This window comes from Natrinema versiforme JCM 10478 (assembly GCF_000337195.1).
GTDB classification, from domain to species: domain Archaea; phylum Halobacteriota; class Halobacteria; order Halobacteriales; family Natrialbaceae; genus Natrinema; species Natrinema versiforme.
In genome coordinates this window covers 1-57671 of sequence record NZ_AOID01000041.1, presented here as the reverse complement: position 1 = coordinate 57671, position 57671 = coordinate 1, and the positions used below count along the sequence as shown (strand labels likewise).

44 protein-coding genes (1 of these 44 running past the window's edge) are annotated in these 57671 nt (G+C 67.0%); 15 read left to right on the top strand and 29 right to left on the bottom strand.

What is annotated here, in order from left to right:
- On the bottom strand, positions 1-1522 hold the 5' portion of the coding sequence (gene pheT / locus C489_RS13405) for a phenylalanine--tRNA ligase subunit beta (protein ID WP_006431835.1). Its footprint begins 242 nt before the window's first position; 1522 of the gene's 1764 nt are visible here — the first part of the coding sequence; it begins with the start codon at positions 1520-1522; the stop codon falls past the left edge of the window.
- Positions 1522-3048 carry a phenylalanine--tRNA ligase subunit alpha gene (pheS, locus tag C489_RS13400; RefSeq protein WP_006431834.1) on the bottom strand — a complete coding sequence of 509 codons (1527 nt, stop codon included), beginning with the start codon at positions 3046-3048 and terminating at the stop codon, positions 1522-1524. The genes pheT and pheS overlap by 1 nt, the downstream gene beginning before the upstream one ends.
- A 499-nt stretch (positions 3049-3547) precedes the next feature.
- Between pheS and C489_RS13395 the strand changes: the two genes are divergently transcribed.
- The gene (locus C489_RS13395; RefSeq protein WP_006431833.1) at positions 3548-4414 is read left to right on the top strand and encodes a UbiA family prenyltransferase; all 867 of its coding nucleotides are present in this window, start codon (positions 3548-3550) and stop codon (positions 4412-4414) included.
- A gap of 81 nt (positions 4415-4495) precedes the next feature.
- Entirely contained in the window at positions 4496-6202 is a 1707-nt protein-coding gene (locus C489_RS13390; protein WP_239642063.1) for a histidine kinase N-terminal 7TM domain-containing protein, read from the top strand.
- Positions 6203-6213: 11 nt separating this feature from the next.
- Here C489_RS13390 and C489_RS13385 read toward each other — a convergent pair whose 3' ends face one another.
- On the bottom strand, positions 6214-7605 hold the full coding sequence (locus C489_RS13385) for a hypothetical protein (RefSeq protein WP_006431831.1): 1392 nt from the start codon (positions 7603-7605) through the stop codon (positions 6214-6216).
- A gap of 159 nt (positions 7606-7764) precedes the next feature.
- The gene (locus tag C489_RS13380) at positions 7765-9408 is read right to left on the bottom strand and encodes a tryptophan--tRNA ligase (RefSeq protein ID WP_006431830.1); all 1644 of its coding nucleotides are present in this window, start codon (positions 9406-9408) and stop codon (positions 7765-7767) included.
- A gap of 117 nt (positions 9409-9525) precedes the next feature.
- Between C489_RS13380 and C489_RS13375 the strand changes: the two genes are divergently transcribed.
- On the top strand, positions 9526-10452 hold the full coding sequence (locus C489_RS13375) for an ornithine cyclodeaminase family protein (RefSeq protein WP_049890866.1): 927 nt from the start codon (positions 9526-9528) through the stop codon (positions 10450-10452).
- A 53-nt stretch (positions 10453-10505) separates the two neighbouring features.
- On the opposite strand, the gene C489_RS13370 is transcribed toward C489_RS13375, so the two are convergent.
- From C489_RS13370 to C489_RS13330, 9 genes are all read right to left on the bottom strand, one after another.
- Positions 10506-11654 (bottom strand): FtsZ/tubulin family protein, encoded by a 1149-nt coding sequence (locus C489_RS13370; protein WP_006431828.1) that lies wholly within the window; start codon positions 11652-11654, stop codon positions 10506-10508.
- 141 nt (positions 11655-11795) lie between these two features.
- Positions 11796-12866, bottom strand: coding sequence for a tRNA-intron lyase (gene endA / locus C489_RS13365; RefSeq protein ID WP_006431827.1), 1071 nt, complete (start codon positions 12864-12866; stop codon positions 11796-11798).
- A 244-nt stretch (positions 12867-13110) separates the two neighbouring features.
- On the bottom strand, positions 13111-13887 hold the full coding sequence (locus C489_RS13360) for an endonuclease NucS domain-containing protein (protein ID WP_006431826.1): 777 nt from the start codon (positions 13885-13887) through the stop codon (positions 13111-13113).
- 109 nt (positions 13888-13996) lie between these two features.
- Positions 13997-14698 (bottom strand): hypothetical protein, encoded by a 702-nt coding sequence (locus C489_RS13355; protein WP_006431825.1) that lies wholly within the window; start codon positions 14696-14698, stop codon positions 13997-13999.
- A gap of 171 nt (positions 14699-14869) precedes the next feature.
- The gene (locus C489_RS13350; RefSeq protein WP_006431824.1) at positions 14870-16009 is read right to left on the bottom strand and encodes a DUF7345 domain-containing protein; all 1140 of its coding nucleotides are present in this window, start codon (positions 16007-16009) and stop codon (positions 14870-14872) included.
- Between the two features lie 112 nt (positions 16010-16121).
- Entirely contained in the window at positions 16122-16370 is a 249-nt protein-coding gene (locus C489_RS13345; protein ID WP_006431823.1) for a hypothetical protein, read from the bottom strand.
- Positions 16371-16471: 101 nt separating this feature from the next.
- Complete coding sequence (locus C489_RS13340) at positions 16472-16822, bottom strand: hypothetical protein (protein WP_006431822.1); 351 nt, start codon at positions 16820-16822, stop codon at positions 16472-16474.
- Between the two features lie 198 nt (positions 16823-17020).
- Positions 17021-17341: a hypothetical protein gene (locus C489_RS13335; RefSeq protein WP_006431821.1), complete on the bottom strand. Its 321-nt coding sequence runs from the start codon at positions 17339-17341 to the stop codon at positions 17021-17023.
- Between the two features lie 21 nt (positions 17342-17362).
- Positions 17363-17845 (bottom strand): ICP22 family protein, encoded by a 483-nt coding sequence (locus C489_RS13330; protein ID WP_006431820.1) that lies wholly within the window; start codon positions 17843-17845, stop codon positions 17363-17365.
- Between the two features lie 285 nt (positions 17846-18130).
- Between C489_RS13330 and C489_RS13325 the strand changes: the two genes are divergently transcribed.
- The 7 genes from C489_RS13325 (at position 18131) to C489_RS13295 (ending at position 27284) form a co-directional block, all read left to right on the top strand.
- Complete coding sequence (locus C489_RS13325; RefSeq protein ID WP_006431819.1) at positions 18131-18724, top strand: DJ-1/PfpI family protein; 594 nt, start codon at positions 18131-18133, stop codon at positions 18722-18724.
- Between the two features lie 50 nt (positions 18725-18774).
- On the top strand, positions 18775-19428 hold the full coding sequence (locus tag C489_RS13320; RefSeq protein WP_006431818.1) for an HAD family hydrolase: 654 nt from the start codon (positions 18775-18777) through the stop codon (positions 19426-19428).
- A gap of 176 nt (positions 19429-19604) precedes the next feature.
- The gene (locus C489_RS13315) at positions 19605-20723 is read left to right on the top strand and encodes a hypothetical protein (protein ID WP_006431817.1); all 1119 of its coding nucleotides are present in this window, start codon (positions 19605-19607) and stop codon (positions 20721-20723) included.
- Between the two features lie 72 nt (positions 20724-20795).
- Positions 20796-21854 (top strand): hypothetical protein, encoded by a 1059-nt coding sequence (locus tag C489_RS13310; protein WP_006431816.1) that lies wholly within the window; start codon positions 20796-20798, stop codon positions 21852-21854.
- A 1-nt stretch (position 21855) separates the two neighbouring features.
- Complete coding sequence (locus tag C489_RS13305) at positions 21856-22584, top strand: hypothetical protein (RefSeq protein ID WP_006431815.1); 729 nt, start codon at positions 21856-21858, stop codon at positions 22582-22584.
- Positions 22577-24346, top strand: a complete 1770-nt coding sequence (locus C489_RS13300; RefSeq protein ID WP_006431814.1) for an ATP-binding protein — start codon at positions 22577-22579, stop codon at positions 24344-24346. The genes C489_RS13305 and C489_RS13300 overlap by 8 nt, the downstream gene beginning before the upstream one ends.
- Entirely contained in the window at positions 24339-27284 is a 2946-nt protein-coding gene (locus C489_RS13295; RefSeq protein WP_006431813.1) for a hypothetical protein, read from the top strand. Before C489_RS13300 ends, C489_RS13295 begins: the two co-directional genes overlap by 8 nt.
- Before the next feature lie 59 nt (positions 27285-27343).
- Here C489_RS13295 and C489_RS13290 read toward each other — a convergent pair whose 3' ends face one another.
- The 14 genes from C489_RS13290 to C489_RS13225 form a co-directional block, all read right to left on the bottom strand.
- Complete coding sequence (locus C489_RS13290) at positions 27344-29599, bottom strand: COG1361 family protein (RefSeq protein ID WP_006431812.1); 2256 nt, start codon at positions 29597-29599, stop codon at positions 27344-27346.
- Entirely contained in the window at positions 29592-30587 is a 996-nt protein-coding gene (locus tag C489_RS13285; RefSeq protein ID WP_049890859.1) for a hypothetical protein, read from the bottom strand. Before C489_RS13285 ends, C489_RS13290 begins: the two co-directional genes overlap by 8 nt.
- A 3-nt stretch (positions 30588-30590) precedes the next feature.
- A complete protein-coding gene (locus C489_RS13280) occupies positions 30591-33542 on the bottom strand; it encodes a hypothetical protein (protein ID WP_006431810.1) in 2952 nt (983 codons plus the stop codon).
- 2 nt (positions 33543-33544) lie between these two features.
- A complete protein-coding gene (locus C489_RS13275; protein WP_006431809.1) occupies positions 33545-34771 on the bottom strand; it encodes an FtsZ/tubulin family protein in 1227 nt (408 codons plus the stop codon).
- Between the two features lie 3 nt (positions 34772-34774).
- Positions 34775-36865: a hypothetical protein gene (locus C489_RS13270; RefSeq protein WP_006431808.1), complete on the bottom strand. Its 2091-nt coding sequence runs from the start codon at positions 36863-36865 to the stop codon at positions 34775-34777.
- The gene (locus C489_RS13265; protein ID WP_006431807.1) at positions 36862-37860 is read right to left on the bottom strand and encodes a hypothetical protein; all 999 of its coding nucleotides are present in this window, start codon (positions 37858-37860) and stop codon (positions 36862-36864) included. Before C489_RS13265 ends, C489_RS13270 begins: the two co-directional genes overlap by 4 nt.
- Before the next feature lie 20 nt (positions 37861-37880).
- Positions 37881-38144, bottom strand: a complete 264-nt coding sequence (locus C489_RS13260; RefSeq protein ID WP_006431805.1) for a hypothetical protein — start codon at positions 38142-38144, stop codon at positions 37881-37883.
- Complete coding sequence (locus C489_RS13255; RefSeq protein WP_006431804.1) at positions 38141-39520, bottom strand: FtsZ/tubulin family protein; 1380 nt, start codon at positions 39518-39520, stop codon at positions 38141-38143. Before C489_RS13255 ends, C489_RS13260 begins: the two co-directional genes overlap by 4 nt.
- 285 nt (positions 39521-39805) lie before the next feature.
- Positions 39806-41773, bottom strand: coding sequence for a PH domain-containing protein (locus C489_RS13250; protein WP_006431803.1), 1968 nt, complete (start codon positions 41771-41773; stop codon positions 39806-39808).
- A 237-nt stretch (positions 41774-42010) separates the two neighbouring features.
- Positions 42011-43600: an FtsZ/tubulin family protein gene (locus tag C489_RS13245; protein ID WP_006431802.1), complete on the bottom strand. Its 1590-nt coding sequence runs from the start codon at positions 43598-43600 to the stop codon at positions 42011-42013.
- A 243-nt stretch (positions 43601-43843) separates the two neighbouring features.
- Complete coding sequence (locus C489_RS21905) at positions 43844-45391, bottom strand: hypothetical protein (RefSeq protein WP_006431801.1); 1548 nt, start codon at positions 45389-45391, stop codon at positions 43844-43846.
- A 125-nt stretch (positions 45392-45516) separates the two neighbouring features.
- Positions 45517-47892, bottom strand: coding sequence for a DEAD/DEAH box helicase (locus C489_RS13235; protein ID WP_006431800.1), 2376 nt, complete (start codon positions 47890-47892; stop codon positions 45517-45519).
- Positions 47893-47941: 49 nt separating this feature from the next.
- Positions 47942-48532: a hypothetical protein gene (locus C489_RS13230; protein WP_006431799.1), complete on the bottom strand. Its 591-nt coding sequence runs from the start codon at positions 48530-48532 to the stop codon at positions 47942-47944.
- A gap of 127 nt (positions 48533-48659) precedes the next feature.
- Entirely contained in the window at positions 48660-49175 is a 516-nt protein-coding gene (locus C489_RS13225; protein WP_006431798.1) for a PH domain-containing protein, read from the bottom strand.
- Positions 49176-49344: 169 nt separating this feature from the next.
- Here C489_RS13225 and lipA point away from each other — a divergent pair, with 169 nt between their 5' ends.
- The 5 genes from lipA (at position 49345) to lpdA (ending at position 55853) form a co-directional block, all read left to right on the top strand.
- Positions 49345-50313: a lipoyl synthase gene (gene lipA, locus C489_RS13220; RefSeq protein ID WP_006431797.1), complete on the top strand. Its 969-nt coding sequence runs from the start codon at positions 49345-49347 to the stop codon at positions 50311-50313.
- 213 nt (positions 50314-50526) lie between these two features.
- The gene (gene pdhA / locus C489_RS13215; RefSeq protein WP_006431796.1) at positions 50527-51633 is read left to right on the top strand and encodes a pyruvate dehydrogenase (acetyl-transferring) E1 component subunit alpha; all 1107 of its coding nucleotides are present in this window, start codon (positions 50527-50529) and stop codon (positions 51631-51633) included.
- Positions 51634-51637: 4 nt separating this feature from the next.
- A complete protein-coding gene (locus C489_RS13210; RefSeq protein ID WP_006431795.1) occupies positions 51638-52633 on the top strand; it encodes an alpha-ketoacid dehydrogenase subunit beta in 996 nt (331 codons plus the stop codon).
- A 2-nt stretch (positions 52634-52635) separates the two neighbouring features.
- A complete protein-coding gene (locus tag C489_RS13205) occupies positions 52636-54312 on the top strand; it encodes a 2-oxo acid dehydrogenase subunit E2 (protein ID WP_006431794.1) in 1677 nt (558 codons plus the stop codon).
- 71 nt (positions 54313-54383) lie between these two features.
- On the top strand, positions 54384-55853 hold the full coding sequence (lpdA, locus tag C489_RS13200) for a dihydrolipoyl dehydrogenase (RefSeq protein ID WP_006431793.1): 1470 nt from the start codon (positions 54384-54386) through the stop codon (positions 55851-55853).
- Positions 55854-56083: 230 nt separating this feature from the next.
- Here the strand turns inward: lpdA and C489_RS13195 are convergent, their stop codons facing one another.
- Both C489_RS13195 and C489_RS13190 read right to left on the bottom strand, forming a co-directional pair.
- Positions 56084-56380, bottom strand: a complete 297-nt coding sequence (locus C489_RS13195) for a DUF7521 family protein (RefSeq protein ID WP_006431792.1) — start codon at positions 56378-56380, stop codon at positions 56084-56086.
- The gene (locus tag C489_RS13190; RefSeq protein ID WP_006431791.1) at positions 56377-56754 is read right to left on the bottom strand and encodes a winged helix-turn-helix domain-containing protein; all 378 of its coding nucleotides are present in this window, start codon (positions 56752-56754) and stop codon (positions 56377-56379) included. Before C489_RS13190 ends, C489_RS13195 begins: the two co-directional genes overlap by 4 nt.
- Positions 56755-57671 lie beyond the last annotated feature (917 nt).

The window sequence follows — 57671 nt, the reverse complement described above, 5'->3', positions numbered from 1 at the left end:
GGGCCAGGACGGCACCGACGCGGCGGCCCTCTGCGACGCCGGTGTTCTCGCGCTCATCGACCTCAGCGGCGAAGCCGATCTCGGCGAGATTCTGCGGATACGAGCGGTGCGTGTTCCGCTCGAGGACCATCAACAGCGAGGGCGTGACCCACGTCCGCAGCATGGTGAAGTCCTCGCTGTAGGGCTCTTTGATGGTCGCCGGCTCGCCGGCTCCGTAGGCGTCGTCGCCGGGCGTAATGTCGAGTCGGTCGTAGTTCTCGCCCTCACTGATCATGTGGAAGTTCAGCATGTCCTCGAAGCCGAGGCCGACGAGTTGCTCGCGGACCGACCGCTCGAGTCGGGAGCGTTCGTGGCGGCCGCCGACGGTCCCGATGTCGGGGTAGCGGGGCTCGAGGTCGTTGAAGCCGTAGGCCCGTCCGAGGTCGTCGATGACGTCCAACGGGTGGAGTACGTCGACGCGGTAGGGCGGGATCGTGACCTCGTAGACGAGGTCGCCGTCGTCGTTCTCCTCTTTCGTAGCCTCGAGACCGGAGCGCTCGGCCAGGTCGATCACCTCGTCGGGATCGAGCCCGATGCCGAGGATGGTCTCGATACGGCCGTGAGCGACCGTCTTCGTCTTCATCGAGAGGTCGGGTCGGACGAGTTCGCGTCCGCCGGACTGCGTCCGGCTCCCGTTCGAGTCCGCGTTCGCGGACTCGCTATCCGGATACTCGACTGTCACCTCCTCGATGGTCGCGCCACGGGCCGACAGCGCGTAGCAGACGATGTTCAGCATCTTGTCGATCGTCCACTGGTCGGTGCCCGTCATCTCGACGAACAGGTCCCGCGAGTCCGTCGACACCTCGGTCCGGCGGCCGTTAATGACCGGCGGGAACGAGAACAGCCCGAGGCTGTCGTAGATTGCCGGATACCGCTCGTACTCGCTGACCAGATCGGCGTAGGTCTGGCCGGTCTGGTGCTCCTCGAGCACGTCGGCCGGCGTCATCTCCGCGTCGGAATCGAGGGGGACGAACCGGTCCGCGTCGGGTTCGACGCCGACGTACTGAATCGTCGGGTTGCCCTCCGTCGCGGCGGTCCCCTTCAGCATCGTCAGGTCGTGAATCCCGATCGCGCCCTTCGCGCGCTTGCGCCCCATCGTCGCGTGGAGCTTCTCCTGAAGCTGGATGAGCGACTCGAGGCTCTCCTCGTCCAAATCGACGTCGCGGATGACCGCGCCCGTGACGTAGGGTCGTTCGTCGGGGACCGAGTCGTCGACTTCGATGGTCCACTCCGGCGAGTTCGGAGAGGGGACGTGGGTCCCTCGCGCGTCGCCGTACTGGTAGCGCATCGAGCGGGCGACACCCTCGACGGAGAGCCGGTCGAGCCGGTCGGGCGCGAACTCGAGTTCGAACGCGCCCTCCTCGGTGCGGCCCTCGAACTCGAGGCCGAGGCCGAACAGGTCGTCGATCAGTTCGTCGTCGCTCTTCTCGTCGTGACCGGTCAGGTCACGCAGTTCGTCGGGGTCGATATCGACCGTGGGCATCAGTAGGTCACCTCCGTCTCGCGCAGCAGTTCGAGGTCACACAGCGTCCCGTGGATGTCTCGAATGTCCTCGAAGCCGTACATCAGCATGAGCAGTCGCTCGAGGGCGAGCCCCCACGCCATCACGTCGCACTCCACACCGAGGGGCTCGAGCATCTCCTCGCGGAAGATCCCCGAGTTCCCGATCTCGACGAGTTCGCCGGTCGTCGGGTGGGTGCCGAACAGCTCGAAGCTCGGCTCCGTGTAGGGGTTGTAGTGGGGTTTGAACCGGATGTCCTCGATGCCGAACTGGGCGTAGAACTCCTCGAAAGTGCCCATCAGATCGCGCACCGAGAGGTCCTCGGCCATCACCCAGCCCTCGATCTGGAAGAACTCGAGTAAGTGCGTCGGGTCGAGCGTGTCGTTGCGATACACCTTTTCGACGCTGAAATAGCGCTGTGGTGGCTCGAGGTCGCCGATTTCCTCGCCCGAGAGATAGCGCGTCGACAGCGAGGTAGTGTGTCCGCGCAGTGCGAGCGCCCGTGCGAAGTCCTCGTCCCACGGCGAGTGATAGCCCTCGCCGTCGTCGCCGACGCCTTCCTTGTGTGCTCGCTCGACGCGCTCGACGAGGTCTGCCGGCAGCTCGTCGATGTGGGTCGGCTGCTCCAGGGCGAACCGGTCCCAGTGCGTGCGTGCGGGATGGTCCTGGGGCATGAACAGGCAGTCGTTGATCCAGAAGTCCGCGTCGACGTGGGGGCCTTCCATCTCCTGAAAGCCCATCCCGACGAGGACGTCCTTGACGCGCTCGGAGGTCTGGCGCAGGATGTGGACCTTGCCGCCGTCGAACTGCTCGGCGTCGGCCTCGACGTTGTACTCGCTGAACTCGACGTCTTCCCACTCGCCGCTGGTGAGCAGTTCCGGAGTGACTTGGCCGACCGTCTCGGCGGTCTCGATCCCCGCCATCAGTTCCGTGACGGCGCGCTCGGTCAGCGTCGCCTCGCGGACCGTCGACTCGCGGCGGTCGAGCAGGCCGCGGCGCTCGAGCGACTCGAGCGTTTCCGAGTCCACGTCGACGCTGTCGACCGGCGCGTCGTCGACGTCGGCCAACGCCTCGAGCGCGGTCGCTTCGGCGTCTGCATCCGGATCGGCGTCGGGATCGGCGGTGATCTCGCCGCTGTCGATCGCGCCGTAGCCCTTGCGCGCGTAGTTCGAGAGCGCGATGTCGACCGCGCCGCCCTCGAGCCCCGACGCACCGATGACCTGCCCCATCGAGACGGGGTCGGCGTCGGCCCCGGCCTCGAGTGCGGCCTCGTAGAGCCGGACCTCGGGTAGCCCGTCGGTGACGTACTCGCGCCCCTCCTCGGTGAGCGCGACCGTTTCGTCGACGCGTTCGCTGACGGCGAGCAGCCCCTCGTCCTCGAGTTCGAAGACGGCCCCGGTGACGGTCTCGGGCGGGAGCTCGGTCGCCGCGGCGAGGGCGTCGACGGACGTTGCCTCGTCCGCAGTCGCGGCCTCTACGACCGCGACCTGTTGTGCTGGCAGTTGCATTCGCTTACCTGCATTGCTGTGGGTCGGTCAGTTAGCGGTTCCGACTCGGGTCGCTGCCGTCGCTCGAGGCGACGACGGTGCGCGGACGGTTTCGCCGGCGGCGGCCGATACGGCCGTCGCCGGCTCCACCGGCCCGGCGTTACCGGGCGAAAAAGAACCCGAATCCCGATCGCTGACGCGTTGGCTGTCCACTGACTCCGGCACGTGTACGGGATTCGGGTGCCATACGATGGCGCTCTCGCCGATCGATCAAAAATATTCCGCTCAGTCCCCGTTTCCCTCGCCGGGACGAGCCGCCGTCTCGTCCGACGAGACGGCTCGACTCTCCGTATATTCGACGGTCATGTCCCCTACTTACATCGTTTGCTCCCGGCGACATATCCCGTGCAACGCGGCCGGCAACCGGCCGTAAGTTGTACGCCTTATGACACGAAAGAAGAATCCACTGACTGTTGAAACCCGTTCGACGGCATCGGTTTGCCGATCGCTACTCGACCGGATGTCCGCGAGTACGGAACGGGCACGGAACGCATTGGTGTACAGTTCGGCGTATCTCTCGCTGATCGCGATGGCCGAGGTACTCATCGTCTCGGCGCTGCTCTCCCTGCCGTTGACGCCGGCGGCGATCGTCGTCGGATTGGTCGTCTTCGCCGTCTACGCGAACGACCGCATCGCGGACGCCGAAACCGACGCGGTCTCGAACCCCGGACAGGCGGCGTTCGTCAAACGACACCGCGGCGTCCTCTACGTGTTGGCGGCGGGCGCGTACGGACTCGCCGTCGCGCTCTCGGCCCTCGGCGGCCCGGTCGCCCTCGCGATCACCCTGCTTCCGGGCACGCTCTGGATCTGCTACGCCACGGACTGGATACCGGGCGACGGCGCGTACGTCCACCGGCTGAAGGACCTCTTTCTCGTCAATACGATTGTGGTCGCGCTCGCGTGGGCCGTGACGCTGACGTTCCTGCCGCTTGCCTTCGCCGACGGCGCTCTCACGCCGTCGACGGCGGTCGTCTTCGCGTACTTCTTCCTCCGAGTGTTCACGAACACCGAGATTCCGAACGTCCGTGACGTCGAGGGCGACCGAGCGATCGGCGTGCTGACGATCCCGGTCGTCTTCGGGGTGGACCGCACGCGTCGGATCCTCCTCGGAATCGATTGCTGTACGTCCGGCCTCGTCGTGCTGGCAGTTCATATCGACTACCTAACACCCGTCGCGGGGCTCGCGCTCCTCGCCGGCGTCGGCTATTCGCTCGGCATCACGTCGCTGATCGGTCGCGTCGAAAACGACCGACTGCTGGCCAAGGCCGCCGAGTGCGAGTATCTCGTCGCCTTCGTCGTGCTTCTCTGTGCGGTGCTGATCGCCTGACAGAAGCGGTAAAGTGACGTAACAGCGTCATTTCAGTTTTCCCGCAAGCTTAATACTGGAGGGACTCAGGTCCACGTATCGGTGCTCACTCTCACTGTCTTGTCCGGGCTATTACTTGCGACCATCGCGATCGGTACAGCGGCGGCGATCGTCGCGTGGCGCGAGCGGCCCGAGCCCGGAGCGGTGCCGCTCGTCGCGTTACTCGTCGGCCAGTGCTGGTGGTCGATCTTTCTCGTCTTCGATCTCGAGGCCACGAGCCTCGCCGCGAAAGTGCTGTGGGCGAACGTCAGGTGGATCGGCGTCGTCGTTATCCCGGTCGCGTGGGTGCTCTTCTCGCTCGAGTACACCGGGCGTGACCGCTACGTGCAGCCACAATACGTCGTGCTCCTCTCGCTCGTTCCGCTGGTGACTGTCGCGCTCGCGCTCGTCGACAGTCCCTTGCTCTATGCCGATTCGCGGCTGGTCTACGAGCACGGCGTCCCCCTGCTCAGTCGGACGCCCGGGCCGTGGTTCTGGGTCATCACCGTCTACACGTACCTGCTGGGCGTGCTCGGCACCATTCCGCTGCTCGAACTGATCAGGACTAACTCGCTGCCGTTTAGGGGGCAAAGCGCCGCCCTCCTCGTGGGTATCTTCGCCCCGTGGGTGAGCAACGCCCTCTTTCTGGCGGGGCTCATCCCCGTCTCGGGACTCGACCCGACCCCGATCGCGTTTTCGATCTCCGGGCTCGCGTGCCTCGGTGCCCTCACGCGGTTTCAGCTCTTCGGGACGAGCCCGTCGCCGAACCCGCGTGCGCGCCGACTGCTCTTCGAGCGGATGCCCGACGGTGCCGTCGTCACCGACGGGCACGGCAACGTCGTCGATATCAACGGCACCGCAGCGGACATTCTGGGAACGAGCGCCGAGGACGCGCTCGGGAACCCGCTCCGAGCGGTCGTCCCCGACGACTCGCTCGCGCTGACGGAGGACTCGGTGCCGGCACAGCGCCCCTTCCGGAGCGCACACAGCGAACGACTGTACGACGTGACGGTGACGCCCATCACCGACGTCCGCGACCGGACCATCGGCCACGTCGTCACGTTCCACGATATCAGCGAGCACGTGCGACAGCAACAGCGCCACGAGGTCTTGAACCGGGTCTTCCGTCACAACATCCGGACCGAAACGAACGTCATCAGCAGCTACGCCGAGCTCCTCGCCGGCGAGGAAAGCCGGGACGCCGCCGACGAGATCACGGGCAGCGCCGCCCGAATCGAGGATCTGGCGAACCAAGCCCGCGAGATCATTGAAATCTTCGAACAGGGTCGGCAGTCGATCGAACCCGTCTCCCTCGAGTCGCTGCTCGACGACGGGATCGAGTCAGTCCGCAAGGAGTATCCGGCGGCTCGTATCGACTGCGAACCGGTTCCGGAGGAAATCGCCGTCGCCGGTGTCCTCGATCCCGTGTTCGAAAACCTCGTCGAGAACGGCATCGAGCACAACCCCGATCCGAACCCGCTCGTTCACGTCGAAATCGAGACCGACGGTGACTGGGTCCGGGTCCGGGTCGTGGATCACGGCCCCGGAATCGACGCTGACGAGCGGCTGACACTCGAGCGCGGGACCGAAACTCCCCTCGAGCACGGGAGTGGGCTCGGGCTCTGGCTGGTCAAGTGGGGGACCGAAATCGCCGGCGGGACCGTGACGTTCGAGTCGAACGAGCCGACCGGCTCGATCGTCACCGTCGAGGTACCGGTCCTCTCTCGATCCGACTCTCCTCGAGACGAGTCGGCCGCCCCCTCGACCTAACGCCCGCCGCGCTACCGATCCGAGACCCGCGTCGTCTCGAGCGAGTCGGTCTCGACCCACTCGAATCCCGACTGCTCGGCGGCAGCGCTCGTCTCGGGAACCGTCACGGGGCCACACCGGTCCGGGAACTCGATACGGGTCTCGGCGGGCCCGGTCGCCGGCAGTTCGGGCAGGAACGCCTCGTCCTCGAGCAGCCCGCGGACGGAGACGTTGCCGCCCGCGTCGAGTGCCGCGCCGAGCGCGCGGTAGCGGTCGTCTTCGGACGGACTGCCGAGATCCGTCCCGAACGAGTCGTTGCCGACGCGGGCGGTCGTACTGGTTCCGGAGAGCGTTCCGAACTCGTCGGTTTCCGCCCCATCGGTCGTCCTCGAGTCGGCGGCCCGACTCGAACTGTCGGCCGTGCTCGAGCTGCCGGCCGCAGCCGTTCCGGAGTCGCGCTCGTCGGCCGGGTCGGAATCGACCTCTCGACTCCGCGAAACCGAGGGTGTACCCCGGATTTCGTATCCGTCGATCTCGCTCGAGGGAGTTGCCGTTCGCGTCGACGGTTCCGCCGGTGAGGCAGTCGCTGCGTCGCTGGAATCGCCGGTCGCCGTCGACTGCGAGTTCAGCTCCGATTCCGAGTCCGGAGTGGCGGCCGGCTCTGTGTCCAGGTCCAATCCCGGTTCCGCCTCGTCGATGAGCGAGTCGACGGCAGGAGCGGGGGCCGTCGGTCGACGAGCGCCGCCCTCAACCGCCCACGGTGGCCACGGGTCGCCGTCGGCAGTGGCTTCGAGCGGTGATGCAGTTCCGCCGCCGGTATCGGCGTCGGGAACGTACGACTCGAGCCCAAATTCCGGCAGCAATGGCCGGTCGAACGCGCCGATTCGCGGGCCGTAGCGATCCCGCAGTCGCTCGAGTTCGCTCGTTTCGACCAGCGTGGCCCGCCAGCGGTCGACGCCCGACGAGAGGAGGACGAACCGCGCGTCGGTCGCCGCGAGGACGGTTTCGTTGATCGTCCACAGGACGGCGGGGAAGTTATCGCCCGCGAGCGGCGTTTCGGGGTACGAAACCGCGGTCTCGCGGCCCCGGCCGTGCGGATCGGTCGCGGTCAGTGCCAGCCCCTCCCGCGTCCCCGCGACCGAGAGCGACCAGCCGATCGCCCCGAAGGCGGTGGTGAGTTCGCGCTCGAGGGCCGCCTGCGAGTAGCGGGCCGCACAGTCGATCCCGCGGTCGCTCCGGCAGATCGTTCGGCGGAGTACCGTCGTCCGATCGACCGGCGTCGCGAGCGCCTCGGCCAGCGCCGACTCGAGATCGTCGCTCTCGGCCGCAGTTCGTCGAATGTCCGCCGCCGTGACGCCGACTGCGCCGAGGATGTCGGCAGAGACCAGCAGGTCGCGGTCCGCGTCTCGGGAGGGCCGAGCCATCGATAGCTCACGGTTCCACAACCGGCCCTATATATCTACGTCAGACAGCAAAAACCCATCTCGAGTCGGCGTCGAAAGAACTGGTCGCGTCGCGTCCGCGCCGGTGTTCGGTAGTGCGGCGACTCGAGTTCGATGTCGGCCGCCTCGAGTCGGTCCGGCTCAGCGGCGGCGCGGCGACTCGAGTTCGATGTCGGCCGCCTCGAGCAACTCCTCGACCTCGTCGCGTTTCTCTTGGTGCTCCTCGAGGAACTCTTTCATGAGTTGGGCGGCTTGCTCCTTGCAGTCGCCACAGAGGCGCTCGCCGCCGACACACTCGTCGTAGACGCGCTTTGCGAACTCGTCGTCGTCGCCGGCCAGCAGGTAGGCGTACAGTTCGTAGACGGGACACTCGTCGGCTTTCCCGCCTTTCTCGCGCTGTTCCTCGGCGGTCTCGCGGCCGCCGGTGGTCGCGGCTTTGACCTTGTCATAGCCCTCTTCGGGGTCGTCGAGCAGCGAGATGTGGCTCGCCGGGATCGAGGAGGACATCTTGCCGCCGGTCAGCCCGGTCATGAAGCGGTGGTAGATCGACGAGGGCGGCCGGAAACCGTAGCCGCCGTTGTCGACTTCGACCTCGCGGGCGAGCTCCTCGGCCGCGGCGAGATCCAGTTCGAAGGCGTCGATATGGCTCTCGTAGACGCGCTTCTCGCCCTCGATGGCGTCGATCAGCGCGTCGAACGCGTCGTCGGTGGCTCGCCGGTCGAAAAACCGAGTCCGCGGCCGGACCGGTTCCATCCCCGCCTCGTTTAACTTCGTCAGGACCGAACTCAGCGTGTCGGCGCTGACCCCGAGCTCCGACAGCGGCGTCTCCTCGAGCGCCTCGGCGACGTGGACACAGCGGAGGTCATCGTCGTCGAAGTCGGCGGGGTCGAGCCGTTCGTAGAACTCGGCGACGAGGGCGCGTTCCTCGGGCTCGAGTTCGAAGCTGGCGTAGGCGTCGCTGACCTTGAAAAAGCGCATCCGCTCGGCGAGGTCCCGCGCCAGCCGAACGTGGGGATCTTGATCGGGACCGACGGGGATCACGGTCGGCTTCGGCTCCTCGAGTTGCGGGTAGAGGATGTCGGCCATCTGGGTGACGACCGACTGCATGTGCGAGACGTCGGTCTCGCCGTCGAAGCCGTAGATCGCCTGAAACTCCGAGAAGTTGGCGTCAGCGCCGAGTTCGAAGGCCAAGTCCTGTAGCTCGCGGTTGGTCGACTGTCGGTAGAGGGTCCCTTCCTCGAGGTCGAAGCCGAGCGCGAGCAGTGAGAGCAGGTAATCGCGGGCGTGCTCGTCGATCTCCGCCCAACTCATCCCTCGGGCGGAGTTGGCCTCGAGGTCGGCGATCAGTGCGTAGGCGTCGGCCCCCTGCCGCTGGTGCCAGATGATCTCGTCGAAGACCAGCTTGTGCCCGATGTGGGGGTCGCCGGTCGGCATAAAGCCCGAGAGGACGGCCGCGGGCTCGTCGTTCTGTAAGGCCTCGGCGACCGGCCGGTAGTCCCGGTGGCCGAAGATCACGCCGCGGCGCATCAGGTAGTGTGGGTTCGGTACCTCCTCGAGCAACTCGTCGAACTCCTCGATGCCGAACTCCTCGAAGAGGTTCCGGTAGTCGGAGACGCTCGAGGATCCCCAGGGGTCAAGCGCCACGTCGTCAGCGCCTGCAGCTCCACCGTCGGAGCGGAGCTCCGACGAGGATCGCGATCCGGCGGATCGCTCACCGCCGTCGGTCAGCGGTTCCCCGGTCGTCGGTTCCCCGGACTCCTGCTCGAGTGGGTCGTCTCCGGTCATCACCTGCGTTTTGGCGCGCCGGCGCGCAAAAGCCTTCGGCTTCGCCGTCGGCGAAATCTTCTAGCTGGCTCGCCGCGCTGGTGAACCGTTATGGGACCGCCGTCCGATCGGGCATTCGTGACCGACTTTCCCGTCCTCACTGACGCCGACGTCTATTCGAAGTTCGACTACGAGCGGGTCGTCGCCGCCATTCGCGACGCGTTCACCGAACGAGCCGCCGGGACGCTCGAGGCCCCGCCCCGCTGGCACGTCGACGCCGGCGAGGGGAATCTCGTGTTCACCGCGGGAGCCGCGACCGGGCCGACGAACGCCGCCGGCTTTCGGGTCTACGAGACCCACGGCACCGGCGACGACCACACGGAACTAGTGGCGGTCTTCGACGCCGCGACTGGCGCGTTCGAGGGGCTCGTCGCGGGCCACGCCATCGGTGGCCTTCGAACGGGCGGCATCGGCGGGGTCGCGATCGACGCGCTCGCTCGTTCCGACGCCGACACGCTCGGGGTCCTGGGCACGGGCTTTCAGGCGCGGGCACAGGTCGGTGCGGCCTGTGCGGCCCGCGCGTTTGACGCGGTCACGGTCTACAGCCCGACCCGCGAGAGCCGCGAGTCATTCGCCGAAACCCTCGATACCGAGATCGAGCCGCCAGTCCGCGCGGTCGACGACCCCGAACCGGTCGTCAGCGAGGCCGACGCGCTCGTCTGTGCGACGAACAGCGAGGACCCCGTGTTCGATCCCGGTTGGCTCACGCCCGGGACCCACGTCACGACGATCGGCCCGCGATTTCAGGACGCTCACGAATTGCCGCTCGAGGTGGTCGATCGGGCCGACGCGATCGCGACCGACTCGCTCCCGCAGGTCGACGCTTACGATCGGCCGTACATCGCGTCGGGTGCGGACCGCGAACGGATGGTCGAACTCGCGGCCGTCCTCGAGAATCCTGACTGCGGCCGGCAGCACGTGGACGACATCACGCTGTTTTGCTCGGTGGGATTGGCGGGGACGGAGGTCGTCCTCGGAAAGCGATTCCTCGAGCGGTTCGCGTAACTCGGTCACTGGACCCGCGAGACGGTTTCATGATCGACCAACAGCGGAGCTGGTTAGTCGACACGACCGGTCCGGTCGGCCGCCGACCGTAACTCCGCGAGCCGATCCGATCGGATGCCGGCGAGGACGACCGCCGCGAAGACGCGGTCGCCGTCGGGTCGTGGCGCGTCGCCGCCGAGGATGCCGGAGCCGCCGATGGCCGACTCGAGTGTCCGCCGGCCCTCGGCGATCGCCCGTCGGTTGAGCCACGCCGGCGGCCCGCCGACGATCAGCAGTCCGCGCTCGGCCGTTTCGGGGTCACACTCGAGGGTGAGCTTCCCGCGGATCCCCTTTCGGACCACAGTCTCGACGGCGCTGACCGCCTCGCTCGTCTCGATGTCCGGCTCCGCCGACAGGAGCCCGAGACCGAACCGCGAGCCGTTCGTTTCGACCGTCTGGTCGCCGTAGCCGAGCGCAACGACGGACGATTGGTCGCCGAGAATCCGGCGGATGTCGCTCGCGTCGATGACCGTCTGGGCGACCGAGTCCGCCGAACCGCCGCCGGTGAAGACGGCTGCGACTCGCGTCGCCAGCTCGCGGTTACAGCGGTCGCGACCGTCCGCGAGCGTCTCACCGGGCCTGAGCCAGTCCTCGTTGTCGAACGTGATGATCGCGCTCGCGACCCCGTCGAGCCGCTCGAGTGTGGCGACGGCGTTCGCCGCCGCGGTCGGTCGCGGTGGCGCATCCGTGGTAGCGTTCGGATCGCCCGCGAGAGGGGCGCTTTCTGACGGGTCTGCCCTGGTGAACTCGCGGTCGGCCGGCAGCGTCGCCAGAACGTAGACCGGCGCGTCGGTCCGTTGCTGGAGCGCTGACACGAGCGCCGGGGCCGCGCCGCCGCCGGTCGCCCCGCCGAGGCCGACCGCGACGAGAACCCCGTCGGCCGCTCCCGGTGTCGCCCGGTCTGCGCTCTCGAGGAGGTCGTCGACGCGATCCCGGCCGAGAGTCCGCCCCCGCTCGAGATAGCCAGCGAGGCCGCCGTCCGACTCGTCGGGGCCGTATCGAAACCGGTTCGATTCGGGGATGACGGTCCGATTCAGGTCGCTCTCGTCAGTATCGAACGCGAAGACATCGGTGAGAAACGAGTGGTCGGTCGGCTCCGCGGCACGGATCGCGTCGGCGATCCGACAGCCCGCGCCGCCGACGCCGATCACCTCGAGTTGCATGGTGCGTCCCTCGTCCGTCGGGGTTTTCAGGATTCCGCTCGCCCGAGCTGTCGTCGATCCGGGCCGGCGTGGATTTGGGGAAGAGCGGGTAGGCGGCGGGTAGCGGGAGAGGAACCGACGGCTGATGGACCGCGACTCGACTCAGGGGGTCAGCCGCTCGAGCGACCACCAGTCGATTCCGTCGCCCCCCTCGGCGTCGTCGTCGACGAGCGCGAACACCATCGTCTTCCGGACGCCGTGAGCGAGCCGAACGTCGAGCGCCAGATCGCGCGGTTCGAAGACGTAATCGGCGGGATGGACCCGTACGAGCAGTTCGGAGTGGCCGAGATCCTCGACGGAGTCCACGTCAGCGTAGGTCCGGAAGTCCGCCCCGAACTTGTACCCCGTCTTGGGAACTACGTCGCGCTCCCGCAGGGCCGTGTAGACGAGCAGCCGACGGTCGAACCGCTCGCCTTCGACCTCGCGGCCCCGCTCGCGGACCGTCTCTGGCTCGAGATCGATCGCACCCCGCTCGGCGAGGTAGGCCGCCTCGAGCAGGGAACACTGCAGCGTCGGCTCGTCGTACTCTCGCCCCTCCAGCGGCTGGCCGTAGAAGGTCCGCTCGTAGAGCTCGAGCGGGGGCTCCCAGACGACGACCCGGTCGGCGAGCAGATCCGCGGCACAGCCCTCGGGCAGTGACGCGTCGGGGGTCGACGTCCCGGTCGGATCCCGGCGACCGACTTCGAAGTAGGTGATCTCGCTCTCCTCATCGACGACCGCCAGTACCCCCTCCCGGAGTTCGCTGGCCGGAATGTCCGTCCGTTCGCCGATGATCCGCAGGGCGTAGGCGATCTCTCCGTCACCGGGGCCCTTTCCGCGCGGGAAGACCGCGAAGTCGGCCTCGCCGCTCGGCGGATCGGCCACCCACGGCTCCGCGGCCGGCGAGAGATAGAACCCGCGCGATCGCAGATCCGCGTAGACGAGGAATCGAACGCCGAAATCCTCGCCCGGTTCGCGGGCGACGAACTCCCGGAACCCCAGCCGTTCGCCGCTCTCGGCGTCGACGACCGCCTCGAGGTCGCCCCGGTAAAGCAGGTGTGCTGCCTCGACGGGTGCGAGGGCGATCTCGTTGCCCTCGAGCGGATAGCCGTAGCCTCGCGAGTCGTGATACCGCTGGCGCGCATCGCTGCCCACGCGAACGACGCCGTCCTCGAACCGCCCCTCGAGTGCCATAGCCGGCTGTTGGCCGGCCGGGATTAAGTGGCTGCGGATCGATCCCGCTCCGCGTATCGCTATCGAGCGGTCGCTGCTGACGCGAACTGCCCGAAAGCCCCTTCCAGCCTCGACTCCCTGGACTCGCTGCGGTGCTTACGTCGTCCGGGTTCATCGAGGCTGGAAGCCCCTTTCATTCCCACACCCACTGTCGCGGTTGGGTAGCCGGCTATCGTACGGCGGCCGGTCGGTCTCGAATCGATGGTCAGTCGTCGGCTGAGGACTCCGCCTCGAGTGGCCCCTCGAGGGCGCGGTCGCAGGTCGCGTCGAGACACCGGACGCCGCTGGCGGTTTCGAAGGTCGGGAGGCCACAGCCACACTCGCCGTCGACGACGCCGGCGGGGACGGCGAAGCCGGTGTCGCAGTCGGGGTAGTGCTCGCAGCCAGCGATGAGGCCGCCGCGGCGGAGGATTCTGAGGTCGCCGTCACAGCCCGCTTCCGGACACGCCCACTCGCGGTCGAACTCCGCCTTGACCGCGGCGTCGAGGGACTCACAGCCCCTGTCGAGGCAGACGTTGAAGGCGAGTCCCCGTTCGACGCGCATCTTCGGGAGCCCGCAGTCACAATCGCAGCGCTCGTCGCGGATCGTCGCGTCCGCCGGCACGCCGTAGCGATCGCCACAGCCCACGCAGTGGACGCCGCTCGAGCGCACGAGCGCGCCGCCGCAGTCGGGACACTCCCCGACGGGCGTGCCGGCCGCCGAGGACGGGTAGTGGGCGAACCCCTCCTGTTCGTGGGCGGCGATCCGCAGCGTCTGGGTGTCCTTCTTCGCGACGAGGGTGAAGCCGTCGTGGCGCTCGCTCGAGACGCTGTCCGCGCGAGTGAGCCACGCGACGGGCTGGTAGCCGTCGCTGTCGTGGATGAGGACGGTGTTGTCCGGTTTGACGATCGTCGTTACCCGGCCGCGGTACTCCTCTCGGTCGGCGTCCTCGGCGATAACGGTGCAGTCGCCCGCGAGTACGCGGATCGCGTCGTCGATCATGGGCGGTCTGGCCGCGGATTCGTACTTAAACCCGCGGACGACCCCGGTGGATTCCGATTTCGAACAAAAGTGCTGCTGGCGGTCGAACGCCTCGCTCGAGAACGGCGGCTTACTCCCCGTTCGGTCCGGCAACGGTACCGTTTCTATCGCCCGCTTGACCACCGGGTCGGTCGTCGGCGGGGCCGTCGCTCGGGCCGCCGACGCCGGGTTCGCTCCCGCTCGAGCGGCCGACGTCGTCGCCGGCGATCGAGCGAGCGATCGCCGCGGTGTCCGGCCCGTCGAGTTCGCCGGCGCGCTCTCGTAGCGTTCGGATCGACTCGAGGTCGATATCGTTGGCAGCGAGCGCTTCCGGCGGCAACTCGGCTGCCGTCGTCTCGGCCGTTGTGGCTCGTTGCTCGATCGACCGCATCTCAGCGACGGTTTCCGCGACTTCCGCGCGGTAGCGACCCTCGCTGAGGTTGCCGGCCTCACGGGACTCGTTTAGCGTCTCGAGTCTGTCCTCGAGTTCCCCGAGACGCGCGTCGGCGGTCTCGTGGTGTTCCGCGACGATCGCCGCTTTCGTCCCGTTCGATTCCGCGTTCGCGATTCTGACGCCGAAGGCCCGCTCCGAGACGTTCCCCTCGAGTTCGGCGTTCTGGACGCCGACGGCGGCGGCGAACCGCTCGCCGGGTTTGATCGATTCGTTCGCTTCTCCTGCATCGGTCTCGTCTTGGACGCCGTTGCTCGAGGCGACGCTCGCCGCGGCGAAGGGGACCGCGACCGTCGCGACGACGAGGATCGCTGCCAGCGTGATCGACGTGGTTCGGTTCATTGGTGTCTGTTGTCTCCGCTTGCTGCTAGCCACTCGGGACAGTGACTTGGGCACACCGACCGTCAACGCGGTTTAACGCCGTTTTCGATCCGTTGCCCTCTGTCGATTTCGACGGATTTCTCGGTTTCGGGCTCGCCGTCCGTTCGGAGCCGCGCCAGCAGCGGTTGGCCGTCACGAGGCTCCGCCATCTTCACCGTCGGCCCCGTCCGTCTCTTCGCCGTCTTCATCGGGGAGCGATAGCACGTTCTCGCGACCGAGTCGGAACGACTCGAGTTCGCCGTCCTCGCGCAGCCCGCTGACGACCTTGCTGGTCTTCGCGTCGGTCCAGTCGAGTTCGTCGACGACCGCCTGCTGTTTCATGCGGCCGCCGCGCTCTCTGACGAGCCGGAGGACCTGCTCTTCGTTGGTGAGGAGTTCCGCGTCGGCCGCCCCGGCTGCGCTCGAGTCGGCCGCTTCGGCGGTCGTCGCCNTCGTCGCCGCGGCCGTCGCAGCCGCCGAGTCGGACGCGTCACTCGGACGGGGCGACTCCCCGCCCCCGCCGGCCGCTTGATCCGCCGCCGAACGACGATTGCGGTACCACCACGCGCCGACCGCGCCGAGGCCGGCCACGGCGACTGCGGCGGCCGCGAGCAGTGCCGCGTTCGGTCCCGAGTCCGCGGTAACGACGACCCGCGGCTCGCCGGAGACGAAGTCGGTGTCCCCGCCCCGCCAGATCACCGCCTGCTCGCGTTCGTCGTCCGGGGTGGGGGTCGCGGAGGTCAGTTCGTAGTCGGCCGGCCACTCGATCAGCAGCCGGGTTCCGTCGTCGAGGTAGAGCCCCTCGAGGGCGTCGCCGGCCCGGAGTTCGTCGCCATCGCTCGCGGCGAACCCGTGCCAGTCGAAGGTGTACCTGACGACGCCGTATTCGCGCGCGAGCGACTGGCGATCAGTGCTCACACTGAACCCGTCGGCGGCCATCTCGCGTCCCGTCGCGTTGCTCGCCGCGCCGATCGTGTCGTTCATCCGATCGGCGAAGGACTGCGTGTGGCTTTCGGGGTCGTCCCGAATGTCCGCCCGCAGCGATTCGAACGCCGTCTCGCTTTCGTTGTCGTCGAGGCGCACCCAGAACTCGAGGGTCCACTCGGCGGTCCCGTTGGGCTGTACCGCGACGTCCATTCGGACCTCGTCCGCGTCGATCCCGTCTTGCTGGAGCGCGAACGGCTCCGACTGGGACTGTCCGCTTTGGGTCGCTCCGGCTGCGGCCGCGATCGGTCCCGTCCCGGCCAAAAGCACCGTGACGATCACCACCGTCACGCCGGCGCGAACGTTCATACGAGGTGGTTCTTGCCACATCGGTTAAAGCATGCGGAACTCGGAGACGGAGGGTTCAGGTCGTCTATCCGTTTGATACGGTCATTCTCCATCGGAATATGTCACTTCCGAGTTAGTTGTTATCGCCGTTCGGAGTGCCGGCATCACCGCCGGGGGTGAGTCCGCGAACGACCTCACCGAGGGCCTCGAGCGCGCCCCCGACGAAGTCAGTTATGGCCCCCAAGATATCGGAGACGAATTCCGGGACCGGGTCCGGAAGCTCGTCTGGGGGCCCGTTAGCTGGCTGTGCCGTCACAGCGCCCGTCGCACCGACGAGAAGCGTTACCGAAATCGCGATCGTGAGTAGCGTTTGTCTCTGCATCACGATCGGTGCGTGGTCACTCGAGCCCTTCAACCGGGGAGTCCGTGACCCCGATTTGCGCCGATTTACGCCGAGTATCGATCGCCGTCGGCAGTACAGACCTACGCACCCGGGACGCCGAACGCGCCGACGCCGAGTCTCAGAACAGTGTTGAGAACGAACAGGATCGCGAGCGCGGCGAGCCACGCGATGAACCCGATGGCCGCGGCCGTCCCCCAGCCGCCGGGATACCGCCAGTTGATCACCCAGATCCACGCGATCAGCGCGAGTATCGGGCCGAGCAGCGGAATCCACGAGGTCAGCGCCCACGCGATCGCACCGAGGAGCGCGGTAACGGTCGCGTACGAGTAGTCCTCGACATCGACGATGACCCGCGCGCTGGCGAAGATCGCCAGCCCGCCGACGAGGAGCGCGACGACGAAGGCGACAAGCGATCCGACGAGTGCAACCATGCGAACCGCTTCGATGCCCGGATACGTATACCCACGTGGTGATTTCGTGATCGGCCGGGAGATCGAACCGACTCGAGTCGCCGATTGTGTGACCCGAGTCAGCTTATCCAGAATACCACATGCTACGCTTGAACGGCAGCGGAGACACGGTCACACGAACGGAACGCGGGTGGAGGAAAGCGCCAGCGGGAACGCGATTCAGGTACCCGGCACGCCGAGCGCCGAGACCGAGCCGATACCGAGCAGTTCGAGGGCCGCGAGGACCACCACCGCGGCGGCCCACGCGGCCGCGCTGACGCCGAGTGAGCGCAGCCAGCCGAGTCGGTAGCGCCACTTGACGACCGCGATCCACGCCAGCGCGCCGAGCAGCGCGGTCAGCACGGCGTGAGCGTAGTCACGGGCGTCGGCGACGACATGGGTGCCGGCGTGGAGGGCGGCACCGCCGATTAGCAGGCTCACGGCGAACGCCAGCAGTCGGTCCTCGAGCCCGATCGGTACCGGCTGAGCGGGTGGAGGCATGGGGATCAGTGAGGTGGCGGATTATTCGTCGCTATCGGCCGACTCGTTGCTGTCGGCGCTCTCGTCGTCGTTCTCCTGTGACTCGCTATCGTTTTCGGTGACCTCGTCACCGTTGGCGGCGGGTTCGTCGCTGTCGTCGGCCTCGGTCTCGTCGGTTGCTTCGTCGTCGTCACCCGGCGTCACCTCGCTGACAGCGTCACCGAGCGACCCGTCGAGGCCGCCGTTCAGGAACGACGACACGCGGTCGTGGATACTGGAGACGTGGTCGGGGACCTGCTCGGGGAGGTCAGCGTTCGGTCCCTGCCCCTCGTCTTCGCCGGCTGCACTGTCGGCAGCGGTTCCGTTCCCGGCTCGGTCGTCGGCGTGTTCGTTCGCGTGCTGTTCGTCGGTACTATCCGCGCCCGTGTCAACGGACACGGGTGCGTTTCCGGGTGCCGCGGCGGCGAACCCGGTCGCCATGATCAGTGCGGCACAGGCAACTGCGATGAGCGTTGTTCGGTTCATAGCTTGCATCCGACTCTCGGTGGTCATATCGACTTGAAGGGTGGATGCCGTGAACGCGGATTTCGAGCGTTTGACTCCATTTACCGATCGTTTTCGTCGGTTTGATCCCGGTTTAACGCCACCCGATCGGGGTTGCGACGGTGGTCAGCCCGTAGTCGGAGTGAGAGGCAATGAGTGACTCGAGCAGCCGCGCGCCCGACGGGGAGCGACCGGCTGAAGCCGATCGGCGTTAGGTGAGATCCCCTTCTACACAACGGATTTCACGATCGATCGCGACGATCACGTATGGACGATATGACCGCCGAAATCGTGCTGTTCGACGGCTTCGACGAACTCGACGCCATCGGCCCCTACGAGGTCCTCGAGAACGGGGCCCAAGCTGGCGCGGCGATCGAGACGCAGCTGGTGATCCTCGAGGAAACCCCGCTCGTGACGGCGAGTCACGGGCTCCGCGTCGAACCCGACGGGGTGCTCGGCGACCCCGACCTGCTCGTTGTCCCCGGTGGCGGGTGGACCACGGAGGGCGGCGTCCGGGCCGCCGTCGAGGACGGGCGTCTGCCGGAGGCCGTCGCCGCGCGCCACGCCGATGGCGCGACGGTCGCGTCGGTCTGTACCGGCGCGATGATACTTGCCGACGCCGGCCTGCTCGAGGGGCGACCCGCGACCTCCCATCAGGTCGCGATCGACGATCTCGAGGCCGCCGCCGGAAGCGTGATCGACGATCGCGTCGTCGACGACGGCGACGTGCTCACCGCCGGCGGGGTCACCGCGGGGATCGATCTGGCGCTGTGGCTGCTCGAGCGGGAGTTCGGCGGGGACATCGCCGCGGCCGTCGAAACGGAGATGGAACACGAACGGCGCGGTACCGTCTTCGGCTGATGCCGTTCGGGCCAAACGGCTATACGCGGCGATCGAATACCCCGCCGTACATGCCTGCTGTGTTGTTCGATATGGACGGCGTGCTCGTCAACAGCGAAGACTACTGGGTCGATTTCCAGCGCGAGGATATCTTCCCCGCGGCCGTCCCCGACGAGGATGTCGACGCCGCCGAGACGAGCGGGATGAACTTCCGCGAGATCTACGACTACCTCGACGCGGAGTACGGCACCGCGATCTCCCGCGAAGAGTTCGTCCGGCGCTTTACCGCGGCCGCCGAGGAAATCTACACCGACCGCGTCGAACTCTTAGACGGGCTCCACGACCTCCTCGCCGACCTGGACGACCGCGGTGTCCCGACCGCGCTCGTCTCCTCCTCGCCCCACGACTGGATCGGGATGGTCACGGAGCGCTTCACCCTCGAGGGCGAGTTCGACCGCGTCATCAGCGCCGACGACATCGACGCGGCGAGCAAACCGGCCCCCGACGTCTTCGAGTACGCGGCCGACGAGATCGGCGTCCCCGCCGCGGACTGTGTCGTCGTCGAGGACTCGGCGAACGGCATCGAGGCGGCCGCTCGAGCGGGGACGGTCGTCGTCGCCTACCGGATCGACGCCCACGGCGACATCGACCGCTCGGCCGCCGACGAGATCGTGGACTCGCCGGCCGAACTTCGAGAGCGCGTGCGCGAGAACACTGTGATATAATCCCGCTCGCGATCGCTGGGTACCCGCGCCGCTCGCTTCTGGATCCCCGTCCCTGTCGGTTCTCCGGCGACCGTTTTTTCGGTCTTTCCGTTCGAACTGTTGAAATATCTCCCGTCGTCGGGAAACGAAGACAACGGTCGCAAGGTTTAGTATGCGAGCATATAACTCACTCAACAATGACGCTCTTACCGGTCGATACCGACGTTCTGGAAGACGTCTGTCGTGACATCGCCCAGGACAACTACGGATTTATCTACGTCTCCGATCAGAAGAGCGAGATCAAGTCCGCCTACGAGAGCGCCGACATCGGCCTCGTCAACGCGCGGTCGCTCTCCTCGAGCGACATGCGCAAGGCGCTGACCGAGATGACAGCCGACGAGTTCGTCGACCTCGAGCAACTCCGTGACGGCGTCTTCTACGTGGATCCGTTCGGCGTCAAAGGGAACATGAACATCACCCGGGAACTGACCAACCTGTTCGGCCAGCGGCTGGTCGTCACCGGAGAGACCCTGCGCTCGCGGTTCTCGCTCGCGATCGATGACATGGAGTTCTTCGCCGACGAACTCGCCGACCGGAACTACGTTCGGCGGATCACCGCCGGCAAACGCGACTACTACACGATCGGCCCCCAGCTCAAGGAACACGCCGACGACGTCGGCCTGGACTCGCGGCTCGAGCGGGAGGCCTCGAACGGGAAGATTGCCCACGGCGACCTCGAGAGCGTCATCGACGTCGATGCGACGTCCGACGTGATCCGGTATCTCGACCGCGAGGGATATATCGTCGATCTCGACGGGGAGTATCTGGTCGAGGAGGCGATCGACGAGTACGCCCGGTATCTGGCCGAACGAATCGAGGACGACGTCGAGGCCGAGTTCGAGGACTCGAGTTACGTGCTCCGGACCGCCGAGTTCGAGCAGGTCGTCGAAAACGAGATCGACAGCCGGTTCGACGTCCTCTCGACGGCCCGGAGCGTCCGCAGCGAGATCCTCGAGAGCACCCGCGACTCGGTGATCGACCGGCTCGGGCTCGACCGGGGGCGGGAGATGGTCGAGGCAGTCGGCCCCTTCGAGGACGTGGTCGAGGACCACGCCAGACGGATCCGGACCGACCTGAAAGCCGAGCAGGACCAGCTGCCCGGCACGCTGCCGGAGTGGGTCGAACTGGCCGAGGACCACTTCGAGGAACTGCAGGTGAGCAACGCGACGGAAGTCAACGAGTACGTCCGCGACGCGGTCCGGGACCGCTACCGGAGCCTCGTCAACGAGGAGGAGTTCGGCGGTATGGCCGCCTAACGGGCCCGAACGGATACTCGAACGCGACACACAGTCATCCTGAACGACCGACGCAACCACAACAGAGACACAATGCCACAAAAGTACGAATTCGAACGCATCGAAAGCGACGGACGGGAGTTCGTGATCGCCGACCCAGTCAACCAGACCGACGACCCGGTTCGCCTCGACGCCCGCTGGATCGAGGGCGACGACATCGAAGGGGAGTGGGAGCGGGCCATCCGGGCGATCATCAAGACCGACCTGCTGGGATCGATGGAACTCAAGGAGGGGAACGGACGGATCGACCGCCGGCGAGCGATCGAAACGCTCGCCTCGGCAAGCGACGAGGATGGCGACATCGTCACGAGCGAACAGCAGGCCGAGGCGCTTCTCGAATTCCTCGCCGACGAGGACATCCTGGACCTGCAGGGCGGACAGGTCGTGATGCTTCGCAACCCCAGCGACAACCCCGAGGAGATAAACGGTCGGATGATCCTGAACTGGGCGGCCGCGATCGACGCCTGCGTCGAGAAGATCTCCGAGACGATCGACCGGGTCGACAGCGCAAAGGAGAAACTCGAGAACCGGATGGCCGACATCGACCAGAGCTCGGGGAAGATCGACGAACACCTCGAAGAGACCGCACAGGAACTGAAGAGCCTCGGCACCGGCGCGGGCGTCCCGAAGGATCCGTCGACGCTTCCGGAAGAGGAGCGAGAGCGGTTCACGCAGCTCAAGCGGAAGCTGATCTACCACAAGAAGATGAAGGAGGCCGATCAGGAGAACTTGGCCGAGAAGGTCGAGAGCGGTGCCGACAGGCTGGCCGACAACATCGAGATGCTGGAGTCGGCCAAGATGACGCTCGGAAACAAGCGCGAACAGGTCCGGACCCAAGCGCTCAAGAAGCAGACGTTCCCCGACGAGGCGATGAACATCGTCGACAACATGGGGGAGCTGACGACCCAACTCGCCGGCGTGGGCGGCTTCGAAGAGGAGCTAGAGAATACGGCGGACCACGAACTGGACTCGATGGCCGACGACATCCTCAGCGATATCGGCTCGCTCGGCGAAACCGCACAGCAGACGGCCGGCGAGGAGGTCGAGGAGACCGACCCCGAAACCGAGGCCAGCGAACTCGGGATGTCGTAGGATGCGCGCAGACTCGTTGCTGCAGGGGGTTCGTCGGGTCGACGAACAGGGGGAGCGACTCCTCTCCGTGCGGACCTTCTCGGGGTCGGAACCCGCGCTGTGGGTCGACACCGCGATGGCCGCCCTCGTTGACCTCGCCGAACTACTTCGCGCCGGGGCACCGTTCCCGCCGCGACTCGAGACTGAGATCGAAACCGAGACCAGCGATCGAGCGGGCCGTGACTGCCTGCCCGACGGCGGCTCCGGTCGAACGGCAACGGGGTCGGGAGAGAGTCCGGCAGACCGGGACGATCTCGTTCGACTGGTCCTCGAGACCGGGTACGAGCGCGGGTCGACGCCGATCGGGGACCTCTCGCCGGCGGTCGCCGACCGCGTCGCGGCCGCGGATCGCCTCGAGACCGTCGACTCGAGGGTGATCGTCCCGCTGTCTGCGACCGCGCCGTACGCGCGCAACTGGCGACCGCTCATCGAGACCTTACTTGAGCGACTCGAGGGTGTCCGCGAGGACTTCGAGCGGATCGTCCGTCGGGTGCAGGCCGGCGATGTCGACGGGCCGCTCGCGACCGGCTGCGAGGCGATCGCCCGGATGCTCGAGACGCTCTCGCTGGTCGTTCGCCGGGCCGACGCCGACACCCGGTACGTCCGCGACCGGGCGGACCACCGGCAGGACGAACTGTTATCGACGATCGAGGACGCGACGACGCAGCTACGGAGTGACGACAATGCATAACCTGACGCCAATACTGAAGCGAGATCAGCCGACGTCCCGGATCAAGATCGGAGCGAAGAAGGTCGGACCGAACACCAATACCGTCGAGATTCGCCACAACGACAGGCGGGCCTTTTTCTACGTCGAACCGGTCGACGACTCGATCATCGATGGGATTGGGAACAAGGTCCGGATGCACCAGAACGTCGAAACCGTGTTCGGTGGTATCGACCGGGGCAAGGACTTCCTGGTCGATTCGGACGTGTCGAAACGCGATGTCGTGGAGTGTTCCACGGCGAAGATCCACACCAGCGAGATCGTCCCAGACGACCTCGAGCCGTTCCTCCGGGAGAACGACTACCTGCTCCACCCGATGGAAGAGGTCGTCCCGAAAGGCGACGAGTTGGCGACCTTCGAAGTCGCGGCGATGGAGCCGACCGACTACGCGACGCTGCGGGTCACGCCGAACACCGACCTCGAGTTCATCGACGCCGGGGAACTTCGGGAGCTTCGCGCGACCAGAAACGCGGCGAGTCGCGGCGGCCCCGGTCCCGGCGGGGCCGGCGAGGAGGGGGCCGGCAACGACGAGGAGGTACAGGTCTCGCTCGAACCGAAGAAGCCGACCGTCAGCTTCGAGGAGGACGTCGCCGGGCTCCCGGAGGTCAAGCGGACCGCGGAGAACCTGCTCGCGCTGTTCGATCCGGACGTTCGCGACGAGGTCATCGACCGCTACGGCGACGAGTTCGCCTCGCGGGGCAACAGCATGCTGTTGTACGGGCCGCCGGGCTGTGGGAAGACGCTCATCTCGGAGGCGATCGCCTACGAGGCGAAGTTCAACTCCCGCATCGAGGAGAGCTACGGCGAGGTCAAGTTCCTCGAGATCAAGGGCAGCGACGTGCTCTCGAAGTACTCGGGGGAGTCGGAGAAACGCGTCGAGGCGATCTTCGAGAAGGCCCACGGGATCGCACAGGACGGCTTCGCGGTCCTCTTCTTCGACGAGGTCGACACCCTCATTCCGGACCGCGGCGACGACTCCCTGCAGCGCCACGAGCGGTCGCTGACTAACGCCTTCCTCCAGGAGATGAACGAGATCGAGGACAACCTGCTCGTGATCGGGGCGACGAACATGCCGTTTACCATCGACCCGGCGGCGACCCGTCGGTTCCCGATCCAGCAGTTCATTCCCCAGCCCGACGAGACGGTCATGGCCGAGGTCTGGCGCAAGCACCTCTCGTCGATGACTGGCACGACGGCGGTCGACTACGAGCGCATCGGGGCCGAATCGAAGGGGTACACCCCGGCCGAAATCGCCGATCGCGTCCTCGGAAGCGACCTCCAGCGCGAACTCGTCGAGAGCGTCCACCTCCCCGATCGCGAGCCAATCGAACCGGACACCGACTACTTCCTCGAGCGCCTCGAGGCGACCGAGCCGAAGACGATCCGCCAGTACGTCGCGAGCGTGCGGACCCAGATCGACGACCTCGAGGGCTACCCCGAACTCAAACGCTACGTTGAAGAGCAGGCCGACCGGCTGGGAATGGGCCTCGGCTCGGAGCCAGCCTCGCTCGGCCAGTTGCTCGGCGGCGATTCGGCCCCGTCAGCCGGGGCCGCGACGCCGGCGGAGGGGGCTCCGACGGACGGAACCGCGACGCCGTCGGACGAACCGCCCTCGGGGTCGGCAACGACGGACGACTCGAGTTCGGACATGGCCGAGATCGATATCTCGGAGCCCGACGAGGCGGACGAAGACGCCGGCTCGAGCGGAGGTGAGGGCGATGAGTGACGGCTACCGGCAGGTCGGCTCCTTCGAGAGCGGCCGCGTCGACGCCGTCGGCGTCGGCGACGGGGCGATCGCGCTCGGGGCCGACGACCGCGTCGTCGTGGCCACTGGCGGGGACAGCCTCGAGATCGACCACGGCGAGCGGGTCGTCGACCTCGCGCTGGCCGATCGCGTGCTCGTCCTCTCGGCGGAGACGCTGACGACCTACTCGCGGGACGGCGACCGGATCCGACAGCAGCCGGTCGGGGACGCACACGCGATCGCCGCCGTCCCCGAGACGGGGCTCGTCGGCGTGCTCGGGCCGGATCGGCTTCGCGCCGTCGATATCGCGACCGGTCGCGAGCAGTTCGATATCGAGCGCACGCGGCCGGGCGGTCCGGCCGACGACGGCTTGCTCGGCACGCCCTCCGGCTTCGTGATCGCGACGTGGTCGTTCCTGACCCGGATCGATCCCGACGGCGAGGTCGCCTTCGACCGGAACCTCGAGGCCGTGGTGCGGAGTCTGGGGCGGTGTGACGACGCGATCGTCGCCGCCCTGCAGAACGATCGGCTCGTCTCGGCCGACCTCGAGACCGGCCAGTCGCGCTGGCAGACGGAACTCGCGGCCAAACACGTCGCGCCGGTCGGCGATTCCTTGGTGCTGGTAACCACGGCGGACGGCATCCGCGCGGTCGACCCCGCGGGCGCGACGGCCTCGGTTTCGGGCCTCTCGAGCGGCGACGGCTACGCGACGGCCGACGGGTCGCTCGTCTGTGCGATCCGGGACGGGACGGTGTCGATCCACACGCACAGCCGCGACCGGCTCCGGCTCGCCGTCGCGACCGACAGCGTCGGCGTCGGCGGCACGATCGACGTCGAGGTGACCAACGTCACCGACCGAAAGCGTCGCGTCTCACTGACCGCCGCCGTCGACGGGGCGACGCTCTCGCCGGACGAACGGACCGCAGCGATCGAGGCGGGCGAGACGACGCTCGTGGACTTCCCGGTCGAATCGGTCAGGGCCGAAGGCGAGACGGAAGTCGAACTCGCCGTCGACGATTCAGTCGTCGAGCGGGCGGCGATCGAACTGGACGACGCCGCGAGCGGCGGGATAGCCGTCGAAACCGATCTCGAGGCGACAACGATCGATCACGGCGTCGCCGAACTCGCGGTCGCCGTCGAGAACGTCGGCGGCGTGGCGCTCGAGGACGTTCGGCTCCGCGAGACGGACGCGGGCACAGACGCCCTTGAGCCCGGCGAGACGTGGACGGGGACCGTCACGCGGCCGTACGAACCCGACCGGCGGGTGTCGGTCGGCCTCGAGGTCGCCCGCGGCGAGCGCCGCCGGGAGTACGCCCCGACGTGTACGCTGCCGCCGATCCCGACCATCGATGTCGAACCCGACGAGGACGCGATCCGTGCGACCGTCGAGATCGACGGCACGGTGCCCGTCGTCGACCGGCTCGTGATCGAACTCCCGGGAGCGGGCCGGGTTCGGACCGAGGTAACCGTCGAGGGCGATGACCTGCTGCTCGTCGTGCCCCGGTTCGAGGACGGCACCGCCCGGATCGGCCTCGAGTCGCTCGACGTCGACGAACGGGTCCGGCTCTCCGGCGGTGGTCCGGGGACGCTCTCTAGTTCGTCGGGACTCGGCGGCGCGAGCCGGTCCCGATCGTCCCGATCTGCTCGGTCCGCCCAATCCGAGTCGGCCGCCACGCCGTCCGCGACCGCCGACGATTCGGTCGGCGACGGCGGTACTTCAGACGGGTCGGCGGTCGGAACCGAGCCGACGAGCGGGGACGAGACGGAGTCGGCTGACAGCATCGAGGAACGCACTGAAACGGCCGCTGGCGGACCCGAAGCCAACGGCGAAGAGAGTCCCAGCCCCGACCCAGCCGAATCTGCGACCGGCGACGATACCGCCGGCGACTCTCTCATCGTCGCGACGCGGCGGCCGGACGAGGAGCGGGCACCGGTCGGGCACGCGGTCCGGGACCGAATCGACCTCGAGAACGAGGGCGACTCGGCGGCGACCGTTGCCGTCGATATTGGCGATTCGACCGTCGATATCGGTCGGCTCGCGGGCGGCGAGCGGACGACCCTCGAGCGATCGGTGGCGGTCCTCTCGGGCGAGAGCGCCACCCTGCCGTCGGCATCGATCACGGTCAACGGAGACGTTCGCGAGCGGCTTTCCGAACGCACGATCGCTGCCGGCGAGGGCGGCGTCGCCGTTCGGGCCACCGTCGATCCGACCGACGGGACCGTCGTCGCCGACCTCGAGAACCGCGACGACCGGCCCCGTCGGGTTCGCGGGCTCGAGATCGCCGGCCGCGCGGTCCCGCTCGAGGCGCGCCTCGCCGCCGGCGAGTCGACGACCGCGACCGCCGGCCCCGAGCGCTGGGACGCGGCGGACGTAGACGGTGACGCGGACGCTATTGAAGGAGTGCTGGAAGTCACCGACGGGGACGGCACCGACCGCCGGATCGATATCGTCGCGACGGTCTCGTCGATTGCGGCCGGCTCCGCCGATGACGACGACCGGTTCCGGATCGCGATCGGCCCGGAGACGCAGGTCGCCGGCGAGTACGGGACCGTCGTGCTCGTCTTCGAGAACGAGGGCGACCGGCCGCTGTCGGACGTCGCGGTGTCGGCGAGCGGCGAGCCGATCAATGAACTGTTCTACTCGGAAGCGCGCCGCGAGCGCCTCGAGCCCGGCGATCGAATCGAGCACTTCGTCGATATCGAACCCGGCGTCTCGGACCCGTCGTTCGACGCGACGGTCCGGTTCGCGGTCGACGACGCCGAGCGCGAACACGCCGTTCGCGCAGCCGGCCCGTCGGTCGCGGACGAGGCGGACTGGACCGACGCCCACCGCGAGCGTTGGTCGATCGAGCGCGTCGAAAACGAGTCGTCAACTCGGAGCGTTCCGTCGTCGCTGTCGACGCCGTTCCGCCTCGAGTAACGTCGGTTCGGTCGTCGAGACGGATCGCAGTCACCGGCCGGCAGGCCGGAGGCGGAATTTTATACGAGGAAGTCGCCGCTGACTGACTCCCGCGCGTCACGGAGATACCAGTACATCCCGCGTGCGGTCCGGAAGACGATCCCGATGACGAGCGCCGCGTACACCGCGACCGCGCCGAACAGCGACCAGCGGGTCACCTGCAGCGCGGCGGTCCGCTGCTCGTACTCCGCCGTCACCGCCTCGGCTCGGCTCGTCTCGCCGGCCTCCTCGAACGTCGCCGTCGCGTTCTCGTAGGCGGTGTCCATCTCGTCGACGCGCTCGGCGTACGCGTCGTACTCGGCCGGGTTCAGGAACAGCGGCTGCCCGGCGATCGTGACGAACTGCTCCGTCTCCATCGCGGCCCACGTCTCGTCGGCCCGCTGACGGGCCCGCTCGCCCTCCGAGACGGACTCCGTGTAGCTCTGGAAGGCCGATTCGGCGTCCGACTCGAGCGTCGCCGCCCGCTCGTCGTCGCCCTGCAACAGCGCGACCCGGGCGAGCTGGCGCTGGACCGTCGCCTCCTCGATCAGCGAGACGTTCTCGGACTCGAGGCGCTCCTCGTAGTAGGCCTCCTGTTCGGCGATCGCCGCATCGAGGTCGCTCTCAGCGGTCGAAATCACCGCCGAACTGTCGTCTTCGAAGGCGTCGCCCTCGAGTTCGTTCGCGTAGAGGGTCATCGTGTTGTAGGCGGCCGCGGCCTGGACGATCTCCCGCTGGGCGGACTCGTACTCCCCGGCGGCCTGTCGCTCGCGGGCGGCCTCCATCGATTCGAGGTAGAGCGAGGCGGCGCTCCCGTAGGACAGCACTCGGGTGATATCGTCGCCCGACACGTCGCCGGATCGGGACCGCTCGTCCATCGTGTTGATCATCGAGACGGTGCGATCGGCGACCGTCCCGTCGTAGGACGACACCTCGGACCGGATCGGCCCGAGATCGAGCGGGACCGGCGAGGCCGTGACCGTCACGGTCTCTTCCTCGACGCCGTCGCCGTCGACGACGTACGTCCACTCGTAGCTCGTCCCCACCTCGGCATCGGGTTCGAAGGCCATCCCGAAGACGACCGGCCGGTCGTCGCCGGCGGCGAGCCGCGACGGGGACTCCTCGACGGTGAGCCACCTGTCCGGCCCGTCCTCGAGCGAAACCTCGAGGTTGTCGACGTTGTTATAGCCGAGCGATTCACCGACGGTCGTCGACCGCCGCTCGGGTTCGCCGATCGGCACGTCCCCGAGGTCGATCCGGCTGGGAACGTCGAGTTCCGTTCCGTGCTCGATGTCGACGGTGCCCTCGTAGCTCGCGTCACTGACGCTGTAATCCGCCGCGCTGGCCGACCCGGTCACGTCGTAGGTCCCTTCCGAGAGCGTGGTATCCGCCGTCACCGCCAACTCGACCGTCTCGGTGGACTGTCCGTCGATCGTGTCCGGGCTGTCCGCGACCGAGACGTCGAGCCCGCCGTTTGATGCGTAGGCCGTCACGCCGTCGAGATCCAACTCGAGGTCGCCGGTGTTCTCGACATCGAGATCGACCGTCTTCGTGATCGTCGAGGACGAGCCGCGGGGTTCGTCGAACGTCATCTCGTCGTCGAGGGTGACCTCGCCGAACTCGGCGGGGTAGATCACGCGGCCCTCGACGTCGACGGTTCGGGTCGTTCTGGAGTCGCCGTTCGCCCTGAGCTCTACCTCCCACTCGAGGTCCTCGTGCTGGTCGACGCCGCTGTCGGCATAGACGTTCCAGTTCAGCGTGCCGCCGCTCGTGCTGACGCCCAGATCGGCGTCCGGATCGGTGCTGACGACGGTTGCACTGGCGTAACTCAACCCCCCTTCGCCGGTGAGTTCCTCGATATCGACCTCGCCGGACGCGCTCCCGCCGACGAGTACGTCACCGGTGTCGAGGGGTTCGTCCTCGAGGCCGGGGATCGGGAGGCGGTCGACCTGAAAGCTGTCCGAGCCGCCGCCGGCGCTGACGGTGACCGTCCCGCCGCTCGCATCGTCGTCGCCGCTGATATCAAGGTCGATCGTTCGGCTCGACTGCCCCGGAACGCTTCGCTGATCCGGGTCGACGTCGATACCCGATGGCGACGAGATATCGATCGAGACGGAGTCGTTCCCCCTGTTCTCGACTGTGACCGAGTGCGTCTCCGTCTCGGTCCCCAGTTCGACCGACCCTCTGTCAGCGGTGACGGTGACACTGCTCTGTGCCATCGCCCCCGGGACGGCCGCCATCGTCAGGCCTATCGCGAGAACGAACGCGACGAACAGCACTCGTTTGCGCTCAGACATCGCTATCACCCACTGCGACGACCGAGCCGACTCTCGACGCCTCGTAGGTCCGTCGCCAGAGGAAGAGCCGTCCGACGATGATCGTTCCCAACAGTCCGACGGCGACCCCGTAGCCGACCAGCACCGCGCTCGAGGCGATCGCGAGCGTCGTTCGGGTCTCGGTCACGTCGTCGGCCATCGCGGTCAGTTCGTCCTCTCGATCGGTGAGTCCGTGGGTCGCCGCGCGGTCGCTGGCGTCCCGAATCTGGCTTTCGGTCGCTCGTGCCTCCCCGTAGGCCGCGAACGTCTCGAGGCCGTTTGCGCTGATGGCCGCCTGGACGTCCGCGCAATCGGTGCAGTCTTCGACGAAGGTCGCCGTCGCGTTGCGCGCGGTCGCGATGGTCTCGCGGTCGCGCTCGTACTCGGCGGTCAACTGCTCGGCCTGCACTCGGAACTGAGCCGCCTCGTCGGGCATGTCCGCCCGCTCGTAGGCGGTCGCGGTCATCTCGAGGCGCTCGATCCGGTCGGGCGTTCGGTTCACGGCGTCGGCCTCCTCGTAGAGCCCGTCGCCGAGTCGCTCGTAGAACCGCGTCAGCGCGAGTCCGGCGAGCGTCGCCTGCGTCTGGTCGTACTGCTCGAGGTCGTCGATATGTTCGCTGACGTTCTCGGCGGCGGCGAGACTCGCCTCGTACTCGCCGTCTTCGGCGCGGACGTAAGCGCGGTCGAACGCCCGCAGGGTGCCGGCGACGGCCGCGAACTCCGCGCGCTCGTCGGCGGAGAGGTCGCCGGTCACCTGCGTCTGGGACACGGCGAAGGTTCGGACCGTCTCGAGTTCGTCGTACTCCTGGTAGGCCTCGGTCCCCTCCATCCCGCGGAACGTCTCGAAGTAGTCGTTCGCGCTCTCCTCCTGTGCGGCGGCGGTCCCTCCGAAGAGGGGTACCGTCGCGACCGTCGCGACGACGAGTATCGCCGCGAGTAGCATCGACCGTCGGGTAGATCGTGTGGGCATGGCTTAGAACACCGTCCGTGAGAGTCTGTCGCGGAGGGGATCGCGCTCGAACACGGCCTCGACCGCGTCGAGCAACAGCAGGGCGGTGTAGATGGTGACGATCGCCTCGTCACCGCGACCGGCGTCGCTGCCCAGTTCCCAGGCGCGGCGCAGCATCTCCTCGGCGGGTGCGGCCTCCGAGACCGATTCGCGCTCGGTCTCTACCTGCGCCGTGACGTTCTCGTACCGGTCTTTGAGCGTGTTTCGTCGGCTCATCGCGTCGGCCTCGAGCCACTCGAGGACCGTCTCGAGGTCGCACTCGCCGTCCCAGCCGACGCCGGGATCGGGCATGTCCGCGCAGGCCGCGAAGAGGTCGACGTTCCGCTTGGTCGTCATCGCGTCGTTGATCGCGTCGATCGCCGCCTCGGCGGCGGAAAGCAGCGCGTCCGCGACGGCGTCGGGCTCCGCCTCGCTGTGGGCGAAGCGATGGCCCGCGTCGGGCAGTGATTCGACCGTCTCGAGGATCGCGGTCACGACCGAGCCGTAGTACCGCGGGATGGTCGTATCCCGCCCGCTGTGGTCGGACAGGGCACGGACCTCGCGTCGGAGCTGATCGATCCGGTCCCGGTGGCTCGAAGACAGGGACCACGTAAAGCGGGCGTCGACCTCGACTTTCGTCGACCGGTCTTCGCGCACCGTCAGGACGGTTTTCCCGCCCTCGAACAGGTTTTCGCGTCTCTCCGGAGCACCGATCGCGGCCCGGTACTGTCCGATCAGGAGCCCGTCGCGGGTGGCGACCCCGTCGCGGTCGGTCGTCATGCTGACGGTTCCGTACCGATCGTCGAGCACCTTCTCCCGCGGACTCAGTTGGAGCGCCATCGACGGCGTCCGAACGCCGTCGACGCGGGAGACCAGCCGCACGCGTCCGGTCCGGGGCGCGAGCTTGACCGTTCGGTCTCCGTTCTGGGTGAACGAGACCGTCTCCGTCCGGGTCTCGTACTTCTCGTGAGTGATCTCCACCTCGACGCTCGAGCCGTCGTCGCCGGGCTCGAGCGAGACGCGGCCGGACGCGTTCGTCGTGTCGGTGGCCCCGTCGTCGCGCGTGATCGTCGCACCGGAGATCGGCTCGCCGTCGTCGCGGTCGACGAGCGTGATCGTTGCCGGGAATGAGACGGTAAGCGTCGCGCTCGAACTCCGCTTGGTCACGTCGGCGACATCGGAGCTGTGTGAGTCGTGTTTCGCGACGACCTCCCACGGGCCGCGATCCGGCACCGTGACCCGTCCCTCGCCGCTCGAGATCATCGTGCTCTCGGTCTCCGGGTCGTCGACGTTCGCCCGCCGGTAATAGACCTCCGTTCGGCCGCCCAGCGACTGCTCCCCGTCGGTTACGGAGACATCGACGGTGAATCCGGTCGGGCGGTCGGCACCGGCCGGAACGCCGAGGAAGTAGTAGGTCACCGGTGCCAGCGCCGCGCCGAGGAGGACGCCAAAACCGGAGATAACGTGCGGCCACGGCGCGACTTCGACGGGTAGCAAACCGATGGTCTTGTCGAAGGACGACAATGCCGTGGACGTCAACTCTCCGGTGAGGAAGACGACGAGTATGATCGCGATCGCCAGCGCCGGTCCGACGGCGATGAGGCCGGTCAGTTTGAGCCGTTCTCGGCTCCATTCGTCGCGGAACCGGTAGGCACCGTACCCGACGGCGAGTCCGAAGAGACCCGGAATCAGCAGTGGGGTGAGTAGCTTGCCGATGTCGATCAGTAGCGAGAGTGGCCCGCCTGCGCCCGCGGAATCGCTGTTGGTACCGGATTCAGGGGCACTGAGCGTCACTCTCGCGAGTCCCGCATCGGTCGCCACCAGGAGTTCGTCGTCTGCCGTCACCGTCGTCCCGTCGAGGCCGAGTTCGCCGTTCTCGACCGTCCCGTTCTCGAGCGCGAACTGCTCGAGAGACCCATCGCTCTCGTTGACGATGACGGTCGAGACCGTGAGTCCGTCGACGCTCTCCTCGAACGCGACCGTCGAGCCGTCACCGACGACGGTCGCGGAGAGCGGAGCCGGTTCCGCGAGCGAGAGGGTTTCGTCCTCGAGGAAGGCGTTGCCTCCGTCCGCGGCCGACAGGCTGACGCTCACGTCGGTCGCGCTCGAGAGCGATGGCAGGTCGATCTCGCCGGGGCGAGCGGGAGCGATGCTGTTGTTCACGTACCGGTTCCCGCCGTCGTCCTCGGCCGCAACGTCGTACTGACTGCCGGTCTCGACCAGCGGGTGCCAGAGCACGAGGTCGGTATCGATATCGCGGAGTTCCGGCTCGAGGGTTCGCTCCGTCGGTTCCCAGTCGCCAACGGACGCCTCGAGGTCGATTTCATCGCCGGGGTCCACCGCGCCGACGAGCCACGATTGGTCGATCGCGAGTTGCGTGCCGTTCGCTCGGACGTCGGCCTCGGTCTCGGAACCGCCCGCGGAGACCGTGACCGTGTCGCTTTCCGTGATCCCGACCGTGTCGCGTTGATCGAGCGGGAGCACGAGCTGCGGTTCGTCGCCGCCGTCGATCCGAACCGGAACGTCGTTCGCGAGCGCGACCGTACGCAGGTCGAGGGTCTCGTTCGCCGTCTGATCGCCGGCCGTGACCGTCACCTCCGCCTCGCGCAGCGACTCGTGGCCGATCCCGTCGGCCAGTTCGGCGATCGCCACCTCGGCCGAGCCGTCGCTGCTGTTCCCGGTCGTCGAGGCGCTCTCGTTGCCCGCGGTGACCTCGAGGGTCACCTCCTCGGGCCGGTCGTCGCCGAACTCCGAGAGGGAGACCTCGAGGTAGTCGTTGGTCCGCTCGATACCGATCTCCCCGTTGCCGTCTTGGGCCGTCGCTGCCGCTGTCACCGGTGCGACCGTCGCACCGGCGACCGCGAGCGCGAGGACGAGGGCGACGAGCGCGCGGGTGGCGGTCGAACGGGCGTCGGGATCGAGTGTCAGTCCCGTCATGCTCACTCCGCGTTCCGTTCGACGTACGACTCGAGGTTGTCGACGATCCGGTCGAGTTGGGCGGTCGTCAGATCGGAGCCGCCGCCGCGGGACTGGCCGGCGAGGCTGTCGCCGAGCATCTCGAAGTCGTCCCACGAGTGATCGAGCAGCGGGTTCAGATCGAAGCCGCCGAGCAACAGGAGCACGTCGACGTCGCTGCCGCGCCCGCGTTTCGGCGTGAGACTCGCCTGCCCGGCGACGTTGATATTGTTCTTCCCGGTCCACTCGCGGAACGCCTCGTAGACGTCCGGTTCGGTGATCTCCCCGTCGTCGATCATCTGCTCGGGCGCGCGAACGATCGCGTAGGCGGCCGTCGTCGTCTCCACGTCCATCGGCACGAACGCCCCCTCGGCCGCCTGATCGAGCATGTACTCGAGTTCGTAGACGGAGCCGTTGAGGTCCGTCGCGACGGCGGGCGTGAAGTGATAGGCGTCCATCTGGGACGGGATCGTCACGTAATCCTTGATATCGATGACGCTGTGGGTCTCCCGGCCGGCCCCGATCATCAGGTCAACCGCGGTGATGATCGCGTCGTTGATCGAATCGTACTGGTCGCCGGCGGCGGTCTCGTCGTCGTCGAGGTGGGAGTTCGACGCGAGCAACACCATGTCGGCGTTTTGCTCGTCGTCGTCGGTCCGCAGCAGCCGCGAGAGCCCGCAGATCGCGTTGAAGTGTCGCTGGGGCTGCTCGTAGTAGTAGGGCCAGACGCCGACGGCGGCGTGGATCACGCTGTCCATCCACTCCTCGGCGGCGTTGTCGTCGTCTAGGTCGCGCAGCCCGTCTTTGAACTGGTCGACGACGTAGGGGATCGAGCCGTTACCGGTTCCCCCGCCGAGCGTCGCGACGTGCATGAACGCGTCGGTCGTCCCGAACTCGGTGATCCGGTTGACGATCCGATCGAGGTCCTCCCGCGCGCAGGCCTCCCCGTTCGGGAAGAAGTTCCCCGCCCCCTGCTGGGAGCCGAACTCGAGGGCGTGGGACTCGATCACGTCCTCCTCTTCGCTGGCCCCCAGTTTCGACCGGAGCCGGTCGATCGTGTTCCGCAGGTCCGCTCTGTTCGTGTTCATCACCAGAATCCGGTCGTCGATGCCCGGGTTCTCGGTGCGGTCGAAAAACTGCGATGCGATGCGTCCGCCACCCTCTCCCGAGGCGATGACGCTCCATCTCGTAAACGTGTCTGTCTGTCCCATTGATTACTTCAGTTCGATCGCGTCGCCGCTGGTCGTCACGCTGTGCTCCTCGCTCAGGTCCGCGATCACGTCCCGAATCACCGACCGCGGGACCGGTGCCGTCAGGAAGTTCCGCTCGAGGTCGTCGAAGGAAAGCCGCTCGCCCGGCTCGAGGTTGTACCTGACCACGTTGGTCAGTTCGCGCTCGAGTTGATCGCGCTCGAAGACGACGATTTCGCCGTCGCCGGTCTCTGTCGCGTCGTAGCCGTCCGTCTCGGCCCACACGGCGAGCAGGCAGGGGGCGTGTGCGGACCGCACCGGCAGCTCCATCGCCGTCGACACGTGTCCCTCGTCCTCGAAGAGTTCCTCGAGGCGCGGGCGGAGTTCCGACAGGTGCTCGCCCATGTCCGTATCGGTGTCCGCACAGACCCGTTCGCGGAGACTCTGTTCGCTGAATTCGATCTCGATCGTCGTCCCGCCGTCGACCCGCACCTCCCGTTCGATCGGTGCGAACGCGTCGTCGCCGGGCTCGGCCTCGAGCGCGTAGCTGCCGGCCGGGACGTCCGCGAACGTCGTCGATCCAGCGACCCGCGTCTCGACGGTCGCAGTCTCGTCGTACCCCGATCCCGACAGCGACAGCGTCGCCGTCCGTTTCGTGCCGCCTCGCTCGTAGGCGACGTCGACGGAGAGATCGTGGGTTTCGACGTCGCCAGGTCGGAGAACCGGGACGTCGGGATCGAGTTCGACCCCCTCGTTGCGCCGGTAGTAGAGCCCGAGGAACTCGTCGGCGTTTCGCACCGGCAGGTCGTCGTCGGTGACCTCTCCCGACGCCTCGAGTTCCGCTTCGATGGTCTCGGCGACATCGTCGTAGGCCCCCACGACGGCGGCCTTGGTGCTTGCAGTGCCGACGGCGTCGGCGAGCGATTCGGCGACCTCCCGCCACCGCTCGGTGAACCGCTCGAAGTCGTCGATCCCCTCGAGTTCGTCGACGAACGTCTCGCCGGCGATCGCCGGCTCCGCGTAGTAGCCGGGCGGCAGGTCCGCGTCTCGGAGCGGCTCAACTTCCTCGGCGAGGGTGCGCTCGAGCGCCGCGACCACGTCGACGCAGGTCCGGCGGAGGTCGGCGCGACGCCGGCTTACCTCCGACAGATCGAGCGCCGAATCCATGCCGGTGACGGCCGATTCGACCTCGTCGATCGCGTCGATGTACTCGGCGTCGACGTGTGCGGCCACGCCGGCGTCCTCGACGGCGTCGACCAGCGTCAACACCGCGTCCCGCTCGGCGTCGAACGAGCCGGAGAACTGATCGCGAAGCCGGTCTCGCGCCTCGAGGACCGACTCGACGGCCGCGCCGAACTCGTTGCGACCGACGGCGTCGGCGGCCGCCTCCAGATCCCGTTCGATCGCATCACTGTCGGCCGGCCGCTGGTCGCCCCGCCCCATCTCGCGGACGGTTTCGATCGCCGTCTCGATCGTCTCCGTCGCGGTCGCTCTGGCGGCGTCGACCGAATCGCGACAGGCCGGCACGGCCGCGTCCGGAGCCGGCTCGTCGATCGCCGCCTCGCGGCCCACGAGGTCGACCTCCTCGAGCCGGTCGAGCGCGTCCTCGATCCGGGACAGTTCGTCGGTCGCGAACGACCGGAACTCCGTCTCGACGTCTTCCTCGACGCGATCGATCTCGGCCGCGATCTCCTCGAAGGACTGCACGTCGGCGTTCTTGACCGACTTCGTGAGGTCGAACGCGCCCGACTCGAGGTCGAACGCGACGCCCTCCGCCCGGAGATCGCCCGCGATCGACTCGAACTGTGCGTCCGCGGTGAACTCCCACCCGGGGTACGCGGTGTGGAGGTCGTTTCGTTCCCGGACCGTTTCTTGAAAGTCCTGTGCGACGGCCCGCGCCCGCTTTTCGACGTACTGCTGTTCGCTCGTGCCGCTGCGGGAGACGACGCCGCGGACATACAGCGCGATCCCACCGACAATGATCAGCGGGATGCCGCCGATGACGAACCAGACCGCGATTTCGGACCCGTTCAAGACGAAGACGCCCGCTCCGATCGCGGCCGCCAGCACGACCAGTCCACCGATCCCGAGCGCGCTCTTCGCGTTCGATTTCATCGGATCACCTCCAGTAGCTCGACCCCGCCGAGGGTGACGAGCAACGCACCGCCGGCGACGGCCAGAGCGAGCCCGACCAGAATCGGCACCAGCGCCGTCTTCCGGTCGTAGGACACGTTTCGGCTCAGCTTCATCGTCTCCTCGACGCGCCGCGCCGCGACCAGCGGAACCGCCGCGCCCGCCGCCACGCCGACGACGAGACCGGCGGCGAGCGATCCCAGCGTCGTCATCCGGACCGTCGATTGAGCTGCACTTCGCTCCGTTTCGACGGCGGTTTGGTATCGCTCGACAGCGTCGTCCGTCTCCTCGCGCTGTTGGCTTGCATCCGCCTGTACCGCCGCGAGCGCGCCGATCGCACCGCTTTCGTTCCCGGCTTCCGCCTCTGCCAGCAGATAGCTATTCAGCGCGTCCGCTCGATCGTTCATATTTCCGTAAGTCGTGTTGAGTTCATCTAGATCCTCTTCGGCGGCCGCGATATCCGCGTCGCCCTCCTCGAGTGCCGCGGTCGTCTCGTTCAGTGCCGTCGTCGCGTTTTCGAGCGAGCGTCGGGCCTCGAGGTACTCGGCGGCGTGCTCGTCCTCGAGTTCGGCGAGGGCCGCCTCGCCGGTGGGTTCGCCCGCAACGGTCACGGTGAGCCCGGACTCGACGTCGTTGAGGGTGACGTAGTCGTCGAACGCGACCGTCGTTCCGGCCTCGCCGGTGATCGCAACGGTGTAGACACCCTCGGTTGTCGAACTCGGCTCGTCGCGGATTTCGAAGCCGTCGGCCCCATCGTCGGTCAGCCAGTCGCCCTCGTAGGTCGAGCCGTCGTTACAGTAGGCGATGTCGAACGTCGAGCCCTCGTACAGCTGTTCCTCGCCGTCGACCCACTCGCCGTCGATGTCGCCGACGACGGTCGAATCGGTGCCGGGGCAGTCGATGTCGGCCGCGGTCGCGCTGGCGGGTCCCGACCCGACGGCGAGTATCGCGCACACGACAATCGCGAAAAGCAGCATTCGTCGCACTCGAGTCGGCGTCATTGCAGTCGCCCCCCGATTTCCCGATTCTTGTACCAGTACGTGATTCCGCTCGCGACCGCGGCACCGAGGCCGAGCCCGAGCAGCGCACCGCCGGCCGCAAGCGGCAGCGTTTGCTCCGCGAGCGATGTCGCGGTATCGGCTCCGTTCGTCTCCTCGATGGCCGTTTCCACGGCAGATTCGTCCGCCGCGACCGTCGCCGTGAGTCCACAGAGGACGACGACGAGGACGAGCACGCACAGCGTAGCCCGCCGCCGCGTCATGTAAGCAACTCCTCCGTTTCCGCTTCGTAGGCCTCGGCGGCCGCTTCGATATCCGCGAGCCGGTCGAGGTCCTCGCGGCGGTAGGTCAGCAGCGTCGTCACCGACGCGAGGTTCCGATCGCTCATCGCGACGCCGAGGTTGACCTCGCTCAGGTTACTGGTCCCCTCGAGGTATCGCTTGACCGTCCCGATTTCGACGCTGTGACCGCCGGATCCGAGGTTCGCCTTCGGTGCCCTGATCAGCGAAATCGCCTTCTGGGCGTCCTCGACGTCGGCCTTCGCGAGGGTCTGCTTTGCCGCCGACAGCCGCGAGAGCGCCGCGCTGTCGATGTCGCGTTTGCCGACGAATGGCAGAAGATAGCCCGGCAGCGACTGTGTCATCGTCACCGAGCGACCGATCGCGGCGTAGCCCGGCTCCGATTCCTCGCCGGCGACGCCGAACGACAGCGAGGTGACGATGTCCCGAACGTCGATATCCGGCGTGTCGATGCCGTCGACCGCGCTCGGGTCGATCCCGCTCAACACCGGCCCGGCGACGAGATCGTAGATCGACGCGGCGACGTACTCGTTGTACTCGCCGAACTCGCCGCCCGCCGAGTCGAGATACGAGATGCGCTGGTTGTCGACCAACACGATCCCGTCCACTTCGTCCTCAAGCCGATCGAGGCCATACCGGGCGTTCCACGCCTGTCGGCCGGCGCTGACGTCATCTTCGTCATCGTCGGACTCGCCGACCGCGTCCGCGTTCTGCGTGTTCGGCAACACCGCAACCGCGACCACCTTGGTCCGACCGTCGGTAAACGCCTTGATCTCGCGGGCGAGGTGCGGGCCGATCCCGCAGCCGGTTCCGCCCCCGAGTCCGAGGAACAGGAACGCGAACTGCACGCCCGACCCCGTCGGTTCGACCGCCGGCTCGGGACCGGTCCCGGCCGGCTCGTCGTCCTCGAGCGAGTCGCCGTCGACCGGGTCGTCTACCTCGTCTTCGGGTGCGTCGTCGAACGCCGCACCGCCGGCGTCGTTCGCGAACGAGGGATCGAATTTCTCGCCGAGAATCGTCTGGATCTGCGGTGCGTGCTCGGCCATCACCTCGTCGGCGTCGACCGGGTTTCGACCGAACCCGCCGGTCACCATCTCCTCGAATCCGGGCTCGGTCCCCTGGACGAGCCCGTGTTGCTCTGCGACTCCGTACTGATCTTCGGGCGGCACGTTTGAGAGGTTCTGGAGGTCCCGCATCGTCGAATTGAACACCAGCGGCCGACCCAGCGTCGAAATGTCGGCCGAATCGAACAACCCCAGCAGCGAATCGTCGGTGTAATCGAACACCGAGTCGACGATAGCACCCCCCGCTTGTCCGGCCCCAACGAACAGGTACGTCATCTAACTATCGAAAACCGTTTCGTTCAGCTCTAAATGTAGTTAACGGATCGTACATGTCTTATCAATCAGACCACTCGAGCATCATACAATAAAGCTACTGGCCCCGCGGACGACCGTGTTTCCGGATGAAATGGCCGATAGTAACCGTTTCGGGTCGATCCTAGAAACGCGAGATATTTCACACGATATTGATAGAATATATCGAGGACCTATGTCGGATAGAAGACCAATCAGCTCTCGCGTGCGATTCGGGTCGGCGACGGGCAATCGCGATCCGAAACGCGCCTATCCGCGGAGCCGCCGGAGCATGACGCTGTACTCGTTTCGTTCGTAAAGCGCCTCGACGTGGCCGAGGACCTCGTCGGCCGCCGAGCAGAGACCGACCGCCCGCATCGGGCTCTCCCCGTCGACGCGCTGGGCCTCGGCCCGGAGGTCGTCGGCCAACGAGAGGAAGTGACGCGGAATCGTGTGGTTGTGATCGGCCCGGACATCGATGTACTCGCGCTCGATCTCGTCGATCCGCGCCTCGAGATCGGCGATCAACTGCCCGGTGTCTGCCGCGGTGTCCCCGTCGAGCGACCGCGACAGCCGCGGCAGCAGCGTCCGATCGTAGAACGTACTCTCCTGATAGATCGCGTACAGTTGCACGTCGGTCACGCCGTCTCGCTCGAGCATCGCCTCGAGTTCCCGAACCCTGTCCGCGAGGTGGCGGTAAACGTCGCCGTCCGCCCGCTGGAGTTCGTCGTCGAGGGCATCAAGTCGCCGCCGAACGTCGCGCTCGCCGATGTCAGCGATCGACGCTTGCAAGTCCGCGTACGCATCGAGCGAGTCGACCGTCGACTGCAGGACCGACGCGGTGTCGTCCGACGCCGATTCGCCCAGCGTCTCGAGCAACTCCCTGGACTGTGGCGACTGCGGGCGGGCCGAGCGCTCGAGGTCGCTGGCGACCGACGGCACGGTCGACTCGGGCGTGTCGTCGCCCAGTTCGCCGCTTTCGATCGTCTCGGCGAGCTGTGCCGTCCGATCGGCGACATCGTCGCTCCGCAATCGAACGTCCGCGTTCTGGCTCGCCGCCCGACAGGCCGCGTCGGCCGCCTCTTGTATCCGATCCCGGTCGCGCTCGCAGGCGTCGAGTTCGTCGCCGAGCGCGAGCGTCCGATCGACGATCGGCTCGAGCGCGTCTGGAAGCCGCCCGCGCTCGCCGGCGAGGGCTCGCTGCGCGGACTCGAGTTGGCGTCGTTCGGACGGGTCGTCGACTCCCTCGACGGCGTCGGTCACCGACGCGGTCGTCTCGAGGGTTTCGACGGCGTCCTCGAGTGCATCCTCGAGCCGTCGCTCGTCCACGTCCTCGGCCGCTAACGCCTGACAGAGTTCGGCCGCCGCGCTCGAGTCCGGATGGTGCCGGTTTGCGATCGAGTTGGCAATCGTCGTGACTGGATGGTTTCGCGGTTCGGGTTCGGGCCCCGGTTCCGGAGCAGCCGCGGGCTCGCTGCGGGTCGAAGCCGACGTCTCGTCGGTTTCCGACGGCGTAAACGGATCGTCCGCGCCGCATTCCGGACAGAAACTCACGTCGGCATCGACGCGGGTCCCGCACTCGAGACAGCGGTCCTTTTCCACGGTATCCGTCTCGGTCTGGTCGGGTGCCGATCGGTCGTTGGATCGGGGTTCGGTTCCCCCGTTTCCGGGAGCTTGCTGCTCCTGCTGTTGTGTGCTTTGCCCCCCGCGCTGTTGGCCTGCCGCCGGGCCGGACCGGGCGGTCGCTCCGCGGCCGCCGCGTCCCGGCTGCATGGACTGTTGGTGCTGCTCGCGAAGCGACCGCGCGAGTTCTTCGTAGTTGCCGATACCGCTCATAGGCAACCGCTCGCCGGCCGCGTCGGTAACCTGGACCGTTCCCTTGCCGAACAGTCCCTCGATGATACCGGAGTTGGTCGAAATTCCGTTGATGTTCCCCAGTCGGGTCTCGAACGTCGAGGAGCCGACCAGGCCCGTTTTCCCCTTGATCCGTTGGTTCGTGACGACGTACCGGCTCCGCTTTCGGGCGAAATACACGTTCAGGAACAACAACACGCCGAGCCCCATCACCACGCCCCTCCCACCGCCGTCGACCCCGAGGCCGACGACGAGAAACAGCACCGAACCGAACAGTCGCCACTTCCAGTTGATCCACGAGGGGTGGACGTTCTCGAGGACGATCTCCCCGTCGAGCGGGTTGATTCCGGCGGTACTCGCCTGATGGCCGTTGTCCTCACTCATCTGTCGCCACGTGTGTCGCCGTTCGATTCGATCCCCAGTTCCCCATCCCGTTCGCTCGCTGGCCGGCACCCATCACTGCCGAAAACCGTCTCCCACACCTATCGTTCTCCATTGGTGGCACGTGTCGAGCAAAGGACTGTAATAGTTCACATTTACTTTCATATAATTATACATACGATGAATGTCCGCCGGCAGCGAGCACCGGAGGGAGCGCAGGCCGGTGTGGTCGCCCCGAAACTATCCCATGTTCTCCCGGCCGAGAGAGGAAAACAGCGCCTCGACCGCGTCCCACTCCTCGCGGACGTTCTCGGCCTGCTCGGTGCTGCCCTCCTGTTTCAGGCGCTGGGCCTGATCGTACATGTCCGACAGCGACGGCATCTTCGGGTTCCATAGCGTCCCCCAGAGGTGAACGTCGTCGAGATCGGGCGTGACGAGCTGTTTGACATGGACATCGATGGTTTCGATCCCCGAAACGTTGCCCGCGTCGAGGAACTCCTCGCCGGAGATGATCTCGGTCAGCGTCCCGTCGGCGACGAACTCCGATACGTCGTCCATCTTTTCGGGCGGCCCGTACGCCAGGAATGTCCCGCCCCACGCGGTCGTCGGATCGAACTCGGCCAGCTTGTTCTGGAACAGTGCGTTCCGGACGAGGATCTCGAGTTTGGATCGATCGATGGAATTCGCCCGCGAGCGCCCGAGCACCGGCGCGAGGATCACGGCCGGCGTAAACGACACGTCCGGGTTCAGCTGGTACTTGTCTTCGACCGGCCGGAAGCTGTCGGCCGGGTCGAACACGTCGCCCATGATCGACATCGTCGCGTCCCGGTCGAGGAACTGCGGCACCGACGACATGGTAAACGCCTCGAGGAACGCCACGAGCGGCCGGTTGATCTCCGTGTACTGCGGCGGGTTGTACTCCTCGAGGCGGTCGATCCGCGGGCGGATGTCCGCCTGGACGTTCTCGAGGCGGTTGTTGTCGAAGGGGATGATCGCGTCGACCGCTCTCGAGGTACGTGCGAGCCCGACGACCCCGTTTACCTTCGCGCGGCCACCGTACTCCGAGTACTCGGTTCCCTCCGACGGGATGACGACGCTGCTAAAGAGCGGTTTCGGGACGATCGTCTCGTCCGCGAGGACCTCCGTTCTGAGCTTCTCGGCGAGCACCGGCGTCGCGCCGCAGCCGGTGCCTTTCGTCACGCTGTGGACGAACATCACCGCTTGGGAGTCTTTGATGTGATCGGTCCGCATGTCCCACCGTTCCCGGAACGGGTCAGCGTCTCCCTCGAAATCGGCCTCCATGAGCTGTTTGCCGATGTCCCACCGGTAGCCGGCCCCCGCGTAATCGTGCCGGCCCGAGCCGATGATACAGTTCGGCAGCAGGTCGTTACGGCTGTAGTCGTTTTCCTCCTGTGCGTAGTAGGTCTGCTCGAGTTCGCTGACGTTCGTGTTCAGCGCCCCGTAGCCGGCGAGCCCGCCCTCCCAGATCCGCGCGCGTCGCTCGTTGTTCTCGGACAGCGTCTCGCGGCGCAGCAAGATCGCGTCGAGGAGGTTGTTGCCCGCGCCGCCGACGCCGATGAGGAACCACTTCTTGCCGTACGAACTGTCGAGCAACTCCTCGCTCGGTGTCTCCGTCGGCGTCCCCGACTCGGGCCCGGTGTCGGTCGGTTCCGACTCGGACTCCGCGGCGAAGACCTCCTCGCGCAGCTCCGGATACACCTGTTCGACCGAAGCCGGTTCGTCGCCGTGTGCGACTCGAATGTGCTCGACGAGGGTCGCCCGCTCCCACTCCCCCTCCCGCGCCATACAGATTTTACAGAGATTCGTCATTCTCGGTGCTACCCTACCCGTACGTCGGAACTATCTAAAGGATTACGTGTGGTCCGGCGACGTTCGCGCGCCGTACTCCGCCAGACGCGCCGGTCGCGATCTCCCGGCCCGTTCTGTGGAAAATTCATTGATACTTCATCGATAACGAAAGTCGTCGATCGTTCGCCGCCGTCGGCGCGCGGGTAACGACGCCCTTCGGCCTTCGGCGGCTGGCCCGCCCCGGTGCGTCTCGCAGCAATCGGCTCAGCCGCCATGGCGCTCCGCGAACCGCTCCCGCAGCGTCTCGAGGCCGCCGGCCGGCGTCGTCCGATCGGTGAACTCGATCTCGAGAAAGCCCGGCGGCGCTCCCTCCTGCAGGTCGACCGCGGCGACGATATCCGTCTGTCGCCGGCAGAACGTGGCCAGTTCTTCGAGGACGGCCGGTTGCGCGACGCCCGTCGGGAGTTGCTCGGTCTGACACTGAACGGTGTCGCCGCCGGTGTCGCCGTCGAGTTCCCGGAGGACGAACAGGATCTCGTCGGCGACTGACTCGGTCGTGACGCGGTCTCTGGTCCCCGCCGAGGCCGTCGACCCGCCGGTCGGCGTCCGTTCGCGCGCCGACGACCCGTCGCCGCCTCTCGCCGGCTCGCCCGCGGCTCCCGTCGTGTCACCTTCTCCGCCGAGCGCGTTCCGTTCGGAAATGACGATCGCGTCCCCTTCGACGGACGCGTCCACGTCGTACTGCCGTTCGATGATCGGCACGAGATCGGACACAAGCGCCGTCGAGACGGCAGTCGGCAACTCGACCGTGCCGCTGCCGTGCTCGATCGTCCCGACCAGCCCGCCGAGGAGGTCGACGGTGATGAGCAGTTCGTCGGCAGCCTCGCGGGCGTCCCGAAGCTCCCGTTTCGCGTCGTCGAACGAACAGCGGTGCAGCGACCGCGTCGCGTCCGATACGTCGCGTTCGATTTCGGCGACGCCCTCGACCTCGTCGTGTCGCCCCGACAGCACGAAGTCGTCGACGCGATCGGCCAGCGAGCCCTCGAGGCGGTCGACCAGTTCGCGGATATCGTCTAACGTCGCTTCGATTTCGTCCCGCAGATCGACGATCTCACCCTCGCGGCGACGAACGTACTGACGGATCTCCTCGCGGTGGTCGTCGACCGCCGCGGCGGTCGCGGCCGCCTCCCGCAGTGTGCCGTCCTCGAGCCGGTCGCGGACGGCTGCTTCCGTCGACCCGATGTGGACCGTCTCCCCCGACGGCGGCACCGCGAGTTCGCGGTACCGGCTCGGGAGGTTCACGATCTCGTAACGCTCGCCGTCCGGCGCGGTCAGACCTGCGTCGAATCGGCCGTCGGTGAGCGCGTCCTCGAGCGCGCGGCGGAGGTCGCGCTCGGCGCGATCGATCGCCGCCGGGTCCGGCTCGCGGTCGTCGAACGCGACCTCGTGGACGCGGTCGACCGCGTCGGGAACGATCGGCTCGAGTCGCTCGAGGGTCGACTCCCCGATCCGATCCGCGACCGTCTCGCGGCTGCGCTCGGTCTCGATGTCGCTCCCGGCCGATTCACCGCTCGAGCGGTCGGTGGCGTCGGAGCCGTTGGTTTCCGTTCCGGACCGAACACGGACGACGACTGCGGCACCGACGACCGCGAGCACCGCCGCGATCAGCGCGAGCGCGGTCGGATCGTCCGCCAGCGACAGCACCGCGCCGGATCGCTCCGTCCACCCCGTCGCGCCGGTCCACGTTTCGATGGCCCCGCCCCCCGACCGCACCGCGGCTGTCGCTCCACCCACCCCAAACTCGGTCTGCATATCGGGAGTGTCGAGGGTAGAACTGCAAAGAAGTATCGGCTATCGAACGACTCTCCGGTGACTCTCAGCCGGTCTCGAACGACTGTAGAACGCCTGTCCGCCGGTCGCTGTCCCGTCTCCGGCCGCTACTCGACGCGAACAATCCGTGTATCCGTAATCGGGACCAGTGGCTCCTCCGGGAAGGCGACGCTAACGGTGAACTCGAGTTCGTCCGCGTCGGCACCGAAGACGCCGACCGGGAGGGTCTCGGCGTCGCGCAGATAGGTGTTCGTGCTCGTCATCTCTACTCCATTGACGGTCACGCGGACCCCTGCTCGAGCGGGTTCGCCGACGTTTCGGACCGTGACCTCGCAGACCTCGTTCTCGCCCGTCGCGACGGTCTCGGGGAACTGGCCCCACTCGATTTCGATCGCGGGCAGGGACTGTGCGCCCTCGGAGACGCCCTCGGCGACGCCTTCCGTGAGGCCGGCGTCGACGAGGCCCGCGACGCCCGCGTCGACCACATCGCCGGGAGTCGAGAGCCCCTCGGTCGCCAGCTTGCTCGCCCGACCCGAGCCGACGCCGTCGATGGCGGTCAGCCCGACCGCGTCCTCGGCGACGCCGTTCTCGATCCGGGCCTCGACCCGCCGCGCGAGGTTCGCGGCGTGGGGGCCGACGAACCGATCGAGGAAGGCCCCGAGCGCCGAGAGGAGCCGCGTGGCGTTCTGGCGGATGACCCACGCGTCGCTCCGGAGTTCGGAGGGGGTCGTCCCGCTGGCCGCGCTCCGGAGGATCGCGAGTACCTTTCGTTCGCCCGCCTCGAGGTCCGCTGTATCTTCGCCGACGAGGACCGCGCTGATCGCGTCGCGTTCGTCCTGGCGCGACGAGACGGAGTCGAACTCCGCGGCGGTCGCGACCGCCTCGAGAATGTCGCCGGTCGTCAGTTCGTCGCCGCTGGCGCTTCCGCCGTCTTCGCCGCCGACGCGGTCACACAGGGCCGCGAACCGGGCCGCGGTGTCGAGTCTGAGATAGTACTTCGAAGTGAGGACGCCACGCGGCGTCGCCTCGATCGAGAGATCCTCGCCGGTCTCGACGAACCCGCGATCGACCAGCCCCTCGAGACAGTCTCGGACCCGTTGGCGGAGGTTCGGAAAGTCGTACTCGTCGGGTTTGGACTGGCCGCGGACGTAGTAGAAAGTCGTCTCGAGCCAGTCCATTACGTCCTCGAGATCGGTGATCGTCCCCATCGCGATCTCGGCGTTGAGATGCGTTTCGAGGCTTTCGGCCAGTCGGGACTCGATCTCCTTCCCGTCGCGGAGCAGTCGGCGGTACTTGTCGGCTTCCGCCGTGTCGCAGACGACCCAGCCGTAGCCGACGTCGTCGTAGCCCGGGCGGCCGGCGCGGCCGAGCATCTGGAGCACGTCGAGGGGACTCATGTCGACTTCGCCCTCGAGGGGGTCGTGGTGTTTCGTGTCCCGAATCACGACACAGCGGGCGGGCAGGTTGACCCCCCACGCCAGCGTCGAGGTCGAGAAGAGGAGTTCGATGTGGCCCGCCTTGAACCACTCCTCGACGAGGTCGCGGTCGTTCTTCGAGAGCCCGGCGTGGTGGAAGGCCACGCCGTCGAGCACCGACTTCCGGAGCGTGCCGTCGTCGAGTTCCTTCGAGTCGGTGTGGAAGTCGTAGTCGCCACGCGCGCCCATCGGAATGTCGCGTTCCGCGATCTCGTCTCTGGCCTTCTTGGCCGCCTGCACGGTGTCCTGTCGGGAGGAGACGAAGACGAGCGATTGGCCGTCCTCGCGGAGGTGGGGCTCAGCCAGATCCAGCGCCCGGTAGAGCCGGCGGTACTTGTCCGCAAAGGAGTTGTCGCCGTGGGTATACGTCTTGACGCCCGCGTTGAGTTCGACAGGCCGGTACTCCTCACCGAACTCGAAGGTCGTCTCCTCGGGGGCGTCGAGCCACGCCGCCACGTCCCCGATGTTCGGCATCGTCGCCGAGAGCGCGACGACCCGGGGGTCACAGAGCCGGCGCAGCCGAGAGATCGTCACCTCGAGCACCGAGCCCCGGCGGTCGGCGTCGAGCAGGTGGACCTCGTCGATCACGCAGACATCGATGTCGGTGACGAAGTCGTACCGCCGCGAGTCGTGTTTGCGGGTCGCCGAGTCGAGCTTTTCGGGGGTCATCACGAGGATGTCCGCCCGGCGCGCTCGCCGCGGGTTCAGGTCGCGCTCGCCGGTGACGACGTAGACCGAGTAATCCAGTTCCTCGAACCGGTCCCAGTCGTCTTCCTTCTCGTTCGTCAGCGCTCGCATCGGGGCGATAAAGAGCGCGGTGCCCCCGTCGGCCAGCGCCTTACAGATCGCGAGTTCCGCGAGCGCCGTCTTCCCCGAGGCGGTGGGCGCGCTCGCGACCACGTTGTCCTCGGACTCGAGCAGTGCGGGCAGTGCCTCGCGTTGCATCCGGTTGAACTCCTCGAAGGCAAAAGCGTCCGCGAATTCGGGGAGAACCTCGGCAACCTCCATCACACGGAAACGGGGAGTGCCGGGTCAAAGGCGTTTCCTTCGAGTCGTCTTACTGTGCGTTGGCGACGGCGGCGATCGCGGCACCGGCGGTGGCGAAGACGAGCGGATACAACACGCCGCCGAGGACGATCGCGGGCACGAGCACTGGCGCGATCGAGCTGGTGGTCTCGATACCGAAGGTGGACGCTTCCGTGGTTGATTCGGCGACGATCGCTCCGAGACTGATGACCGCGGCGTAGCCGATCGTCACCGGCGCACCGGCGATAACGGCGTCGCCGAGGTCGGTAACGGACCATCGCACGGCCAGAAACGCACCGACTGCGAACAACACGAGTGGCGGAATCGCGTACAGCGGGTCGGCACCCGATTCGGCGATGAGATCGAGGACCCGCGTCCCGCTGAACGAGCCGACCTGACCGCTGGCCTCGACGTCGACCATGTGGGCTTCGTAGAAGTACCACGCGACGCCTTTCCACTGGGCGACATCCTCACCGAAGATCTCGCGGACGTCGCTCCCGACCAGCAGGTACGTCAGGAGATAGCCGATCGCGGCCGCGAAGACGCCGAGTCCCGCACTCGCCGCGACGCTCGAGCCACGCGATACCGTGCTCTCTTCGGACGTTGCCAGCTGTGAAGACATTGTGTCACTGGTAGAATTCGGGTAATATAATGAGCTTTGTGTTTTCCCCGCTCCCCGGCCCGCGATGTCATCCCGCCTCGAGACAGTCTCGCGTTCGGTGGCGACCGCCATCCGTCGGACCCGCCGTTCAGACGGTCGATTCGTCGGCCGCGACGCGCTCGAGTCGGTCGCTGAGCCGGCTGCTGGCCCGCTCGGGTTGGGGGACGCCCTCGAAGACCAGTTCCGGCTCGCCGGAGCCGGCGGTGTAGACAGTCAGGTCGCCGTAGCCCAGCAGGCGGCCGACGCCGGACTGGCGCAGGCTGGTGTTCTGGACGCGATCGAGGCGGAACTGAGTAACGTCTCTGGAGATCACGCCCCGTTTCTTGTAGAGCTCCGTGGAGGTGATGACGTAGCGCGTGTTCGTCCAGATGAGATACCGGGCGAGCGCGATACTCACGCCGGCCACCGTGACGAGGACGCCGAGTATCGTCAGGAGCCCGACGCCGTCGGTCCCGCTCCACCCGGCGAGCAGGATGCCCGCGAGCGCGAGCGCGATCCCGACCGGGAGCTCGGTCCCCATCGCGATCGGATGGGGGCGGCTCTCCCAGACGATGCTCTCGTCGTCGCTGATGTGAAACCAGTCGGGCGTCGAGCCGAGGGCCATCGGCCGCGCCTATTCCGTACCTGTCCGTAAAGCTATCGGGGGAACGGACCGGTTACCCGCGACGCTGTCGAGCGGCGGCCGATTTGTCCCTCCATACCGACGGTTCGCTCGAGTCGAGACGAACCGCGGGACCACCACGGTTTTTGACCGCGCGGACCCATGTGGTGATATGAGCCGCGCGCGCAAGCCCGACTGGCTGAAGAGTCGCCCGCCGTCGGGACGGGAGTTCGCCGGCATCCGGGAGACGCTGCGGGAACACGACCTGCACACCGTCTGCGAGGAGGCAAACTGCCCGAATCTGGGCGAGTGCTGGTCGGGCAGGGGCGGGTCCGACGGCAGTGGGTCGGGCGGCGGAACGGCGACGTTCATGCTGATGGGCGATCGCTGCTCTCGAGGCTGTAACTTCTGTGATGTTCGGACCGGCGGGATGGACGCTCTCGATCCCGACGAGCCGGAAAACGTCGCCGAGGCGATCGCCGAGATCGGGCTGGACTACGTCGTCCTCACCAGCGTCGACCGGGACGATCTGCCCGACCAAGGTGCGGGCCACTTCGCCGAGACGATCCGCGAGATCAAGGCCCGCCACCCCGGCATCCTCGTCGAGGTGCTGATTCCTGACTTTCAGGGCGAGGAGCGCCTCGTCAGGAAGATCATCGACGCCGAACCCGACGTGATTGCCCACAACGTCGAGACCGTCGACCGCCTGCAGTACCCCGTTCGGGACCGCCGCGCCGGCTACGAGCAGAGCCTGTCGGTCTTAGAGCAGGTCGGTCGGGAAAGCGACATTTACACCAAAACCTCCGTCATGCTCGGGCACGGTGAGTACGACCACGAGGTCTACCAGACGCTTGCGGACCTGCGCGAACGCGGCGTCGACATCGTCACGCTGGGGCAGTATCTCCAGCCCTCGCGGGATCACCTCGAGGTCCAGCGCTACGACCACCCCGATAAGTACGAGACGTGGCGACGCGTCGCCGAAGACGAGTTAGGCTTCCTCTATTGTGCCAGCGGTCCGATGGTGCGCTCGTCGTACAAGGCCGGCGAACTGTTCGTCGACGCCGTCCTGCGCGAGGGCAAGAGCGTCGAGGAAGCGAGGGCCGACGCGCGCCCGACGCGGCCACAGCAGACCGAGTCCTAAGCGCGCCCGCGTCAACGGTCGCTCGCACTCGAGAGTCACGTTCCACAACCGGCAGAAATCGGTCGGCTTTGCGCACTTCTGTTCGCTGTTGTCGGGATCTGTCTCGGAGTCGTCCAGCCGTCCGGCAAAAATCTCACGAACAGTAACCTACTTTTGGGAAACTCCTTTATCCTGAGCGATAGTTTACTCGAGTATGTACAGGTGGGTTGTCCCGTGAGTACGTTACAGCGCGATCCCCGCGAGCGAGTACAGATACTCGACGAGGCGGGTCGGGTCCGAGAGGGTGCCGAGGTGCCGGATCTCACCGAGGACCAACTCGTCGAGATGTACGAGCAGATGCGGCTCGTGCGCCGGTTCGACGAGCGGGCCGTCAGCCTCCAGCGGCAGGGGCGGATGGGCACCTATCCGCCGCTGTCCGGACAGGAGGGCGCACAGGTCGGTAGCGCCCACGCGTTAGCCGAAGAGGACTGGGTCTTCCCCAGTTACCGCGAACACGGCGTCGGGCTGGTTCGCGGGCTCTCCCTCGAGCGGACTCTGCTCTACTGGATGGGCCACGAGCGCGGCAACTACATGCCCGAGGATGTCAATATCTTCTCGGTCGCGGTCCCCATCGCGACCCAGATTCCCCACGCGACCGGTGCGGCGTGGGCCTCGAAACTCCGCGACGAAAACAAGGCCTTCATCTGTTACTTCGGCGACGGCGCGACCTCCGAAGGTGACTTCCACGAGGGGCTGAACTTCGCCGGCGTCTTCGACACGCCGACCGTCTTCTTCTGTAACAACAACCAGTGGGCCATCTCGGTCCCGCGCGAACGCCAGACGGCGAGTGCCACGCTCGCCCAGAAGGCCACCGCCTACGGCTTCGAGGGGGTGCAGGTCGACGGCATGGACCCGATCGCGGTCTACAAGGTCACCAAGGAGGCCCTCGAGAAAGCCAAGGACCCCGACGAAGACGAATTGCGGCCGACGCTCATCGAGGCCGTCCAGTACCGGTTCGGAGCCCACACTACCGCCGACGATCCCTCCGTCTACCGGACCGACGACGAGGTCGAACGCTGGAAGCAGAAAGACCCGATCCCGCGACTCGAGACGTACCTGCGGTCGACGGGCATCCTCGACGCGGAGCGGGTCGAGACGATCGAGGCGCGGATCGAGGAGGCCGTGGCCGACGCGATCGGGTCGGCCGAGTCGGTCGAACGGCCAGACCCCGAGGAGATCTTCGCCCACGTCTACGAGGGGATGCCCCGACGGCTCCAAACGCAACTCGAGTACTTCGAATCGATCCGCGAGGACCACGGCGACGACGCGCTCTTGGAGTGATACCATGGCAGCAGAATCAGAATCGGAGACCCTCACGCTGGTACAGGCCGTACGGGACGGATTGCACACCGAGATGGCCCGCGACGACGACGTCATCGTCATGGGCGAAGACGTCGGCAAGAACGGCGGCGTCTTCCGCGCGACCGAAGGCCTCTACGACGAGTTCGGCGAGAACCGGGTCGTCGACACGCCGCTCGCCGAGTCGGGTATCGTCGGGACGGCGATCGGGATGGCCGCCTACGGGATGCGGCCGGTCCCCGAGATCCAGTTCATGGGCTTCATCTATCCCGCGTTCGACCAGATCGTCTCCCATGCCGCGCGCTTGCGGACGCGCTCGCGCGGCCGATACACGTGTCCGCTGGTTATCCGCGCCCCCTACGGCGGCGGGATCCGCGCGCCCGAACACCACTCCGAATCGACCGAGGCGATGTTCGTCCACCAGCCCGGGCTCAAGGTCGTCATCCCGTCGACCCCCTACGATACGAAGGGGCTGCTGACCAGCGCGATCCGGAGTCCCGATCCGGTGCTCTTCCTCGAGCCCAAACTCATCTACCGGGCGTTCCGCGAGGAGGTTCCGGACGAATCCTACGAGGTGCCGATCGGCGAGGCGGCCGTCCGCCGCGAGGGCAGCGATATCTCGGTCTACACGTGGGGCGCGATGACCCGGCCGACGCTCGAGGCCGCCGAGAACCTCGAAGACGAGGGGATCGACGCCGAGGTAGTCGACCTGCGAACGGTCTCGCCGTTAGACGAGGAGACCATCGTCGAATCCTTCAAGAAGACCGGCCGCGCCGCGGTCGTCCACGAGGCACCGAAGACCGGCGGGCTGGGAGCCGAGATCACCGCGACCCTGCAGGAGGAAGCACTACTGTATCAGGAAGCCCCGGTGGAGCGCATCACGGGTTTCGACACGCCGTTCCCGCTGTACGCGCTCGAGGACTACTACCTGCCCGAGCCGGCGCGCATCGAGGACGGCATTCGAGACGCCGCGGAGTTCTGATCATGGTCAGGGAATTCGAGCTACCGGACGTCGGCGAGGGAGTCGCGGAGGGCGAACTGGTCTCGTGGCTGGTCGAGGCGGGCGACGAGGTTTCCGAGGACCAACCGGTCGCGGAGGTCGAGACGGACAAAGCGCTCGTGGAGGTCCCCGCGCCGGTCGACGGCACGGTCCGTGAGTTACACGTCGAGGCGGGCGAGGTCGTCCCCGTCGGGACGGTGATCATCTCGTTCGACGTGGCGGGCGAAACTGACGGCGCGGCCGAGACGGAGACGGAATCGGAGCGAGAGCAGACGAGCGAACCCGCCGGCGTCGACGAACCGGGCGAGCCACAGGACGAACCCGGTGCCGTCGCCGGCAACCCCGGCGCGACCGGGGCGGACACCGAAGCGGTCGCCCCGCCCGACGATCGTGTTTTCGCTCCCCCGCGCGTGCGCCGGCTGGCCCGCGAGGAAGGGATCGACCTCTTGAGTCTCGAGGGAAGCGGCCCCGGCGGTCGGATCACCGCGGCCGACGTGCAGGCCGCTACTGGCGGCGGAGTTGGCGACGGAGCGGTGCAGGCACAATCGTCGACCGCCGAAGCCGATCCCCCATCCGATACGGCCGGCGCTGGAACGGGGACGAGCGACTCGAGCGGTGCGAGTGCCGGTGCCGGAACCGGCGAGAAATCGGCTGCTACGGCGGGGACCGAGGCCTCGAGCACCCAGCGAACGGAGACGCCGGCACAGGTCGAATCCGCCGATCGAGACACGACACTGGCCGCGCCAGCGACCCGGCGGATCGCCGACGAGGAGGGAATCGACATCGATGCCGTCCCGACGACCGAGGAGCGCGACGGCGAAGCGTTCGTCACGCCCGAAGCGGTCCAGGAGTACGCGGCTGCCCAACAGCGGGCACAGGAGGCAGATCGAGACGCAGTCGAAGCCGGCGAGCGGGTGGGGACGAAGGGGGCCGACTTCGCCGAGGGCGAGCGCGAACGCCGCGAGCCGTTCCGGGGCGTCCGCAAGCGCATCGCCGAGGCGATGGTGGAGTCCAAGTATAGCGCGCCACAGGTCACCCACCACGACGAGGTTGACGTGACCGAACTCGTCGCGGCACGCGAGGAACTCAAACCCCGCGCCGAGGAGCGGGGCATCCGGCTCACCTACATGCCGTTCATCATGAAGGCCGTCGTCGCGGCGCTGCACGAACACCCCGAGATGAACGCGGTCATCGACGAGGAAAACGAGGAGATCGTCTACCGCGACTACTACAACATCGGGATCGCGACGGCGACTGACGTCGGACTGATGGTCCCTGTGGTCGAGGATGCCGACCGGAAGGGACTGCTGCAACTCTCCTCGGAGCTGAACGAGGTCGTCCGGAAGGCCCGCGATCGGACGATCAGTCCCGGCGAACTGCGCGGCTCGACGTTTACGATCACCAACGTCGGCGGTATCGGCGGCGAGTACGCGACGCCGATCATCAACTACCCCGAGGCGGGCATCCTCGCGATCGGTGAGATCAAACGCAAGCCTCGGGTCGTGGTCGACGAGAACGGCACCGAGTCGATCGAACCGCGCTCGGTGCTGACCCTGTCGCTGTCGTTCGATCACCGGCTGATCGACGGCGCGGTGGGCGCGCAGTTTACGAACACCGTCATGGAGTACCTCGAGAACCCCAACCTACTATTGCTCGAGTGATCGAAGCCACCGGTACCGACCATGAACACACAGATTTCACGCACGACACACGCGATGGAGGAGGATAACTGATGGTCGTCGGAGACGTCACCACCGGAACCGACGTCTTGGTCATCGGCGCGGGCCCCGCCGGCTACGTGGCCGCGATCCGCGCCGGCCAACTCGATCTCGACATCACGCTCGTCGAGCGAGACGCCTACGGGGGGACCTGTCTGAACTACGGCTGTATCCCCTCCAAAGCGTTGATTACCGCGACCGACATCGCTCACGAGGCCGCCACCGCCGAGGAGATGGGCATTCACGCCGACCCCGCGATCGACCTCGCCGGGATGATGGACTGGAAAGACGGCGTCGTCGACCAGCTCACCGGCGGCGTCGAGAAGCTCTGCAAGGCCAATCAGGTCAACCTGCTCGAGGGAACCGCCCACTTCGTCGACGAGAACACCGTCCGCGTCTCCCACAGCGGCGACGGACAGGGCTCCGAGAGCCTCGAGTTCGAACACGCCGTTATCGCGACCGGCTCGCGGCCCATCGAGATTCCGAACTTCGAGTACGGGGGCGAACCGGTCCTCGACTCGAAACAGGCCCTCGCGCTCGAGTCCGTCCCCGACTCGCTGGTCGTCGTCGGGGCCGGCTACATCGGGATGGAACTCGCGAGCGTCTTCGCCAAACTCGGGACGGACGTGACCGTCCTCGAGATGCTCGACTCGATCCTCCCGGGGTACGACGCCGATCTCAAACGCCCGGTCAAGCAACGCGCGAACGACCTCGGGATCGACTTCGAGTTCGGCTACACCGCATCGGAGTGGCACGACCGCGACGGCGCAGATGGCATCCGCGTCGTCGCCGAACCGGCCGAACAGGCCGCCGCCGACGGGGGCAGCGCCGAAACCGTCGAAGACGAACGCCTCGAACTCGACGCCGAAAAAGTACTCGTGGCTGTCGGCCGCCAGCCGGTCTCGGACACCCTCGACCTCGCGGAAGCCGGTATCGAGACGAACGACCGCGGGTTCATCGACACCGATTCGCACGCACGCACGAACGTCGATCACATCTTCGCCGCGGGCGACGTCGCCGGCGAACCGATGCTCGCACACAAGGGCAGCGCGGAGGGGAAGGTCGCCGCCGAAGTAATCGCCGGGGAACCCGCCGCCCTCGACCACCAAGCCATGCCGGCCGCCGTCTTCACCGATCCCGAAATCGGAACCGTCGGCATGACCGAATCCGAGGCCGACGAAGCCGGCTTCGAGCCCGTGACCGGTCAGTTCCCGTTCCGCGCGAGCGGCCGCGCGCTCACGACCGGAGACGCCGACGGGTTCGTCAAAATCGTCGCCGACGACGAAGACGGCTACGTCCTCGGGGCCTCGATCGTCGGCCCCGAAGCCTCGGAACTGATCGCCGAACTCGCCCTCGCGATCGAACTCGGTGCGACCCTCGAGGACGTCGCGTCGACGGTCCACACCCACCCGACGCTCTCGGAAGCGGTGATGGAAGCCGCCGAAAACGCGCTCGGACACGCGATTCACACGCTGAACCGCTGACGCGGCGATCGCCCGCAGTCCGTATCCACGGCTCGCTTTTCACCGATTCGTTCGATTCCGTCTCTCTCGAGCGCCGAGGAATTCTCTGGCGTGGTGGACTACGTGACACAGCGCGACTATCTGACGGTCCAAAACTGCGATCGCCGAGAGCCGTGACCGCGCGACGAACTGCGAGAGAGCGGGACGATCAGCCCCGGAGCGGACGTACTTGTCGATCCGCCACGAAAGAGTCACTGCACGTACAGCGAGTACGCGATCACGACGAAGCCGGCCAATACGAGCAGGCTCTCGAGCAGGATCCCCGTCACGAGATCGACACCGAGTAGCTCGTACAACATGCCGGCGAGTACAAAGCCGAGCGTGACGAGACCGAACCCGCCCGCGAGATAGCCCAACGCCCGCTGTCGTGTCCGGCGATACGCCTTGAACGCGAAGTACGTAATAATGCCCCCGACCACGAGCACGAGCGTCTTGACGACGGCCAGCGCGAGCATGATCTCGGCCGAGCCGGCGGGAAATGGATTCATGTTTCCTTTCGCACCTCCGACCACAGGTCCGCGAGCCGTTCGTCCGCCGTCCGCGCCGGCCGATCGATCTGGACCGTCAGCGACCGATCCTCGTCCAACCCGAGCGTGATCTCGTCGAACGCGACCGAGTACTTGCTCGCGTGATGTCCGTCCTGTCGAATCTCGGTCGACTCCTCGAGCAGCGTCGCCTCGGTCAACAGCTCGAGTTTCCGGTACAGCGTCGACTGTGGGATCTCACACCGCTTCGATAGCTCCGATGCGGTCATGGGTTCCTCGAGGTTTCGGATGATCTCACGGCAGTCGGGATCGTCCAGCGCAGAGCAGATCTCCTCCGCGGCCGGCGTCGATTCCGAAGCGAACGGGTCCCGGACCATTCGTCTCCCCCTTGCAACGCACGTGGTTTATCGGCATCGATGCGTTCCCCATCCCTCTCCCTGCGCCGCCGACACGGGGACACGAGGAAACCTTCTTGCGCGTGCACGCTCGAGTGCGACCTACGCGGGTATCATTCGGTCCGACTCCCTACAAGGGCGGGATGACCGGCCGACCTCCGCCCGCGTGACATGCTTTCTGGTCCTGAATCGACTCGCTCGAGGAGCGAATGCATTTATTAGTGTTTGCGAGTCGACTATCTCGTGGAAAATCGTGCCATGGTAGCGGGTTCCGATACCAGTCTCGTCCGACGGCCTTATATGTGTACCCGGCATTCGATTGTAATGCGAACGACGTGGCGCACTCCGTCACGTTCCCTCCGGCCGCAACCCGGCGCGGGGGATGTCTTCCATCCACCCTCGGATACGCCGTCGGTTCGATCCGACGGCCTTATCCGTACACGGGGGTTCCACTATGGATGTGTTCGCGACCGGTGTTCCCGGTTGCGACAGTCCGGAGCCCTTATACGTGCGTGGGCGTTCAGTTGTGATCGCACACGCCCTCGCCGGATGCGGTTTCCGGCGGGGCGGCGATCCGACGCCCTTATATGTACGAGGGAATTCGGATGTGAACACGAAGAAGATGTGATCGACGGGACGTTCAACTCGTCCCGTCATCCCGGATGGTTCCGGTCCGAAGGGGTTATGTACCCCGGACGGCTTATGAATACATCCGCACGAGATGAGGATTCCACCCCTGCGGTCCGCCGTACAGATGGGATCTGATGTTAGCCTTGGTAGTTCGGTGACGCCCGCTTGGTCGTCGAGTCGGAGTCATCGAACGTGGACCATTATGTGTGAGTGTGTACTAACATTCACCGCCAACAGACCCTCCCCAACTGGGGAGATCATATAGCATT

Excerpts from the sequence above, each read along its gene's own strand:
- lipA (WP_006431797.1), top strand. The coding sequence starts at position 49,345 with ATGAGCCGCGCGCGCAAGCCCGACTGGCTGAAGAGTCGCCCGCCGTCG.
- C489_RS13195 (WP_006431792.1), bottom strand. The coding sequence starts at position 56,380 with ATGAATCCATTTCCCGCCGGCTCGGCCGAGATCATGCTCGCGCTGGCC.
- C489_RS13310 (WP_006431816.1), top strand. The coding sequence starts at position 20,796 with ATGCCACAAAAGTACGAATTCGAACGCATCGAAAGCGACGGACGGGAG.
- C489_RS13385 (WP_006431831.1), bottom strand. The coding sequence starts at position 7,605 with ATGGCTCGGCCCTCCCGAGACGCGGACCGCGACCTGCTGGTCTCTGCC.
- C489_RS13315 (WP_006431817.1), top strand. The coding sequence starts at position 19,605 with ATGACGCTCTTACCGGTCGATACCGACGTTCTGGAAGACGTCTGTCGT.
- C489_RS13300 (WP_006431814.1), top strand. The coding sequence starts at position 22,577 with ATGCATAACCTGACGCCAATACTGAAGCGAGATCAGCCGACGTCCCGG.
- C489_RS13295 (WP_006431813.1), top strand. The coding sequence starts at position 24,339 with ATGAGTGACGGCTACCGGCAGGTCGGCTCCTTCGAGAGCGGCCGCGTC.
- C489_RS13230 (WP_006431799.1), bottom strand. The coding sequence starts at position 48,532 with ATGTCTTCACAGCTGGCAACGTCCGAAGAGAGCACGGTATCGCGTGGC.
- C489_RS13325 (WP_006431819.1), top strand. The coding sequence starts at position 18,131 with ATGGACGATATGACCGCCGAAATCGTGCTGTTCGACGGCTTCGACGAA.
- C489_RS13330 (WP_006431820.1), bottom strand. The coding sequence starts at position 17,845 with ATGAACCGAACAACGCTCATCGCAGTTGCCTGTGCCGCACTGATCATG.
- C489_RS13260 (WP_006431805.1), bottom strand. The coding sequence starts at position 38,144 with ATGACGCGGCGGCGGGCTACGCTGTGCGTGCTCGTCCTCGTCGTCGTC.
- C489_RS13270 (WP_006431808.1), bottom strand. The coding sequence starts at position 36,865 with ATGAAATCGAACGCGAAGAGCGCGCTCGGGATCGGTGGACTGGTCGTG.
- C489_RS21905 (WP_006431801.1), bottom strand. The coding sequence starts at position 45,391 with ATGCAGACCGAGTTTGGGGTGGGTGGAGCGACAGCCGCGGTGCGGTCG.
- C489_RS13275 (WP_006431809.1), bottom strand. The coding sequence starts at position 34,771 with ATGGGACAGACAGACACGTTTACGAGATGGAGCGTCATCGCCTCGGGA.
- C489_RS13285 (WP_049890859.1), bottom strand. The coding sequence starts at position 30,587 with ATGCCCACACGATCTACCCGACGGTCGATGCTACTCGCGGCGATACTC.
- C489_RS13335 (WP_006431821.1), bottom strand. The coding sequence starts at position 17,341 with ATGCCTCCACCCGCTCAGCCGGTACCGATCGGGCTCGAGGACCGACTG.
- C489_RS13255 (WP_006431804.1), bottom strand. The coding sequence starts at position 39,520 with ATGACGTACCTGTTCGTTGGGGCCGGACAAGCGGGGGGTGCTATCGTC.
- C489_RS13395 (WP_006431833.1), top strand. The coding sequence starts at position 3,548 with ATGTCCGCGAGTACGGAACGGGCACGGAACGCATTGGTGTACAGTTCG.
- C489_RS13265 (WP_006431807.1), bottom strand. The coding sequence starts at position 37,860 with ATGCTGCTTTTCGCGATTGTCGTGTGCGCGATACTCGCCGTCGGGTCG.
- C489_RS13250 (WP_006431803.1), bottom strand. The coding sequence starts at position 41,773 with ATGAGTGAGGACAACGGCCATCAGGCGAGTACCGCCGGAATCAACCCG.
- C489_RS13305 (WP_006431815.1), top strand. The coding sequence starts at position 21,856 with ATGCGCGCAGACTCGTTGCTGCAGGGGGTTCGTCGGGTCGACGAACAG.
- C489_RS13290 (WP_006431812.1), bottom strand. The coding sequence starts at position 29,599 with ATGTCTGAGCGCAAACGAGTGCTGTTCGTCGCGTTCGTTCTCGCGATA.
- C489_RS13320 (WP_006431818.1), top strand. The coding sequence starts at position 18,775 with ATGCCTGCTGTGTTGTTCGATATGGACGGCGTGCTCGTCAACAGCGAA.
- C489_RS13210 (WP_006431795.1), top strand. The coding sequence starts at position 51,638 with ATGGCAGCAGAATCAGAATCGGAGACCCTCACGCTGGTACAGGCCGTA.
- C489_RS13355 (WP_006431825.1), bottom strand. The coding sequence starts at position 14,698 with ATGAACCGAACCACGTCGATCACGCTGGCAGCGATCCTCGTCGTCGCG.
- C489_RS13340 (WP_006431822.1), bottom strand. The coding sequence starts at position 16,822 with ATGGTTGCACTCGTCGGATCGCTTGTCGCCTTCGTCGTCGCGCTCCTC.
- C489_RS13370 (WP_006431828.1), bottom strand. The coding sequence starts at position 11,654 with ATGCAACTCGAGGTGATCGGCGTCGGCGGCGCGGGCTGTCGGATCGCC.
- pheS (WP_006431834.1), bottom strand. The coding sequence starts at position 3,048 with ATGCAACTGCCAGCACAACAGGTCGCGGTCGTAGAGGCCGCGACTGCG.
- C489_RS13190 (WP_006431791.1), bottom strand. The coding sequence starts at position 56,754 with ATGGTCCGGGACCCGTTCGCTTCGGAATCGACGCCGGCCGCGGAGGAG.
- lpdA (WP_006431793.1), top strand. The coding sequence starts at position 54,384 with ATGGTCGTCGGAGACGTCACCACCGGAACCGACGTCTTGGTCATCGGC.
- C489_RS13280 (WP_006431810.1), bottom strand. The coding sequence starts at position 33,542 with ATGACGGGACTGACACTCGATCCCGACGCCCGTTCGACCGCCACCCGC.
- endA (WP_006431827.1), bottom strand. The coding sequence starts at position 12,866 with ATGGCACTCGAGGGGCGGTTCGAGGACGGCGTCGTTCGCGTGGGCAGC.
- C489_RS13225 (WP_006431798.1), bottom strand. The coding sequence starts at position 49,175 with ATGGCCCTCGGCTCGACGCCCGACTGGTTTCACATCAGCGACGACGAG.
- C489_RS13245 (WP_006431802.1), bottom strand. The coding sequence starts at position 43,600 with ATGACGAATCTCTGTAAAATCTGTATGGCGCGGGAGGGGGAGTGGGAG.
- C489_RS13380 (WP_006431830.1), bottom strand. The coding sequence starts at position 9,408 with ATGACCGGAGACGACCCACTCGAGCAGGAGTCCGGGGAACCGACGACC.
- C489_RS13345 (WP_006431823.1), bottom strand. The coding sequence starts at position 16,370 with ATGCAGAGACAAACGCTACTCACGATCGCGATTTCGGTAACGCTTCTC.
- C489_RS13235 (WP_006431800.1), bottom strand. The coding sequence starts at position 47,892 with ATGGAGGTTGCCGAGGTTCTCCCCGAATTCGCGGACGCTTTTGCCTTC.
- C489_RS13205 (WP_006431794.1), top strand. The coding sequence starts at position 52,636 with ATGGTCAGGGAATTCGAGCTACCGGACGTCGGCGAGGGAGTCGCGGAG.
- C489_RS13360 (WP_006431826.1), bottom strand. The coding sequence starts at position 13,887 with ATGATCGACGACGCGATCCGCGTACTCGCGGGCGACTGCACCGTTATC.